The following is a 56,240-nucleotide window of genomic DNA, read 5'->3' as shown; positions in this document are numbered from 1 at the left end:
CTGGCCGAGGTGGACGTGCCCGTGACAGCGGTCGAGGACGTCACCGGGTTTCCCGAGGTGCTGGACGGCAGGGTCAAGACGCTGCATCCGCGGGTGCACGCGGGGCTGCTGGCCGACCGGTCCAACGCCGCGCACCGCGCGACGCTGGAGGAGCTGGACATCGGCACCTTCGACCTGCTGGTCTCCAACCTCTACCCGTTCCAGGAGACGGTGTCGGCGGGCGCGTCCCTCGGCGAGTGCATCGAGAAGATCGACATCGGCGGCCCGGCGATGATCCGCGCCGCCGGTAAGAACCACAGCTCCGTCGCGGTGGTAGTCGACCCCTCCCGCTACGACGAGGTCATCGAGGCCGTTCAGGCGGGCGGCTTCGACCTGGAGCAGCGCAAGCGGCTGGCCGCGCAGGCGTTCGCGCACACGGCCGCCTACGACGCCGCGGTCTCCAGCTGGTTCGCCACGGCCTACGCGCCCGACGAGGTCGCGGCCGAGACCGGCTGGCCCGACTTCTACGCCTCCGTGGGCTACCGCTGCACCACCCTGCGCTACGGCGAGAACCCGCACCAGCGGGCGGCGCTGTACCGGGGCGAGGGCGACGGCGGGCCAGGGCTGGCGGGCGCCGAGCAGCTGCACGGCAAGGAGATGTCGTACAACAACTACGTCGACGCCGACGCCGCGCTGCGCGCCGCCCACGACTTCGCCGATCCGTGCGCGGCGGTCATCAAGCACGCCAACCCCTGCGGCATCGCGGTGGGCGCCGACATCGCCGAGGCCCACCGCAAGGCGCACGCCTGCGACCCGACGTCGGCGTTCGGCGGGGTCATCGCCACCAACCGGCCGGTGAGCGTGGCGCTGGCCGAGCAGGTGGCCGAGATCTTCACCGAGGTGCTGGTGGCTCCGGAGTACGAGCCCGGCGCGGTCGAGATCCTTACACGCAAGAAGAACATCCGGCTGCTGGTCGTCACGCCGCCGGACCGGGCGGCCCGCTCCGAGGAGCGCCCGATCAGCGGCGGCAGCCTGCGGCAGTCGGTCGACCTGGTCGACGCGCCCGGCGACGACCCCGCCTCCTGGCAGCTGATGGCGGGGCCGGCGGCCGACGCGGCGGTGCTGGCCGACCTGGCGTTCGCCTGGCGTGCGGCGCGCGCGGTGAAGTCCAACGCGATCCTGCTGGCGGCCGACCGCGCGACCGTGGGCGTGGGCATGGGCCAGGTGAACCGCGTCGACGCCGCGCGCCTTGCGGTGGAGCGGGCCGGCGACCGGGTGAGCGGCTCCGTGGCGGCCAGCGACGCGTTCTTCCCCTTCCCCGACGGCCTGGAGGTGCTGACGGGGGCCGGTGTGCGGGCGGTCGTCCAGCCGGGCGGCTCGGTGCGCGACGAGGCCGTGGTGGCCGCGGCCGAGGCGGCGGGCATCACGATGTACGCGACCGGGACCCGGCACTTCTACCACTGATCATCGGGCGGGCGGCGCGAGCCGGCGCGCCCGGGGGACGCACCCAGGGAAGGGACGAGACGCAGATGAGCGCAGAGATTCTCGACGGCAAGGCCACCGCAGCGGCGATCCGGGCGGAGCTGGTGGACCGGGTGGCCGCCCTGCGCGCCAAGGGGGTCGTGCCCGGGCTGGGCACGGTCCTGGTCGGCGACGACCCCGGCAGCCGCTCCTACGTGGGCGGCAAGCACCGCGACTGCGCCGAGGTCGGCATCGAGAGCATCCGCCGCGACCTGCCCGCCGAGGCCACCCAGCAGCAGGTGGAGGGCGTGGTCGCCGACCTCAACGCCGACCCCGCCTGCACGGGCTACATCGTGCAGCTGCCGCTGCCGCGCGGGCTGGACGAGAACCGCGTGCTGGGCATGATCGACCCGGGAAAGGACGCCGACGGCCTCCAGCCGGTCAACCTGGGCAAGCTCGTGCTGATGGAGGAGGCTCCGCTGCCGTGCACCCCGCGCGGGATCGTCGAGCTGCTGACGCGCTACGACGTGCCGCTCAAGGGCGCCGAGGTCGTCGTGGTGGGCCGCGGTGTGACCGTGGGCCGGCCGCTGGGGCTGCTGCTGACGCGCCGGAGCGAGAACGCGACGGTGACCCTGTGCCACACCGGAACACGCGATTTGGCCGAGCACACGCGCCGTGCCGACATCGTCGTCGCCGGTGCGGGTGTTCCCGGGATCATCGCCGGGGACATGGTCAAGCCCGGCGCGGCGGTGCTGGACGTGGGTGTCACCCGCACGGACGACGGGCTGCGCGGCGACGTGGCGCAGGACGTGCGCGAGGTGGCGGGCTGCGTATCGCCCAACCCGGGCGGCGTGGGTCCGATGACCCGCGCGATGCTGCTGGTGAACGTGGTGGAGGCCGCCGAGCGCCTGGCGGGCTAGCCGGCCGCGGGGCGGCTTGAGGGCGTGCCGCACCGCCGGGGCCGGTGGGCTCCGGCGGCGGCCCGTTCGAGGGGCCCGGACGACGGCGGGCCGCAGCGGCGGCCCGTTCGGCGGGCCCCTCGGGATCAGCTGGCCTTGCGTTCGCGGTCGAGGACGGGCATCGGGCGCACCAGGCCCAGTGCGACGACCTCGTTGGCCAGACGGGTGCGGCGGTTGGCCCCCTCGGGGACCCGGAACTTCTGGTACAGGCGGAGGAGATGCTGCTTGACGGCAGCTTCTGTCACGACCAGGTCCTCGGCGATCTCGCGGGCGGTCGCGGGGGAGACGAAGGCTTCGTCGGAGAGAGCGGGGCGGCAGAGCGACGTAAGGACGTCGAGCTCCCTCCGGGTGAGTTCGGGTGCGGTTCCCCTGCGCACCTCGACATCGGGGTTGAGTTCCTCCCTGGGCAGGCCGCCGATCTTGCAGCGCGCGCTTCCGAAGCTCAGGACATCGCCCTCTTCGAGGACCCTGCGCGCTATGGGGCGGCCGTTGACCCGGGTGCCGTTGCGGGAAAGGCCGAGGTCGACCACGTAGACGTAGGGGCCGCGGCGCACCAGCTCGGCGTGCAGTTGCGACACGCTGGGATCGCTGAGGCGGATGTCGGCCCCCTCTCCGCGTCCGACCGTGGTGACCTCGGATTTCAACGGCTGTACGTCCCCGTTCTCCTCGACCCGCATATAGGGCCCGTCCACGGTTGTTCCTCCCAGTGTGGGGCGCGGCCGATGAGGGAGTGCACGGCGGGGCGCGGACGGGTGCCTTGCTGCTTGGCTGTGTCGGCTGGTCGTAGCTGGCTGAGTGGGGTTCATAGGGGGTGGTCCTCGCTCGCCGTGGCACTCATCTCTTCACGGGTTACCCGGGCGCTGTTGGTTCTACGCTCTTACTCGGGAGTTAGACAGCTATCGCGGTAGGTTTACGGCGTTGTCCGGATATCGGGCCGGGAAGAATTCAAAACAAGAGAGGCCGATTCCGTCGCGCCGTGCACGGGGCGGCGGCGGGCGTCACTAAACTGTGGGCGTCCTCGGCCGGCGGCGCGGCCGGGCGCGCGGACGATCGGCGCTGCGGGGCCGGATCCGCGCGAGCCCGCGGCCGTTCCGGCGCGCACGGCCGGATCGGGCCGGGGCGCCTCCCGGCGCCGAGCGGTCCGGTGAGAAGCGTGCGCTAGCGTGGGGTTGACAGTGAGCCAGAACACGGTGGAGGAAGCGGTAGCTGCCAAATCGCACCGGCCAGACGAGGAGCCCGATCCCGCTCCCGAGGGCCGGGAGTCCGGAGTCGGCGACGAAGCACCCGGCTGGTTGTCGCAGGTGCCCTATTTCCTGGTGCTGTCCACCATGTCCGCGGGGATCGTGATCGTGGCTGCCGCCCACTTCAAGCGCGGCCCCGCACTGATCGCCGGCGCCCTGATGATGGCCGCGGTGTTTCGCACCCTGCTGCCTCGGGAGAAGCTCGGGATGCTCGCGGTGCGCAGCCGGTGGGTCGACATCATCACCCTGACCGGGCTCGCGGTGCTGCTGATCGTGCTCGCCTGGGTAGCGCCGCAACTGTCCCAGTAGGCGTCTAATAAGCTTGATATCGAGATACCGCAAACGTTCGATCGACTTGGCCGCCGCCCGCTGACCACCGGTGGGGTCGTCTCCCACCCGGAACCCGGCCACGGGGCGGCCGGCGGCCTGGCGGCGAGCTCATGAGGCGTGTCGCGGACACACCGGCCTCCCCGCGGTCGAGCGCGGCCCCGCGCCGCCCCCGCCGCGGCGCGGCCGGTGTGCCCCGGTGCGGCCTCCAGCCACATGACGGCTAGCCGAAACGAAGGGACAGCCACCCCATGGCCAAGATCAAGGTCGCCAACCCGGTAGTGGAGCTCGACGGCGACGAGATGACCCGCATCATCTGGTCCTTCATCAAGGACCGGCTCATCCTGCCGTACCTGGACATCGACCTGAAGTACTACGACCTGGGCATCGAGGAGCGCGACCGCACCGACGACCAGGTCACCGTCGACGCCGCCAACGCCATCAGGGAGCACGGGGTCGGCGTCAAGTGCGCCACGATCACCCCCGACGAGGCCCGCGTCGAGGAGTTCGGCCTCAAGAAGATGTGGCGCTCGCCCAACGGCACGATCCGCAACATCCTCGGCGGCGTCGTGTTCCGCGAGCCCATCGTCTGCGAGAACGTGCCGCGGCTGGTGCCCAGCTGGACCAAGCCGATCATCATCGGCCGCCACGCCCACGGCGACCAGTACAAGGCCAGCGACTTCAAGGTGCCCGGCCCCGGCACGGTCACCATCAGCTACACCCCCGAGGACGGCGGCGAGCCCATCGAGCTGGAGGTCGCGAAGTTCCCCGAGGGCGGCGGCGTGGCCATGGGCATGTACAACTACCGCAAGTCCATCGAGGACTTCGCGCGCGCCAGCTTCAACTACGGGCTGGACCGCGGCTACCCGGTCTACATGTCCACCAAGAACACGATCCTCAAGGCCTACGACGGCATGTTCAAGGACGTGTTCGCCGAGATCTTCGAGAACGAGTTCAAGGACCGCTTCGAGGCCGCCGGCCTGACCTACGAGCACCGGCTGATCGACGACATGGTCGCCGCCGCGCTGAAGTGGGAGGGCGGCTACGTCTGGGCCTGCAAGAACTACGACGGCGACGTGCAGTCCGACACGGTCGCGCAGGGCTTCGGCTCGCTGGGCCTGATGACCTCGGTGCTGCGCACGGCCGACGGCCGCACCGTGGAGGCCGAGGCCGCCCACGGTACGGTGACCCGGCACTTCCGCCAGCACCAGGAGGGCAAGCCCACCTCCACCAACCCCATCGCCTCGATCTTCGCCTGGACCCGGGGCCTGGAGCACCGCGGCAAGCTCGACAACACCCCCGCGGTCGTGGAGTTCGCCAACACCCTGGAGCAGGTCGTGGTCTCCACCGTCGAGGGCGGGCAGATGACCAAGGACCTCGCGCTGCTCATCGGCGGCGACCAGGGCTTCCTCACCACCGAGGAGTTCCTCGCCGTGCTCGACGAGAACCTGCAGAAGCGCCTGGCCTGAGTTTCGCCCCGCATCGGTCGAAGGGCCGTCCCGACCGCCGCCCGGCGGGCGGGACGGCCCTCGTGTGTGCCCGCCCGGCGTCCGTGCCGGGGAGGCGCGCGCGGACGCGGCAGGCCGGCGCGGGCCCGGTGCGGTCGGCGAACGGCGGTGTCGGCGCAGGGGTGCCGGGCGGACACACTCGGTTATCGCTACCGGTAATGCGGTATACGCCACTCTTCCGCGATTCGCGTGTTTCGCGAATATTGCCCTATCTTAGAGTTGTCTGCTCACGGGATGAATCCGCGGGCAGCTTCCGAAACATTCGAGGCCGACGTGCCGGCCGTGCGCCCGCTGGGGGGTAGGCGCGCGCGGTGCGGAACGTCAGGGAAAGGGCCCGTCGCCAGGCGACGGGCCCTTTTCTCTGCCCTACCCGCGGCCTGGAGGCGCCTCCTGCCGGGATCGCGCAGGGCGGGGCGGGTCCCGGGCCCCGCCGGTCGCACGGGGCCCGCAGCGGCCTACTCCTGCATGGCGCTTTCCGGAATGGGCTCACCGGCCTGCATGGCCTCGAACATCTCGGCCGAGCGCGCCTCGTCCCACAGCACGACCGAGCCCGCCCCCGCGATCGTGGGCGTCGAGCCGACCGGCACCGCCGTGGTCGCGGGGTTCTCGCGCATCGCCAGCGCCATGCTCGCCAGGTCGATCAGGTGGTCGTCCTGGTCGACGACGAAGGTGTCGGTGCCCTCGGTCACCAGCGGCACCGACCGGAACGGGTTGAGCAGGGTGCCGGGCGAGGTCGCCTTGGACACCAGCGCGCTGAAGAACTCGCGCTGGCGCTGGATGCGGTCCAGGTCGGCGCGCGCGGTCGCGCGCGTGCGCACGTAGCCCAGGGCGGTCTTGCCGTCCATCGTCTGGCAGCCGGCCTCGATGTCGAGGTCGGCCTTGGGGTCCTGCATGGCCTCTTCGGGGCACATCTCGACGCCGCCCACGGCGTCGACGATCCCCACGAACCCGGAGAACCCGATCTCGACGTAGTGGTCGATGCGCACGCCGCTGGCCTGCTCGAAGGTCTGCACGAGCCGGGTCGGTCCGCCGCCGAGCGCCTCGGCGAAGGCGGCGTTGATCTTGTTCTCGCCGACACCGGGGATGTTCACGTAGGAGTCGCGCGGCACGCTGACGATGCTCGGCTTGCCCGTCTCGGGCACGTACAGGACCATGATCGTGTCGGTGCGCTTGCCGGCCGCGTCGCCGGTGCCGAACTCCTGCTGCTGCTCCTCGGAGAGGCCCTCGCGGCTGTCGGAGCCCACGATCATGTAGGTCTCGCCCGGCTGGTCCTCCAGCTGGCCCTCGAAGCCGAGCGCCTCCACGCGCTGCAGCCGGGAGTCGGCCCAGAAGTAGAACACCGTCGGCAGCACGAGCAGGACCACCAGCAGCAGCACCAGGATCGTGCGGCGGCGCCTGCGGCGCTGCTCGCGCCTGCGCCGCGCGCTGCCCGAGCCGTCGTAGCCGCGTCCGCGGCCGGAGCCGCCCGGGGGCCGGCGCGGCGGGTCGTCGTCGATCGGCGGCATCCGCCGCGTCGGTCCGCTGCGTCCGGCCGAGCGCTGCTCGGAACCGCGCGGGCGATAGAGCTTCTCGATCTCGTCGGCCCCGCCGTCGGGGCTGCGGCGGAACACGCCCGTTCGGTCGGCGTCGCCCCGCCCTCGCCCGTGTCGCCCGTCAACCATGACTCTGGTCGCCCATCTGTGAATACACCGTTGAGGTTGGTTCGTCCCCTCGCTGTCTTGGGACTCGCCACAGCCTAGCCAGGTTCGCTCCGTTACCGTTCCGGTTCTCCCGCCGCACCGCGCGCCGGTGCGCCCTCGTATGACAGCAGGGGCGGCTCCGCAGCGCGGGGGCCCTCCCCACGATCGGCGCAGCGGGTTAAGGGCGAGGTCAAAGGCGCCGGGTACGACGCTGGGCCGCCGAGCGCGGCCCCAGCCGGGGGCGGACCCTCTCGGCGGGAGGCCCGCCCCCGGCGCGGCGGAGCCGCGGCGAACCGGTGCGCTCACCCCGGCGGGCCGGGGGCCGCGCACGGCCTCCCGGCCCGCCGGGATCTCGGGGCCGGCTCAGCGGAGGCGGCGGGCTCCCGGCGACGGCAGGGCCGCGCGCAGGGCCGGGGCCTGGAAGCCGTGCCCGGCGAAGGCCTCGGTGACGGCCTTGCCGACCCGGTCCAGGCGGTCCTCGGGCACCAGGGCGATGGCGCTGCCTCCGAAGCCCCCGCCGGTCATCCGGGCACCGCGGGCGCCGACGGCCACCGCGGTCTCCACCGCGAGATCCAGTTCGGGGGTGGAGATCTCGAACTGGTCGCGCATGGAGATGTGCGAGGCGTTGAAGACCGCGCCCAGATCGCCCAGGGCGCCCGCGCGCATCAGGCCGACCGCCGCGTTGACCCGGTGGATCTCGGTGACGACGTGGCGCACCCGGTCCTTGAGGACGGGATCGTCCAGCCGCTCCAGCGCCCACTCCACGTCCTCGACGTCGCGCAGCGCCTCGACGCCCAGTTCCCGTGCCGCGCGGGTGCACTGCTCGTAACGGGCGGCGTAGCCGCCGGTGGTGTCGCTGAGGTTGTGCTCGACGCGGGTGTCGATGATCAGCAACCGCAGCCCGGCCTTCTCCAGGTCGAAGGGGACCTTGCCGGCCGCGCCGCTGCGGCAGTCCAGGTTGAGGGCGTGGCCCTCGGTGCAGCGCAGCGAGGCGCTCTGGTCCAGGATGCCGGTGGGCGCGCCGACGTAGGCGTTCTCGGCGCGGCGGGCGATGACGGCCATCGCGGGCCGGTCCGCGGCCAGGTCCGCGAGCCCGTGCGCATCGGCGAGCGCGAGCAGCACCGCGCACTCCAGCGCGGCGGAGGAGGACAGCGAGGCGCCGACCGGCAGGTCGGAGTCGATCAATATGCGCGCACCGGCCTCGGCGGGCAGGTGCCCGGCCTCGCGGGCCGCCCAGAACACGCCGGCGACGTAGGAGCCCCATCCGCTGACGGGGTCCTCGGGATCGAGGCCGGCGGTGTCGAACCGGACGTGCTCGCCGGGCCGCTGGGCGCTGCGCACCTCGGCCGTGCCGTCGTCGGTGGGCACGAGCGCCAGGGTGACCCCCCACGGCAGCGCGATCGGCAGCACCAGGCCGTCGTTGTAGTCGGTGTGCTCGCCCATCAGGTTGACGCGGCCGGGCGCGCGCCAGACGCCGACGGGCTCGCGGCCGTAGGCCTCGGTGAACGCCGCCGCGACGTCGTCGGTGTCGACGAGGCGCTCGGCGTCCTCACGGGCCGCCTCCTGCGCCGCGGCGGCCTCCTGCCGCGGGCCGTCGCCGCCGGAGGCCTGCGCCTGCCGCTGTGGGGAGGCCCCCGCGGGCGGGGCCGGGGACTCGGCCGCACCCGGTCGGGGGCTGTCTGCGCGCCGGAACGGCGCGAGAAGGCGGTCCAACACGCTTGCTTCTCCTCGCTGACTGAGCGGGCGCCGCACCCGGCCGCGTCCGCTGCGTTGGTCTGACGGGTCGGCGCCGCCCGGCGCCGTCGCGCGGCTCAGCCGGCCGCGGTTTCGGCGGCCCGGGTGCGGGTGTGGAAGTCCCAGGCGTCGGCGACGATGCGGCGCAGCTCCGGCCGCTGCGGGGTCCAGCCCAGGTCGCGCTGCGCGCTCCGGCTGGACGCGACCAGGACGGCCGGGTCGCCCGGGCGGCGATCGGCGGCGACCGCGGGGATCGGGTGCCCGGTGACCTCGCGGCAGACGTCGATGACCTGGCGCACGGTGAAGCCCGTGCCGTTGCCCAGGTTGAAGACGCGGTGCTCGCCGGACCGGCAGGAGGCCAGCGCGAGCAGGTGGGCCTCGGCGAGGTCGGCGACGTGGATGTAGTCGCGCACGCAGGTGCCGTCGGCGGTGGGGTAGTCCTCGCCGTAGACGGAGACGGACTCGCGCAGGCCCAGCGCCACCTGCAGCACGATCGGGATCAGGTGCGTCTCGGGGGCGTGCCGCTCGCCCAGGCCCTCGTAGGCGCCGGCCACGTTGAAGTAGCGCAGGCTCACGGCGCCGATACCGTGCAGGCGCGCGAACTCGGTCAGCGCGGTGTCGATGGCGGCCTTGGTCGCGCCGTAGGGGTTGCCGGGGCGCACCGCGGCGTCCTCGGGGATCGGCGAGGACTCGGGCTCGCCGTAGACGGCGGCGGTGGAGGAGAAGACGATCCGTCCGACGCCGTGGACGCGCATGGCGTCCAGCAGGGCCAGCGTGCAGCCGACGTTGCCGTCCCAGTAGCGCTCGGGGTGGGACACCGACTCGGGCACCACCGAGCGTGCGGCGAAGTGCAGGACGGCCTCGATGCGGTGGTCGGCGAGGACCTCGGAGGCGCGTTCGCGGATGCCGCCCTCGACGAAGCGGCAGTTCTCGGGCACGGCTTCGCGGTGGCCGGTGGAGAGGTCGTCGAGCACCGACACCTCGTGTCCGGCCTCGAGCAGTTGCGCGGCGACGACGCTGCCGATGTAGCCGGCGCCTCCGGTGACCAGGACTCTCAAGGCTGCTCCTTAGCTCTCGGTGGGACGCGCCGCCGCCCGTGCGGGCAGCGCTGCGCGGATACGCTCGGCGGCGTCCTCGGGGGCGACGTCGTTGATCCACGCCGCCATGCCCGACTCGGACCCCGCGAGGTACTTCAGTTTCCCAGGGGCTCGGCGCAGCGTGAACAACTGCAGATGCAGCGCGAACTCGGCGTCGGGGGTGCCCTCGGCCTCCACGGGCGCCTGGTGCCAGGCCGAGATGTAGGGCGTGGGCGGGTCGGTGCCCTCGTCGGGCTGGGGGAACAGGGCGTCGAAGGCGCGCAGCAGGTCGAGGTAGATGCGGGCGAGCTCGTCGCGCTGGGCCTCGTCCAGCCGGGCGAGCGTGGGCACGCGCCGCAGCGGGAACAGCCGGACCTCGTAGGGCCAGCGGGCCGCAGCGGGCACGAAGGCGGTCCAGTGCTCGCCTTCGGCCACGACGCGGGTGCGGGCGCTGCGCTCGTCGGCGACCACGGAGTCGAAGAGGTTGGCGCCGGTGGACTCGCGGTGCTTGCGGGCGGCCTCGGTCATGGCCCGGATGCGCGGGGGCACGAACGGATAGCCGTAGATCTGGCCGTGGGGGTGCTGCAGGGTCACCCCGATCTCGATCCCGCGGTTCTCGAACGGGTAGACGTGGGCGACATCGGGGCGGGCGCCGAGCGCCTCGGTCCGGTCGGCCCAGGCCTCGATGACGGTGCGTGCGCGCTCGGGTGAGAGGTCGCCGAAGGAGGCCGAGTGGTCGGAGGTGAAGCACACGACCTCGCAGCGGCCGGCTCCAGGGCGGGCTGCGAGCGCCGGGTCGCCGTCCGCGGCGCCCGGCTCCTCGGACGCCGGTGCCAGGGACGGGAAGCGGTTCTCGAAGACGACGACGTCGTAGTCGCCCGCCGGGATCTCGCTGAGCCGGTCGCCCCGCGTGGGGTCGAGGGGGCACTCGTCGGGCGGCGGCAGGAACGTGCGGTTCTGCCGGTGCGCCGCCAGGGCCACCCACTCGTCGAGCAGGGGGTCGTAGCGCAGCTGGGATCCGGTGGAGAACGGCGGCAGCGGCCTGCGGTCGGCGACGGCGGCCCGCCCGGTGTCGGGGGACTCGTCGTAGTAGATGATCTCGCGTCCGTCAGCGAGGCGGCCGGTCGATCGAAAAATCTGTCGAGTTCGCACAAGATCAGTCTAGATGATGCGCCTGCCGACGCCAGTGGACCGGTAATGACTTATTTTGATCGGTTTGGTTTCGGAATGTCGAAGATGCGGTCGCCGTCCGTCACACCGCCGGCCGCGAAGCGCGCGGGGCCAGGGTGTGCCGACTTCGCCGCCGGGCAGGACGTTGGCTACGGTCGGCGTGGCGCAGGCTGACGCGGCGCCGGGCCCGGCGGGCCCGGCGGGGACCCGAAGCGGCGGTGCGCAGGAGAGGGGGCGGTGCCGATGGCCGCGACGGCGGCGGTGAAGGACCGGGTCCGGCGCTACCGCAACCTCGCCATGGAGGCCTACTGGTCGGTGCGCCGGCGCCGCCCCTCCGCGGACCACGCCGTGCGCGCCTACGAGCGCTACTCCGGCAGCGAGGGCAACCGGCTGGCGGCAGGGGTCACCTACTACGCCTTCCTCTCGTTCTTCCCGCTGCTGGCGCTCGCCTTCGCCGCGGTGGGCCAGGCGGCCGCCGTCGAGCCCGACGCCCGCGACTACCTCGACCAGGCGCTGCGCGAGGCGCTGCCCGGACTGGCCGACGGGCTGCCGGTGGACCGGATCGCCGAGGCGCGCACCGGCGCGGGCGTCATCGGCCTGCTCGGCCTGCTGTACGCCGGCGTCGGCGCGGTGGACGCGGTGCGCGGGGCCCTGCGCCGGGTGTGGCTGAACGACACCGGCGACGGCCCCAACTTCGCCGTCGCCAAGCTGACCGACGTCGCGGTGATGGCGGTGCTGGGAGTGTGCCTGCTCGGCTCGGTCGCGCTGACCAGCGTCGCCCAGGCGGCCACGCACTGGCTGCTGGGGTTCGTCCAGTTGCGGGACTCGCTGCTGGCGGTGGGCGCGACCCGCGTGCTGGGGGCGGCGATCGCGGTGGCCGTCGACACGGTCATCTTCCTGGTGGTCTTCTCCCGCCTGTCGGGCACGCGGCGCCCGCTGCGCCTGCTGTGGCAGGGGGCCCTGCTGACCGCCGTCGGCTTCGAGATCCTCAAGGCCGCCGCCGCTCTGCTGATCAGCGGCACGCTGAGCAACCCGGTCTACGCGTCCTTCGCCGTGACCGTGGGACTGCTGGTGTGGATCAACCTGGTCATGCGGATGCTGCTGCTGGGCGCCTCCTGGACCGCGACCTGGCTGCCGGTGCCGCCGCCCTACGAGGGGGCGGTCCCCTCGGGGCTGCCGATCGGGCTGACTGACGACGAGCCCGCCCGCACGGCCGTTCGCCAGGACCTGGGGCCGTCGGCGGCCACGCTGCCGGCGCGCCCCACGCGCGCGCAGATGGAGCGATCGCGCAGGCTGGACCGCCGCAGGCGCATAGGCGGCGCGCTGCGCCACCTGGTGCTGCCGGCGGCGCTCGCCGCCGGGGCGGCGGCAGTGGTCGCCTGGCTGCGCCGCCGCCGCGGCTGAGGGCCGCGACCGAGCGGCGCGGTCGAGCGGCGGGCGGAAGCGGTTCCCGGCGGGTCCCACTCATCGGGAGAAACCACTGATCGGCGGGACGTTCGCGACATTTCGTTCTTCAGTGCCCGTTACTGTTTACATTTCGCAAAGCTAATCTGTTGTCGAGGTCACGTATCGGTTACTTCGGGCTACTCTTCCCCGTTGTTGTGTAGCGTGATCATGGAGCGCGGAGAACGGCGCGCCCGACGTCGCGGCCTGCGAACCCGCGCGTCGGCGCCCCGATCGCCGCACGCGCGCGCCGCGTGGGCGGCCGCCGCGCACCGGTCGGCGGGGGCGGGGCGCACGCCCCGACCGCATCCGGCCGGGCCCCGCGCGGCACCGGTCCACGTCCGGCTCCGACCCGGTGCAGCGCCGCCCGTCGCGGGCGCGCGCCGCTCATCCGAACGCAACGCCGCCCGAACCGCCGATGAACGGACCCCGTATGACACGCACTGCCGAAGCGGGCGACGCCTCGCCTAAGGTGCGGTCAGCGTCGGTGCCCGAGCCGGCCGGACGACAGTGCGGAGGTTGACCGTGGCCATCGAATTCAACGACTCCCAGCGCTCCACCCTCGGTGTGGAGTGGGAGCTCCAGCTTGTCGACGTGCACACCCGCCACCTTCGCCAAGAGGCCCAGCAGGTCCTCGGCGAGCTTCCCGACCTCAGCGAGACACCGGACAGCCCGCCCCTGCGCCACGAGCTGATGCAGTGCACAGTCGAAGTCGTCACCGGCGTCTGCGAGACCGTCGAGGAGGCCCGCTCCGACCTGGCCGGCAGCATCGAGCGGCTCGGCTCGGTGCTGGAGGCGCGCGAGGCCGCGCTGATGTGCGCCGGCACCCACCCGCTGGACGACTGGCGCGACCAGACGCTCTCACCGGTCCAGCGCTACGGCGAGCTCATCGACGAGATGCAGTGGCTGGCCCGCCGCATCCTCACCTTCGGCGTGCACGTCCACGTCGGGGTGCGCTCCCGCGAGAAGGCCATCCCGATCGTCAACGCGCTCGCCAACTACCTTCCGCACTTCCTGGCCCTGACCGCCTCCAGCCCGTTCTGGAGCGGCCACGACACCGGGCTCGCCTCCAGCCGGTCGATCATCTTCGGCGCCCTTCCCACCGCGGGGCCGCCGCCGCGCCTTGAGCACTGGAAGGCGTTCGAGGAATATATGGAAACCCTGCTCCGCGCGGGGACCATATCCAGTATCAAGGAAGTCTGGTGGGACGTCCGCCCGCATCCCGATTTCGGCACGATCGAGATCCGGATGTTCGACGGGATTCCCACGCTGCGCGAGGTCGGCATGGCCGCCGCGTTGTCCCAGAGCCTCGTCCGGCTGTTCGACCAGCAGCTCGACCGCGGCTACGGGCTTCCCAGTCCGCCCACATGGGTGGTCAACGACAACAAATGGCGGGCCACCCGCTACGGCCTGGACGCCCGGATCATCACCGACGACCGAGGGCGCACGGCGCCACTGCGCGACGACCTGTACGAGCTCCTGCGTGAGCTCGAACCGGTCGCGGCGCGGCTGGGGTGCGCCGACGACCTCGACGTGGTCTCGGAGATCCTCGACAAGGGCGCGTCCTACGAGCGTCAACGTGCCGTCATCGACCAGGGCGGCACCCTGAACGACGTCGTGGACTCACTGGTGGCGGAGTTTCGCGCCGACGTCTTCCCGACGGCGGCTCCCTCCGCGAACGCGCCGAGCTCGGCCACCGGACATCAGGCGGCGGGCGGCGGCACCGGCACCGACTATGTGACGAAGAACAGGGGGCCATCCCATGCAGGGGCGTGACCTGCGGGAGCAACTGAACGCATTCCTGGCTCGCCACGAGCGCGAGTTCATCGAATTCCGGCGCGATCTGCACATGCATCCCGAACTCGCCTTCGCCGAGCACCGCACGACACAGCGGCTCGCCGATCGGCTGCGCGGAATCGGGCTCACTCCCGAGCCCCTCCCGCACACGACCGGGCTCGTCTGCGACATCGGCGCCGGCGACGGCCCCACCGTCGCACTGCGCGCCGACATCGACGCGCTCCCCCTCACAGACGAGAAGGACGTGCCCTACCGCTCGACGGTGCCCGGCGCGGCCCACGCCTGCGGCCACGACGTGCACACCACCGTGCTGATGGCGACGGGCCTGTTCCTGGCCCAGCAGGCCCGGGCCGGCGCGCTGCCGGGCCGGGTGCGGCTGCTGTTCCAGCCCGCCGAGGAGCTGCCCGGCGGTGCGCGCGAGGTGATCGAGGCGGGCGGCATCGACGGCGTCGACCGCGTCTTCGCCCTGCACTGCGACCCGCGGCTGCTCACCGGCCAGGTAGGGCTGCGCACCGGCGCCATCACCGCCGCCTGCGACCAGGTGATGGTGCGGCTCTCGGGTGCCGGCGGGCACACCGCGCGGCCGCATCTGACCTCCGACCTGGTCTACGCGCTGGGCAAGGTCGTCACCGAGCTGCCGGCCGCCCTCTCGCGCCGCGTCGACCCGCGCGCCGGGTTCAGCCTCGTCTGGGGCCGCGTCAGCGCGGGGTCGGCGCCCAACGCCATCCCCGACGACGGCGTCGTCGAGGGGACCGTGCGCTGCCTGGACGACGACGCCTGGCACGGCGCGCCCGACCTCATCCGCGAACTGGTCGACTCGGTGGTCGCCGGCTACGGCGCCCGCGCCGAGGTGGACTACCGCCGCGGCGTGCCGCCCACCGTCAACGAGTCCAGCAGCGTGCGGATGCTGCAGGACGCCTGCACCCAGGCGCTGGGCCCCGGGGCCGTGGCCGACACGCCGCAGAGCCTGGGCGGTGAGGACTTCGCCTGGTATCTGGAGCACGTGCCGGGCGCCCTCGCCCGACTGGGTACGCACTCGCCGCAGTCGGGCTCGCCGATGGCCGACCTGCACCGCGGCACCTTCGACGTCGACGAGCGCGCCATCGGTGTGGGCGTGCAGCTGATGTCGGCCACCGCCCTGACGGCGCTGTGGGAGTGCGCCCGCGCCGCCGGCGGCGACCCGGTGCAGGACGCTGCGCTGGCTTGAGGCGCGTCCGGCGCCCGGGCCCTCCCGCGGGGCCCTGCCCGCCGCGCTGACCGGCCGCGCGGCGGCGCAGCGTCCGGGCAGGCCGCGACGGGTGGCATCCTGAATCCATGAGCCACCCGTTGACCCTGGACGACATCCGGCGCGCCCCCAAGGTGCTGCTGCACGACCACCTCGACGGCGGGCTGCGCCCGGAGACCGTCGTCGAGCTGGCAAAGGCCGCCGGCTACACCGGACTGCCCGCATCCGACGCGGCCGAGCTCGGGGCGTGGTTCCGCGACGCCTCGGACTCCGGCGCACTGGAGCGGTATCTGGAGACGTTCTCGCACACCGTCGCGGTGATGCAGACCCGCGAGGCCCTGGAGCGGGTCGCGGCCGAGTGCGCCGAGGACCTGGCCGCCGACGGCGTCGTCTACGCCGAGGTGCGCTACGCGCCCGAGCTGCACCTGGAGCAGGGCCTGTCGCTGGACGAGGTCGTCGAGGCCGTTCTGGAGGGGTTCCGGACCGGCCAGGAGCGCGCCGCCGCCGCGGGACGGCCCATCATCGTGGGCACCCTGCTGACGGCGATGCGCCACGCCGCACGGTCCCTGGAGATCGCCGAGCTCGCGGTGCGCTATCGCGACGTGGGGGTTGTCGGCTTCGACATCGCCGGCGCCGAGGCCGGGCACCCGCCGACCCGCCACCTGGACGCCTTCGAGTACATGCGCCGGGAGAACGCCCACTTCACCATCCACGCCGGCGAGGCGTTCGGGCTGCCGTCGATCTGGGAGGCGCTGCAGTGGTGCGGCGCCGACCGGCTGGGCCACGGGGTCCGCATCGTCGACGACGTGCAGCGCCCGGACGCCGACGGCAAAGTCGAGATGGGCCGCCTGGCCCAGTACGTGCGCGACCAGCGCGTCCCGCTGGAGATGTGCCCCAGCTCCAACGTGCAGACGGGCGCGGCCCCCTCCATTGCCGAGCACCCGATCGGCATGCTGCGCGACCTGCGGTTCCGGGTGACGGTCAACACCGACAACCGGCTGCAGAGCGGCACGACCCTGTCGGAGGAGTTCGCCAAGCTCTCCGCCGCGTTCGGCTACGGCTGGGACGACCTGCAGTGGTTCACCGTCAACGCGATGAAGTCCGCGTTCCTGCCGTTCGACGAGCGCCTGTCGCTGATCAACGGGCGGATCAAGCCCGGCTTCGCCCAACTGAAGTGGGCCACCGGATGAAGCCGCTGATCTCGCCCGCGGGGCGCGTGCTGGGCTGGGGCTGGGTCGCCGTGGTCGCGCTGCTGCTGTTCGACCTCGCGCTGCGCGGCAGCGGCGCCTCCAGCCTGGTGGCCGGGGCGGTGCTGCTGATCACCGCAGGCGTGGCCTACGTGCTGTGGCTGCGGCCGCGGGTGGTGCCCACCGCCGAGGGCGTGCGGCTGGTGAACCCGCTGCGCGACACCTTCGTGCCGTGGTCGGCGTTCACCTGGGCCGACGTGACCGACGTGCTGCGGGTCCACGCAGGCGAGCGGGTCTTCCGCTCCTGGCCGCTGCGGGAGAGCCGGCGCACCAAGGTGCGCGAGAACCTGCGCCGGGCCGGCGACGGCCCGGCGCCGCTCCTGGATACCGGAACCGGCGCCGACCCCCGCTCGATGCGCCCCGTCGACCTGGCGGCGCGGCGGCTGCGCGAGGAGGCCGAGCGCCGCAGGGCCGACCCGGCGAACCGGGCCGCGGCCGCAGCCGGCGCCGCTGACGGCCCCGGGCAGGCGGAGCCCGCCGATCCCGAGGACGAGGGAGCCGCCCCGCACGAGCCGACCACTGTCTGGGCGCCCGACGCCCTGGCGGCGCTCGGCGCGCCGGTCTTCCTGCTGGCCGTGGTCCTGTTGCTGGTCTGAGTGGCGCGCGGGCCCGCGCGCCGCGTCCGGCCGGACGCGGCGCCGGGGCTTGACCACCACCCCGATTCCTGGTTAGGTAAGGCATGCCTAATCGTTGGGCGGTGCGGTGGACCACGCGGATTCGCGCCGTCCCGCTGACTAGGCGGCATGGGTCAACTGAATAGGGAAGCGCCGCCGGCACGGATCGCCACCCGTGTCGCTGCGCGGACGGCCGGCCGGGTGGCCGGGCGGCCGCGTACCCGGCGGCGCGACGCATCACCGAAGAATGCGGCGGGGGCTCGCCACGGGGTCTGCGGGGACCTCGCTCCGCGCCGCAGGACACATGTGCGCGGCGTTCGTGTGAGCGTTCGGTGCGGCGCGGCGCACGGCGCCGCCGCCCGGCGCGCGGGCGATGCCCGCCGCGCGCACGCGGCAGGCGGGCTCGTGGGGCCCCGTGCCAAGGCGGCCCGTGCGGCCTGCGGCGGCGTCAGGCCTGCGAGATCGTCTCGTGGAGGAGCTCGCCCAGGCGCTTCGTACGCCGCTGGATGACCTCCAGCGCCTTGAGCGAGTCGAACGGCTCGAAGACCGCGCCGATGGCGTCGTTGCTGACCACCGACAGCCCGAGGACCTCGGCGCCCATCTCCACGGCGGCGATGGTCTCCAGTGCGAACGAGCGCCCCACCAGGTCGGCACCCGCCACCCGCAGCATCGCCAGCTCCGCCGGGGTCTGGAACTGCGGACCCAGCAGCGAGGCGTAGACGCCCTCGGCCAGCGACGGGGCCACCTCGCGGGCCAGGGAGCGCAGCCGCGGGCTGTAGGCCTCGGTCAGGTCCACGAAGTCCGGACCCGCCAGCGGCGAGGCCGAGGTCAGGTTGATGTGGTCGCGCACGACGATCGGCTGGCCCACCGAGAAGTCGGCGCGCAGCGACCCGGCCGCTCCCGTGATAACCACGATCGACGCACCGGCCGCGATGCCCGTGCGCACCGCGTGGACGATCCGCATCGGATCGTGCTCCTCGTAGAGGTGGGTGCGGCCGCTGAACACGGCGACACGCTTGTCACCCGCCCAGGCGCTGCGCACGGTGGAGCCGTGGCCCGCCGCGGTGGGCGCGACGAACCCCGGCAGATCGGTCACGTCCAGCTCGATGTCGGCGGTGCCGAGCGTGTCGGCCGCGCCCGCCCATCCCGAGCCGAGGATGACCATCGCGTCGAAGGAGTCGGTACCGGTGCGGGACTTGAGTTCGTTCGCCGCCTGCACGGCCCGTTCCTTGGCCTGGGCGGTCCCGGTCGTTAGGCGCACTTGCGTGGATTCGCTCACATCTCCGGAGAGTACCCCTGTGTAGTCGAACAGTTCCGGAACGCAACGCAGCGTGTTCCATATCGCCCGGAACCGGCGCGACCTGCTATTCCTGCTCGCCGATCCACGCGCGCACCGCGCGGCGGGCGCGGAGTCCGGCGCCGCGACGAGTAAGGGCGGTGCCCGGAGGGGGCGGGCGCCCGGACGATCCATCCGGGCGCGTCTTTCGGCGGCGGACCGCCCGGCGGCGGCCGGCCGGTCACGAGCGGGAGGGCGTACAGGGCCGCGAGCGCAGCTCCTCCGGATAGAACGGGGGAGCCCCCGCCTTCTCGGCGGCGTCGGCGAGCATCGCGAGGTACAGCGCGGACGGCAGCCCGCCCTCGTAGTCGTCGAGCACGTGGGTCCAGGCGGCGGCCTCGCCTTCGAGCAGGGTGCTCGCGCGGACCCGCACGCGCGTGTAGATGCCGAAACCGGCGCCCGCGCAGGCGTCGACGTGGGCTTCGTCGCATTCGGGGACGTCGTAGAGGGCGACGAAGACGCTTGCGCCGCCCTGCTCGACGATGGTGGCCAGTGCGCCGCCCCACGGGCCGGACTCGCCCCCGAACGTCAGCCGCCAGCCGTCCAGCCAGCCGGTGGTCCACAGGGGCGAACTGGGAGCCCGCACCGCCATCTGGTCGGGATCGAGGTTGCAGCCGTAAGCGGCGTAGAGAGCCACGGCGCCATCGTAAGCACGCCCGCTCGCCCCCGTTGCGAATTCCGCCGCCCGGCATGGCGGACAATGGGTAGACGGCAGAGCAGAGACGTTCCAGGCGGCGGCCCCCGAGGCAGCGGCGCTTCGACGCGCGCCGGCCGGAAGGAGTGAAGCAGACGTGACCAAGGTCGTGATCATCGGTGGCGGCCCGGGGGGCTATGAGGCGGCGCTCGTCGCCGTCCAACTCGGTGCGGACGTGACGATCGTGGACCGCGACGGGATCGGCGGCGCCTGCGTCCTGACCGACTGCGTCCCCTCCAAGACCCTGATCGCGACGTCGGTGCGCTCCACCTATGTCCGGGAGGCCGCGAGGCTGGGGATCGACGTCGCCGAGAGCGACGGCCGGCCCGGTGTGTCGGTCGACCTCACCACCGTCAACGCCCGCGTGAAGCGGCTGGCCCAGGCGCAGTCCGACGACACGGCCGCGCGCGTGGTCAAGGAGGGCGTCGAGGTGATCCCGGGCGAGGCCCGCCTGGTCGACCCCCGGATCGTCGCCGTGGGCGACCGCCGCATCCACGCCGACGTGGTCCTGGTGGCAACCGGGGCCCACCCGCGCGAGCTGCCCTCGGCCAGGCCCGACGGCGAGCGCATCCTGACCTGGCGCCACCTCTACGACCTGGACCGCCTGCCGGAGAAGCTGATCGTGGTGGGCTCGGGCGTCACCGGCGCCGAGTTCGCCAACGCCTACCAGGGGCTGGGCTCCGAGGTCACGCTGGTGTCCTCCCGCGAGCGCGTGATGCCCACCCAGGACGCCGACGCCGCCGAGGTGCTGGAGGGCGTCTTCCGCCGCCTGGGCATGACGGTTCTGAGCAAGACCCGCGCCGAGTCGGTCACCAACACCGGCGACGGCGTGCTGGTGACCCTCTCCGACGGCCGCACCGTCGAGGGCAGCCACTGCCTGATGACGGTGGGCATGATCCCCAACACGGCCGACCTCGGGCTGGAGGAGATCGGCGTCCGGCTGGACGACGGCGGGTTCGTCCAGGTCGACCGGGTCTCGCGCACCTCCACGTCGGGCGTCTACGCCGCCGGCGACTGCACCGGCGTGAACATGCTGGCCTCGGTTGCGGCGATGCAGGGCCGCATCGCGATGTGGCACGCGCTGGGCGAGGCGGTGTCGCCGCTGAAGCTCTCCACCGTGGCCTCGACCGTGTTCACCCACCCCGAACTGGCCTCGGTGGGCGCCACCGAGGGCGACGTGCGCAGCGGGCGGATCGACGCGCGGGTGGTCAACCTGCCGCTGGACACCAACCCGCGCGCGAAGATGACCAACAGCAAGGACGGGTTCGTCAAGCTGATCTGCCGCCAGCACACGGGCATCGTGATGGGCGGAGTCATCGTCGGTCCGCGCGCCAGCGAGCTGATCCTGGCGGTGTCGGTGGCGGTCCAGCAGCGGCTCACGGTCGACGACCTCGCGCACACCTTCGCGGTCTACCCGTCGCTGTCGGGCAGCGTCACCGAGGCGGCGCGCTCGCTGATGCAGGCCTCGCCCGAGTAGCCCGCCGCCGCGCCCGCGGCGCGGCACGCTCCCGCTACCTGCGCGCCCGCGTCGGCGCGGGCCGCCGGGCGCGCCCGCCCGGCCGCGCGGAACGCGGACCGGGGCGGTGCCCACGACAGGAAACGGCCCCGGCATGCAGCCGGGGCCGTCGTCGTCGGAAGGACGCGAGTGCGGTGCCGGAGGGCTAGAAGTCGAAGCCCCCGAAGTCGCCTCCGCCGAAGCCGCCGAAGTCGCCGCCTCCGCCGAAGTCGCCTCCACCCATGTCGCCGCCGCCCATGTCACCCATGCCGGCGCCCATCATGCCTCCGCCCATCATCGACCCCATCATGGAGCCCATCATCATGCCGGTGAACATGCCCATCATCATGTCCATGCCGAAGTAGCCGCCCGCGTAGGGGGCGTAGGCGGGGCCGGCGTCGTAGTAGGGCCGGCGGCGGCCGTCGACCTCGACCAGGCGGACGTCGGGGTCGTGCCCGGAGAGCACGGCCTGCGCGCATGCGGGGCAGGCCGGGACGGACCGGTTGGTGCCGCCCGGGGGAGCCCACAGGACGTCCTGCTGCGACGGCCCGTGCTGCGGGTTGAAGAAGCAGGGCTGGCGCCGCTCGGGCACCGGGTCGCCGCTCATCCGGGCGCGGGTCGCGACCATGTAGTAGCGGCCGTCCTCGAGCGCGTTGGTGACCTGCTGCACCTGGTCGGGCTCGCGGATGGTGTCGAGCGTGGCCTTGGCCCGGTCGTAGGAGTCCATCGCGCGGCTGTAGTCGGTGCGCGTGTCCTCGTCGACCTGGGAGACGTCGATCTCCAGGCGGGCGATGTCCTCGCCCAGCCGGACGACGTCCTCGTTGGCCATCTGCTTGATCTCGGCCAGCTCCTTGGCCTTCTGCTCATCGCGGCGCTTCTTGCCGCGGTAGAGGAAGAACCCGCCGCCGGCCACGGCCAGCACGAGCAGCCCGAGCAGCATGGCGCCGAAGACGCTGGAGGCGGCGTCGGCGGACTGCTGGTCCTCGACGGCGTCGGGCACGGCGACCAGGGTGTCGATCTGGCCCTGGTTCTGCGAGAGCAGCTCCTCCTCAAGCGCCTGGTTCTCCGAGGCGCTCAGCTCGGTGGAGTCGATCACCAGCTCCTGGGAGCCGGCCAGCACCGCGTAGGTGCCGTCGCCGACCTCCGACTGGATGCCGTCGATGTAGTTCTCGACGCTCGCCTCGGAGTTCAACGTGCCCGAGGAGAGGACCACGTAGTACGTCGGGTTCGCCGCGGAGTCGGCGGCGTCGGCCAGCGTGTCCCGTTCGGCCTGAGGCAGCTGGTCTGTCGTGATGTCGGGGTCGATAAAGACGTTGTCGTTCCGCAGTGCGTCGACGACCTCGCCGGACGCCGGAACGGTGTCGGCGCTGGCCGGGGCCATCGCCATAGCGGACAACCCTGCTGCGAGCAGGGCGGGTACTACCAAGCGGCGCAACATGATCGTTCCTCTCGCCTCCCTCACTCACACAAGACGAACAGGGCGGCTGGAAGGTTCCCGCGCAAGCGGCGTGTCGGTTCCAAGACTACGGGCGGCCCGCCGCTGCGGCGGGCCGCCCGTACGGTGGGTTCCGGAGGTCGGGTCAGGTGCCTGTGCCAATGCCGGTGCTGGACCCGCCGACCGGCGCGGCCGGGCGCTCGGCGCCGGAGCCCTCCTGCTCGCCGCCGGTGCCGTCCGCGGCGCTGCGGGCCCCGTCTTCGTCGGCGCGCTCGCCGCCGGCGGCCGTCTCCCGCCCGCTGTCGGGCCCGCTGTCGGGGGCGACGAAGCCGTCGAGGCCCCGCGGGGCGCGGAAGCGGGCCACGTCCATGATCCGCTCGCGCTTGGCGACCAGCGCGGGCACGAACGCCTGGCCGGCCACGTTCACCGCGGTGCGGCCCATGTCCAGGATCGGGTCGACCGCCAGCAGCAGGCCGACGCCCTCCAGGGGCAGGCCCACCGTCGACAGCGTCAGGGTGAGCATCACCGTCGCGCCGGTGGTGCCGGCCGTTGCGGCCGAGCCGATCACCGAGACGAACACGATGAGCAGGTAGTCGGTCAGGTTCAGCGGCACGCCGTAGAACTGCGAGACGAAGATCGCGGCGATCGCCGGGTAGATCGCGGCGCAGCCGTCCATCTTGGTGGTCGCGCCGAAGGGGACGGCGAAGGCCGCGTAGTGGCGCGGCACGCCGAAGTTGGTCTCGGCCACGCGCTCGGTCACCGGCATGGTGCCCATCGAGGAGCGCGAGACGAACCCGAGCTGCACCGCCGGCCACACGCCGGTGAGGAACTTCAGCGGCGAGAGGCCGTGCACGCGGGCGAGCACCGGGTAGACGACCAGCAGTACCAGCGCGAGACCGACGTAGATCGCCAGCGCGAACCGGCCGAGGGCGCCCACGGTCGTCCAGCCGTAGCTGTAGACGGCGTTGCCCAGCAGGCCGACGGTGCCCAGCGGGGCGAGTCGGATCACCCACCACAGTACCTTCAGCACGACGCTCAGGGCCGAGCGGGTGAAGGCCAGGAACGGCTCGGCGGCCGATCCCACGCGTACCGCCGCGATGCCGAGCGCGATCGCGATGACGATGAGCTGAAGGGCGTTGAAGTCCAGGCCGGTGGTCAGCGCGCCGGCCTCCTCGGAGGTGTCGGCCGTGAGCCCGAGGAAGTTGGCGGGGACCAGGCTCTCCAGGAACGCCAGCCAGGATCCCTGGGAGTCGGCGTCGGGCGCCTGCGCGGCCCCGGCGTCGACGCCGCTGTTCACGCCCGGCCGGAAGAGCAGCCCCAGGCCGATGCCGATGGCCACCGCGATAAGCGCGGTGATGGCGAACCACAGCAGGGTCTGCCCGGCGAGCCGGGCGGCGTTGGTGGTGTTGCGCAGGTTGGCGATGGAGGAGACGACCGCCAGCAGGATCAGCGGGGGCACGATCGTGCGCAGCAGCGTGACGAACGTCGAGCCGATGGTGTCGAGGGTCAGCGCGAGCCAGTTGGGGTCCTCGGCGGTGCCGCCCATCTGGCGGGCGACCACGCCCAGGGCGACGCCGACGACGAGCGCGGCGAGGACTTGGACGGCGAAGGGTATGCGCCTGAGTGCGGATAGCACGGTGTGACTCCTGAGTCAGGACGTGACGGGCGCCCGGCTGATGGCGCAGGCGCCGCGGGGAGATGAGCGCGGCCGGTCGGCCCGCGCTCCGGGAACAGGGCTCGGAGCGTCAGGCCAGGCGACATGCCTGGGAGGCGACGCGGCACAGGTCGATGTGCCGTCGCGCGGTCAGGCACCAAAGGTTCGTCACGAACGAGCACAATGGCGGCCATCGCTGGGTTATTCCCGACCTGGCACGGATTGTCACGCGGATCACACCACGCGTGCCGATGCGTACGGGAGGCCCGCGCATAGCCGATGTGTCCTAACGCACACGCGAGTCTGCGGCCACAGCGGCACTCGCCGCGTCGTAGGTCCCGAATGCGCCGCGACGGGCGGCGCACCGAGCGGACACCGGCCGCCCGTCGGCGGCCGGACCTGGGAACCGGAGACCGAATGAGGACAAGCAGGATCCTGACCCGCGCGGCGGCCGCCGGGCTGGCGCTCGCCGGAGCGATGACGGCCGCGGTGGCCACGGCCGTCCCCGCATCGGCCGCGGCCTACAACGGTGCGTGCGGGGCGGGCCACGTCGTGGTCAACTCCGACAACGTCGGCAGCAAGGGCACGGTGTTCCTCACCTACAACAACAACACCGGTAAGAACTGTGTCATCACGATCCGCAACTACCCCGGCGCGCGGTTGTCGATGAACGCCTACATCGGGCCCTCCGACAGCCCGTACGGCGAGATGATCGTCGACAGCGGCGACTACACCACGTACGCGGGCCCGGTGAAGTGGAGCCTCCCGGGGCGGTGCGTGGACTGGGGCGGCTTCATCGACGGCGCCAGCGGCGGCAAGCGGAACACCAACTGCGGATAAGTCGCCCGCCTGCCTCTTTCGGCTGAGCGGTGCGGGGCCGGTGTCGCAGCGGGGCCCCGCACCGCTTGCGGCGGCGCGCTTGCGGCCGGCAGCGCGGGCGGGGCGCCGCGGAATGCGTCAGGCGTCCTTGATCTCGCAGACCACGCCGCCGTTGCCGAGCCCGTCGCCCGCGGCGACCGACAGGCCGGTGACCACGCCGGATTTGTGCGCGGTGAGCGGCTGCTCCATCTTCATCGCCTCGATGACCACGACCGGGTCGCCCTCGGCCACGGTCTGGCCGTCCTCGGCGACCACCTTGACCACGGTGCCCTGCATGGGCGACACCAGGGCGTCGCCGCCCGCCGCGGCCGCCGTGCCGCCGGTGCGGCCGCCGCGCCGCGCCGCGCGGCCGCCGCGCCTGCGGCCCCCGGAACCGCCGGGCTCGGCCGCGGCGCCCAGGCCGGCGGGCAGCACGACCTCCAGGCGCCTGCCGCCGACCTCGACGGTGATCGGCTCGCGCTCGGCGGGCTCGGCCGACTCGGCGGGGCCCGCATAGGGCTCGACGGTGTTGTCGAACTCGGTCTCGATCCAGCGGGTGTGCACGGAGAACGGGGTCCGGGGATCGGACGGCGCGAAGGCGGGGTCGTCGACGACGGCCAGGTGGAACGGGATGACCGTGGGCATCCCCCCGACCCGGAACTCCGCCAGCGCCCGGCGGGAGCGTTCGAGCGCCTCGGCGCGGGTGGCTCCGGTGACGATCAGCTTGGCGACCATCGAGTCGAAGGCCTGGGGGACGGTGAACCCGGTCTCGCAGCCGGTGTCGACCCGCACTCCGGGCCCGCCCGGCAGGTTCAGCGCGGTGATGGTGCCCGGTGCGGGCATGAAGCCGCGGCCGGCGTCCTCGGCGTTGATGCGGAACTCGAAGGAGTGCCCGCGCAGCGCGGGGTCGGCGTAGCCGAGCTCGCCGCCGTCGGCGATGCGCAGCATCTCGCGGACCAGGTCGAGGCCGGCGACCTCCTCGCTCACCGGGTGCTCGACCTGCAGGCGGGTGTTGACCTCCAGGAACGAGACGGTGCCGTCGGCGCCGACCAGGAACTCGCAGGTTCCCGCGCCGACGTAGCCGGCCTCGGCCAGGATCGCCTTGGACGACGAGTAGAGCAGCCGCTCCTGCTCGGCGCTGAGGAAGGGCGCCGGGGCCTCCTCCACGAGCTTCTGGTGGCGGCGCTGTAGCGAGCAGTCGCGGGTGGAGACCACCACCACGTTGCCGTGGGTGTCGGCCAGGCACTGGGTCTCGACGTGGCGGGGGCGGTCCAGGTAGCGCTCGACGAAGCACTCGCCGCGGCCGAAGGCCGAGGTGGCCTCGCGCACCGCCGAGTCGAACGCCTCGGGAACCTCCTCCAGCGTGCGGGCGACCTTGAGGCCGCGCCCGCCGCCGCCGAATGCCGCCTTGACCGCGATGGGCAGGCCGTGCTCCTCGGCGAAGGCCACCGCCTCGTCGGCGCCGGCGAGGGGGTCGGAGGTGCCGGGGGCCAGGGGAGCGCCGACCTTCTGCGCGATGTGGCGGGCGGCGACCTTGTCGCCCAGCGCATCGATGGCCGCGGGCGGCGGTCCGATCCAGGTGAGTCCGGCGTCGATGACGGCCTGGGCGAAGCCGGCGTTCTCGGCGAGGAAGCCGTAGCCCGGGTGGACGGCGTCGGCGCCGGTGCGCCGGGCGACGCCGAGGATCCGGTCGATGTCGAGGTAGCTGTCGGCCGGGGTCCGGCCGCCCAGGGAGTGGGCTTCGTCGGCGACCTTGGTGTGCAGGGCGTCGAGATCGGGTTCGGCGTAGACGGCGACACTCGCGATGCCGGCGTCGCGGCAGGCGCGCGCGACGCGGACGGCGATCTCGCCCCGGTTGGCGATCAGAACTTTGCGCACGGTGGAGCCTCCTGGTCCGGCGTCTGCGAGCGCCGCGCCGGATTGTCACAAGTCTAGGAAGGTGCGGGCTTGTGCGGGGCCGCCGCGGCCCGCCTGTGGACGAGCGGTGTTAGCGCGGGCGGTAGGCGGCCCGCCAGGCGCCCGGTCCGGGCGCGGGCGGGCGCCCCAGCAGCCGCGAGCCCTCACGCCAGCCGGAGCGCGGCGGAGCGGCCGGGCCGCCGTCCGCCGCCCGGGCGGCGCGTGCGCGCGCGGTCAGCACCGCGACCAGCGCCGCCGCCTCCTCGGGGGTGGGGTCGCCGCGCACCACGCGCAGCAACGGTGCGGACCGTCCGGCCGGTACCGGCGCGTCGGTGGTCATGGCCTTCCGTCTCCCTTCTCCGCTCTGCGGCGGAGGCGCTCCGCGCCGCGGCCGCCGCCGTCCGGTCCGCGGGGCCCGGCGGGGCCGCCCGGTGCCGTCCGGCGCCTCACAGCGGGATGTTCCCGTGCTTCTTGGGGGGCATCTGCTCGCGCTTGTTCTCCAGCGACCGCAGCGCCTTGGCCACCGACGTGCGGGTCTCGGAGGGCAGGACGACCCCGTCGACGTAGCCCCGCTCCGCTGCGGAGTAGGGGTTGAGCAGGGTGTCCTCGTAGTCCTGGATCAGCCGCGCGCGCTCGGTCTCGACGTCCTCGGCCGCGGCCAGCGTCCGCCGGTGCAGGATGTTGACCGCGCCCTGGGCGCCCATGACCGCGATCTGGGCGGTGGGCCAGGCCAGGTTGACGTCGGCGCCGAGGTGCTTGGAGCCCATGACGTCGTAGGCGCCCCCGAAGGCCTTGCGCGTGATGACCGTGACCAGCGGGACCGTCGCCTCGGCATAGGCGTAGATGAGCTTGGCGCCGTGCCGGATGATGCCGTTCCACTCCTGGTCGGTGCCGGGGAGGAAGCCCGGAACGTCCACGAAGGTCAGCACCGGGACGTTGAACGCGTCGCAGGTGCGCACGAACCGCGCCGCCTTCTCCGAGGCGTCGATGTCCAGGCAGCCGGCCAGGCTCATCGGCTGGTTGGCGACCACGCCCACCGGCCGGCCCTCGACGCGCCCGTAGCCCACCACGATGTTGGTGGCGAACTGCGCGTGCACCTCCAGGAAGGCGCCGTCGTCGAGGACGTGCTCGATCACCCGGTGCATGTCGTAGGGCTGGTTGGCGGAGTCGGGCACGAAGGTGTCGAGCTCCCGGTCGGCCTCGGTGACCTCGTCCTCGCCCGGGGCCTCGGCCAGGGGCGGGTCCTCCAGGTTGTTGGAGGGCAGGTGGGACAGCAGGTCGCGGACGTAGTCCAGCGCGTCCTGCTCGTCGGCGGCCATGTGGTGGGCCACGCCGGACCTGGCGTTGTGCGAGCGCGCGCCGCCCAGTTCCTCCATGGTGACGTCCTCGCCGGTGACCGTCTTGATGACGTCGGGGCCGGTGATGAACATCTGCGAGGTCTGGTCGACCATCACGACGAAGTCGGTCAGCGCCGGGGAGTACACGTGCCCGCCCGCGGCCGCGCCCATGATCAGCGAGATCTGCGGGATGACGCCGGACGCCCGGGTGTTGCGCTTGAAGATCTCGGCGTAGAGCCCGAGCGCGACCACGCCCTCCTGGATGCGCGCGCCGCCGCCTTCGTTGATGCCGACGACGGGGCAGCCGGTCTTCAGCGCGTGGTCGAGGACCTTGACGATCTTCTCGCCGTAGACCTCGCCGAGCGAGCCGCCGAAGACGGTGACGTCCTGGCTGAAGACCGCGACGGGGCGGCCGTCGACGGTGCCGTGGCCGGTGACGACGCCGTCGCCGTAAGGGCGGTGGGAGTCGAGTCCGAAGCTGGTGGAGCGGTGCCGCGCCAGTGCGTCGAACTCGACGAACGACCCGGGGTCGAGCAGCGCGTCGATGCGCTCGCGCGCCGTCATCTTCCCCTTGGCGTGCTGCTTCTCGACGGCTCGTTCGGAACCGGCGTGCACCGCCTCGTAGCGGCGGCGCTGGAGGTCGGCGAGCTTGCCCGCGGTGGTGCGGATGTCGATCTCGGCCGCGGGCAGCGGTTCAGGGGCTTCGGTGGCCATAACGCCTCACGATAACTGTGCCGAACGAGCGTACGGCGACGTCCCCCGCGGTTACCGCCGGGTAGGTGGCGTTGCGCACGGCATGATCGGGGACCAACCGGGGAAGGGAGCCGTGCCACGGCGGCGACCGGCCGAAACGCGGCGCGGCCCGCTCCGGCGGCGCGCGCACCGCGGCCCCGGTCCGTCGGCGCGTGTCCTGCGTCGACGTGCGCCGACCCCGCGGCGACGGTCCCCGTTCGGCAATGGTTCAGACCAATCTGGGTAAGGTCGTCCACATGACAGCGGTAAGCGCGGAACGCGACAGTGCTCGCCAGGAGATGCCCGACCAGTTGCGGGGGGACGTCCGCCTGCTGGGCGAGATGCTCGGCACGGTCATGGCCGAAAGCGGCGGGGAGGATCTGCTCGCCGACGTCGAGCGGCTGCGCCGCGCCGTCATCGGCGCGCGGGACGGCTCGGTCGGCGGCGCGGAGATCACCGAGCTGGTGGACTCCTGGCCGCTGGAGCGCGCCAAGCAGGTGGCCCGCGCCTTCACCGTGTACTTCCACCTCGCCAACCTCGCCGAGGAGCACCAGCGCATCCGCGCGCTGCGCGAGCGGGACGACGCCGACAACCCGCCGCGGGAGTCGCTGGCCGCGGCCGTGCGCGCCGTCCGGGAGAGCGCCGGCGAGGACGGCCTGCGCGAGCTGCTCGACAACATGGAGTTCCACCCCGTGCTGACGGCCCACCCCACCGAGGCGCGGCGGCGGGCGGTCTCCACCACGATCCTGCGCGTCAGCGGCCAGCTGCAGCGGCTGCACGACGCGCACCCGGGCAGCACCGCCGAGGCCGAGGCCAGGCGGCGCCTGCTGGAGGAGGTCGACCTGCTGTGGCGGACCTCCCAGCTGCGCTACACCAAGCTCGACCCGCTGGACGAGGTGCGCACCGCCCTGGCCGCGTTCGACGAGACCATCTTCCAGGTGGTGCCCGAGATCTACCGGTCGCTGGACGCCGCGGTCGACCCCGCGGGCACCGGCCGCGAGCCCGCTCGCGCCCGGCCGTTCGTGCGCTACGGCAGCTGGATCGGCGGCGACCGCGACGGCAACCCCTTCGTCACCCACGACGTCACGCGCGAGGCCATCTCCATCCAGGCCGACCACGTGCTGCGCGCTCTGGAGAACGCGTGCGGACGCATCGCCCGCACCATGACCGCCTACGGCAACCTCACCCCCGCCAGCACCGAACTGCTCGACGCGCTCGCGGCCGCCGAGGCCGGCTATCCGCGGATCATGGCCGAGATCACCAAGCGCTCGCCCAACGAGCCGCACCGCCAGGCGCTGCTGTTCGCCACCGAGCGGCTGCGCGCCACCCGCGAACGCGACGCCGACCTGTCCTACCGCGGACCGGAGGAGTTCCTGGCCGAACTGCGCCGCGTGCAGGCCTCGCTGAGCGCCGCCGGCGCGGCCCGCCAGGCGAACGGCGAGCTGCAGCACCTGATCTGGCAGGCCGAGACGTTCGGCTTCCACCTCGCCGAGCTGGAGATCCGCCAACACAGCGAGGTGCACGCCCAGGCCCTGCGGGAGCTGCGGGAGGGCGGGCAGCTTTCCGAGCGCACCCAGGAGGTGCTGGCCACCCTGCGCGTGGTGGGCTGGATCCAGGAGCGCTTCGGCGTGGACGCCTGCCGGCGCTACATCGTCAGCTTCACCCGCTCCGCCCGGGACATCGCCGCCGTCTACGAGCTGGCCGAGTACGCGCTGCCCAGCGGGCAGACGCCCGTGCTCGACGTCATCCCCCTGTTCGAGACCGGTGCCGACCTGGAGGCCTCGCCGCGCGTGCTCGACGGCATGCTGGCGCTGCCGCAGATGCGCGCCCGCCTGGAGCAGACCGGCCGCCGCATGGAGGTGATGCTGGGCTACAGCGACTCCGCCAAGGACGTCGGCCCGGTGAGCGCGACCCTGCGGCTGTACGACGCCCAGGCGCAGCTGACCTCGTGGGCCGAGCGCAACGACGTGCGGCTGACCATGTTCCACGGCCGCGGCGGGTCGCTGGGCCGCGGCGGCGGCCCGGCGAGCCGGGCGCTGCTGGCGCAGGCGCCGGGGTCGGTGGCGGGCCGCTTCAAGGTCACCGAGCAGGGCGAGGTCATCTTCGCCCGCTACGGGCAGCGCGCGATCGCCCACCGCCACATCGAGCAGGTCGGCCACGCCGTGCTCATGGCCAGCACCGACGAGGTGCAGGAGCGCGCCCGCACCGCCTCGGCGAAGTACCGCAAGCTCGCCGACGAGATCGCCCGGGCCGCCCACGACGCCTACCGCTCCCTCATCGACACCGAGGGCTTCGCCGAGTGGTTCTCCCGCGTCAGCCCGCTGGAGGAGCTGGGCGAGCTGCGGCTGGGCTCGCGCCCCGCGCGGCGCAGCGCCGCCCGCGGCCTGGACGACCTGCGCGCGATCCCGTGGGTGTTCGCCTGGACCCAGACCCGGGTCAACCTCCCGGGCTGGTTCGGTCTGGGCACCGGCCTGGCGGCCGCCCCCGACCTCGCCGAGCTGCAGGCGGCCTACAAGGAGTGGCCGCTGTTCTCGTCCCTTCTGGACAACGCCGAGATGAGCCTGGCCAAGACCGACCGCACCATCGCCTCGCGCTACCTGGAGCTGGGCGGTCGCCCGGAGCTGACCGGACTGGTGCTGGGCGAGTACGACCGCACCCGCGACCTGGTGCTCAAGGTGACCGGCCACACGCGGCTGCTGGAGAACCGCAGCGTGCTCTCGCGCGCGGTGGACCTGCGCAACCCGTACGTGGACGCGCTGTCCCACCTGCAGCTGCGGGCGCTGTCGGCGCTGCGCGGCGACGAGGCCGAGTCGCTGTCGGAGGAGGACCACCGCCACCTGGAGCGGCTGCTGCTGCTCACGGTCAACGGCGTGGCGGCCGGCCTGCAGAACACCGGCTGAGCCGCACCGGGGAATTCGCCCGAACGGGCGCGCCGCGCCCGGCCCCGCCCGTGGGCCCGCCGTGTGCGGGCAGGCGGGCGGGGCGGTTGAATGGAGCCCATGAGCACACCGGCCGAACCGGCACCCGGCGGGCCGCGCGGCGACGAGGCGCACCGCCCCCCGCTGCGCGCCTCCGAGCTCGGCCGCGCCCTGGTCCGCCCCGGCGGGCTGTGGCGCTCGGTCGACGTCCTGGCCGAGACCCCCTCCACCAACAGCGAGCTCCTGGAGCGTGCCCGGCGCGGCGAGCCCGGAGGCGCGGTGCTGATCGCCGACCACCAGACGGCCGGGCGCGGGAGGCTCGGCCGCGGGTTCGCGACACCGCCGCGCGCCGCGCTGACCCTGTCGGTGCTGGTGCGCCCCGCCGTACCGGCGCCCGGACTGGGCTGGCTGCCGCTGCTGATGGGCGTGGCCGCGGTCCGGGCGCTGCGCGCCGGCCCCGGTGTGCCCGCGGTGCTCAAGTGGCCCAACGACGTCCTCGCCGAAGACAGCGGGCTCAAGCTCGCGGGCATCCTGTCCGAGGCGGTGTTCCCGGCCGCAGGCACCGGCACCGGCGGCGGCGCGGCGGAGCCGGACGCCGGAGCGGGCGTCGTCCTCGGCATCGGGATCAACGTCTCCCAGCGTCGCGACGAGCTGCCGGTGGAGACCGCCGCCTCGATAGCCCTGTGCGGCGCGCCCGGCGCCGACCGCCGGGAGCTTGCGGTATCGCTGCTGGAGGAGTTCGCCGCGCTCTACGCCGCATGGGCGGCGGCCGGCGGCGGCGCGGCGGCCGCGGGACCGGTTCGGGAGTACCGCGCCTACTGCAGCACCCTGGGTCGGCGCGTGCGCGCCCACCTGCCGGGCGGGGGCGAGCTGCTGGGCGAGGCCGTGGGCGTGGACGCCGGAGGCCGGCTGGAGGTGCGCGACGCCGCGGGCCGGATGCAGGCGCTGAGCGCAGCCGACATCGTGCACCTGCGCCCCGACGACGGGTGAGGGCCGTGCCGCGGACCTGCGGCGGAGCGGGCCCCCGGCCCGGCTTCGGGGCGCGCGGGGGCGGCCGGGCTGTGCAAGGATCGGTGTATGGCAACAGGGCGGCGCCACCTGGCGGGCGACGAGGAGCTGATTCTCGTCACCCGGCGGCATTGGACCACGGTCGCGGACGCCTTCCTCGCGCTCGCCGTCATCGCCGCCGCGACCGCCGCCGCGCTGTGGCTGCTGCCCACCGCGCCGGAGTGGGTGCGCTGGATCCGCTACGCGGTGGTCGCGGTCGCCGCGCTCGCCGCCGTCGCCCTCTGGCTGGTCCCGCTGCTGCGCTGGTGGACGACCGTCTACATCCTCAGCGACCGGCGCCTGATGCACCGCCGGGGGCTGCTGACCCGGCAGGGCCGGGACATCCCCCTCAGCCGCGTCGACGACGTCTCCTTCAGCATGTCGCTGGGCGGGCGGATGCTGGGCCGGGGGGATCTGACCGTGCGCTCCGCCGCCGAGCAGGAGGGCATGGAGCTGCACGGCGTCCCGCGGGTCGAGCGGCTGCAGCGCGAGATCTACCGCGCCGTCGAGGACGCCGAGCGGCACGCCGCCCCACCGGACGAGAGCGGGGATGCCCCGCCACCGGGGCCGGGAGGCGGCACGTGAGCACGGTCGCGCAGGACCTGGAGTTTTCTTGACGCGCACCCGCCGCACGTACTAAACCGACAGTGACACCCGGGTGACCGCGCCCTCCGCCCGGCCGCCGCCCTCCTCCGCAGCACGCCACCACCGGCCTCTAACACGAGAGTTTTCCATGTCGCCGCGTCCCGACCCCACGGAGATCGAAGCCGTCCTGCTCGGTGGGGAGGCGCGCTACACGCGCGCGCAGGCCGTCGAGCTCGCCGGCGCCTCCGGGGACTTCTCCAGGCGGGTGTGGCGGGCGCTGGGATTCGCCACGCGCGGCGAGGACGCCGTCGCCTTCACCGACGGCGACGTCGAGGCGCTGCGCATCACCTCCGAGCTGATGAAGGGCGGCATCCTCGACGAGGACGCCGCCATACGCCTGGCACGCGCGATGGGCCAGACCATGGCCCGGCTCGCCGAGTGGCAGACCAGCATCCTCTCCACGCTCTCCCACGCGCCCGCGAAGGGCACCGACGAGGAGCCGAACGGTCCGCTGGCGGGCTTCGCGCAGGAGCTGATGCCCGACGTCGAGAGCCTGCTGCTCTACATCTGGCGCCGGCAGCTCGCCGCGTCGGTGGCGCGGCGGGTCGCGTTCCTGCGCAGCAGCGAGGACGCCGCCCCCACCTACTTCCCGCTCGCCGTGGGCTTCGCCGACCTGGTGTCGTTCACGACGCTGAGCCGCGAGCTGGACGAGGTCGAGCTGGCCGAGGTGGTCGAGGGCTTCGAGTCCACCGCGACCGACATCGTCGCCTCGGGCGGCGGGCGCGTGGTCAAGACGCTGGGCGACGAGATCCTCTACGTTGCCAACACCGCCGGTCAGGCCGCGGAGATCGCGCTCCAGCTGGCCGACGGCGTCAAGACGCACATCGAGGTGCCCGACGTGCGGGTGGGGCTGGCCTACGGTCCGGTGCTGGCCCTGCTGGGCGACGTCTTCGGCACGACGGTCAACCGCTCGTCGCGGCTGACCTCCTTCGCCCGGCCCGGCACCGTCCTGATCGACGACGCGCTGGCCGACCTGCTGCGCGACGACTCCTCCCTGCAGGTGGTGGCCGTGCGCGCACGCCACGCCCACGGCCTGGGCCAGCTGCAGCCCTACGCCCTGCGCCGCAGCTTCGAGCCCGCCGGCCCGGCGGCCGGCTGAGCCCGCCGCCACCCGCGCGCTCGCCCGCCTCCTCCGCACCGCCGTGCGAACCGGTGGCGCGGCCTCCGCGTCCTACTCGGTGACGCCGCTCACAAAGAGGAGGCCGCATGGCCGCGAAAGCACGGATCACCGCCACCGCCGTCGCCACCGGCCTTGCGCTCGCCCTCGGCGGTACGACCGCCCCGGCGGCCCTCGCCGACGGCGCGCGGACGCCGCCGGAGGCCGCCGAGTCCATCCGAGCGCAGCCGTGGGTGACGCTGGAGGAGGGCGACCGCCAGTACCGCGTCCTCGCCGTGGCCGCCGTCCTCGCCGAGCTGCACTACTACCCCAAGGAGCCGATCATCGCCTTCGACGCCGACCTCGCGGCCGCCGTCGCGGAGTATCGGGGTGACCGCGGTCTCCCGGTCACCGGCGTGGTCGACGGTGCGGTGTGGGAGCGGCTCTGCGGCGACGTCGGCCTGGTGCGCGCCGGAGACCCGCGCCTCGCCCTGGTCAACGGCCTGGAGCACACGCTGACCCACCTCGGGTTCGGACCCGCCGAGTACGGCGGGTTCACCCCCGCGGTGAAGGCGTTCCAGCGCGACCGCGGGATCGGCGACGACGGGATCATCGGCCCCGTCACCTTCCGCGCGATGTACGCCGAAGGCGCCGAGGACGCCTCCTGATCCGCCGGGCCCGCGGCCGGCGCCGGCGCCTCAGTCCTGGTCGCCGCGCAGGTAGGACGCCGCGTCGCGGGCCCGTTCCAGCAGGTCCACCCAGTCGTCGCCGGCCACGTTGACGTGCCCGATCTTGCGGCCGGGGCGCACCTCCTTGCCGTAGAAGTGCACCTTGGCCTCGGGGTCCTTGGCCATGACGTGGATGTAGCGGCCGTAGACGCGGGGGTCGTCGCCGCCCAGCACGTTCGCCATGACCGTGTACGGCGCCGTCGTGCGCGGGGACCCCAGCGGGAGGTCCAGCACCGCGCGCAGGTGCTGCTCGAACTGGGAGGTTCGGGCCCCGTCCATGGACCAGTGGCCGGAGTTGTGCGGGCGCATGGCCAGCTCGTTGACGACCACGCCGTCCTCGGTCTCGAACAGCTCCACCGCCAGCACGCCGACCACGTCCAGCGCGTGGGCGAGGTCGATCGCCAGCTCCTGGGCGGCGGTGGCCTTGTCGTCGTCCAGGCCGGGGGCCGGAGCGATCACCTCGCGGCAGATGCCGTCGCGCTGGACGGTCTCGACCACCGGGTAGACGGCGAGCTGGCCGTAGGGCGACCGGGCCACCTGCACCGCGAGCTCGCGGCGGAAGGCGACCTTCTCCTCGGCGAGCAGCCGCACGCCGTTCTGCTCCGCGCGCTCCAGCACCTCCAGCGCCTGCGCGCGGTCGTCGGCCACCCACACGCCCTTGCCGTCGTAGCCGCCGCGCGCGGCTTTGAGGACGACCGGCCACCCGGTCTCGGCGGCGAACGCCTCGACCTGGTCGATCGCCGTCACCGCGCGCCAGCGGGGGCAGGGCACGCCCAGCTCGGCGGCGCGGGTGCGCATGCGCAGCTTGTCCTGGGCGTGCTGGAGGGCCGAGCGGCCCGGCCGTACGACGGTGCCGCCGTCCTCCAGTTCGCGCAGGACGGGCTCGGGCACGTGCTCGTGGTCGAAGGTGACGACGTCGCAGGACTTGGCGAAGTCCAGCAGGTCGGCGAGCCCGCGGTCGTCGCCGAGGCGCACGTCGCCGCACACCAGCGCGGCGCTGTCAGTGGGCGAGCCGGCCAGGACGCGGAAATCCGTGCCCAGGGCGATCCCCGCCTGATGGGTCATGCGGGCCAACTGCCCGCCGCCGACCATCCCCACGCTGGGGACGGGTCGATGTCGCTCGCTCACTGTTCCTCAACTCGTCGACGACTTCTAGGCTGGTGGTGCGGTGCAGGGCGGGGAGTAGGCTGGCAACGCCTCCAGCGGCGCCCTACGGAATTGTAGTGACCACCTGGGCAAAGGAACGGATCCCCCTGTGCGATCAGTGATCAGGCCCCCGGCCTGGCCGCCGCGGATCGTCCGCGAGCTGGCCAAGTTCGGCACGGTCGGCGGCGTCGCCTACGTCGTCCAGCTGGCCTCGACCAACGTGTTCTGGCTGGTGTTGGACGCCCCGCCGCTGGCCGGCCAGGCGCTGGGCGTGCTGATCGCCACAGTGGTGGCCTTTTCGGGCAACCGGTTCTGGACCTTCGGCCACCGGGCGCGCACCGGCCTGGCCCGCGAGTACGCACTGTTCTTCGTGTTCAACGCCGTGGGACTGGGCATCCAGCTGGCGTGCCTGGCGATCTCGGTCTACGCGCTGGGCCTCGACGGCCCGCTCGCGCAGAACATCGCCGGCAACGTCGTCGGCGTGGGGCTGGGCTCGCTGTTCCGGTTCTGGACCTACCGGCGGTGGGTCTTCCCGGCGCAGCCGGACCCCGAGCCGCAGCCGGCCGCGGACGCCGCGGCCGAGGGCCCCGGGCCCGCTGTTCCGGCGCGCGAGGTCGAGCCCTCCTGAGAGACCGCCCCGCGGCCGCCGAATACGTAAATTCCCGGAATGCGGGCGACAAAGAATCGTTGGCCCTCGGGAAGAATGGTGCGCGATGTCCGCTATGAGGCTGGTGTGTTTCGGCCGACCCGGGACCTTCCGGCGCGCATGATAGGGAAATACGTGCCATCGTTTTACGATCATCCCTATGACCTGCGTTTTGCTGGCCGAGGACGATACGTCGATCTCCGAGCCCCTCGCGCGCGCACTCCGCCGCGAAGGTTACTCCGTCGACGTGACCGTCAACGGCAATGAGACCCTCGACCGCGCCCGCGTCGGCGACATCGATCTGATGGTCCTCGATCTCGGCTTGCCCGAAATGGACGGGTTGGAGGTGGCCCGCCGCCTGCGCTCAGAGGGCCACGGCACACCGATTCTCATCCTCACCGCACGCGCCGACGAGGTCGACACCGTGGTGGGGCTCGACGCGGGCGCCGACGACTACGTCACCAAGCCGTTCCGCCTGGCCGAGCTGCTCGCCCGCGTGCGCGCCCTGCTGCGCAGGGGCGGTGCGGAGGTGCCGGTGGTCCACGGCGTCCGTATCGACAACGACTCCCGCCGGGCCTGGATCGGCGACCGCGAGCTGCAGTTGACCACCAAGGAGTTCGACCTTCTGCGGGTCCTGGTGCGCGACGCCGGCAAGGTCGTCACCCGCGAGCAGATCATGCGCGAGGTCTGGGACACCAACTGGTGGGGCTCCACGAAGACCCTGGACATGCATATATCGTGGCTGCGTCGGAAGCTGGGGGACGACGCGAACCAGCCGTCCTACATCACCACCGTGCGGGGTGTCGGCTTCCGCTTTGAACGCGACTAGGCCCGCCCCGATCCGCCCTGCTTTCGGGGCCCGAATACGGACCCGGGGCCGCGCGTATCGGGCAGCGGGGGTGTGAATGCGCAGGCGGATGCTGTTCTCCACGCTTGTGGTGACCGTGATCGCGGTCCTGCTGCTGGGGCTGCCGCTGGGAGCGCTGACCTACAGCACCATCTACAATCAGGCGCAGCGCCAAGTCGAGCAGGAGGCCCAGGTCATCGCGGCCGAGGTCGAAGGCGGGCTCGACGAGCAGGGCACGGTCGACGTCGACCGCCTGACCGAGGTGCACCCCAGGCGCCACATCGAGGTCCGGTTGAAGACCGGCGAGGTCTACACCGCCGGCGGCTGGGAGATCGACCCGCGTGCGACCGGAGCCCCGCCGAGTGTGCGTGCCACCGCCTCCTCCGACGCGGGAGCCTCCGTCACCGTCTGGCGTGACACCGAACGCGTGCGCGAGAACATCGTCAACGCCTGGCTGGGAATCGCCTCGCTGTCCCTGCTCGCCATCGGGGTGGCCGTGGGGCTGGCGATGCTCCAGGCGCGCCGGCTCACGCTGCCGCTGGTGGACCTGGCCGCCACCGCCGAGCGGCTGGGGTCGGGCATCGTGACCCCCTGGGGGCACCGCTACGGGATCTCCGAGGCCGACCGCGTCGCCGAGGTCCTCGACCGCAGCGCCGAGCGCATCGCCGGGCTCATCGCCACTGAGCGGCACTTCGCCACCGACGCCTCCCACCAGCTGCGCACCCCGCTGACCGCGCTGTCGATGCGGCTGGAGGAGATCATCGCCGAGGCCGACAACCCCGACACCGTCCGCGAGGAGGGCGAAGCGGCGCTGGCCCAGACCGAGCGGCTGGTCGACACAGTGGAGAGCCTGCTGGGCCGGGCGCGCAAGAGCCAGCAGCCCGAGACGGAGACGATCGACCTCGACGCCGCCCTGGCGCAGTTCGTCTCGGAGTGGGGCCCCATCCTGCGCAAGGAGGGCCGCGACGTCGTCCGCACCGGCGAGCGCGGGCTCTCGGCGCGCATCCCCGCCACCGACCTCACCCAGATCATGGCCAGCCTCGTGGACAACGCCCGCCGGCACGGCGGCGGCGAGGTGACCGTGCGCACCGTCGACGGCGGCGGATCGGTGCGGGTGGAGGTCAGCGACGAGGGCCCGGGAGTCCCCGAGGAGATCGCCGGCCGGATCTTCGAGCGGGAGGTCACCGGCGGAAACGGCACGGGTCTGGGCCTCGCGCTGGCCCGCCACATCGCCGAGTCGGAGGGCGCCCGGATCGAGCTGATCCAGTCGCGGCCCACCACCTTCGCGCTGTTCCTGCCCCCGGCACCGGGCGGCCCCTCCTCCGCGAACCAGAGCCCCGTGTGAGGCCTTCGCCCGCAAGCGGACCTTAGAAGCCGCGGTCGATCCACTCCTGCAGGTGCGGGGACTCGGCCCCGATCGTGGTGGAGTCGCCGTGGCCCGGGAGCACCAGGGTCTGGGGCTCGAGCGCCAGCAGGTGGGTGCGGATCGAACCGACGATCGTGGGGAAGTCGGAGAAGGACCGGCCGGTCGCGCCCGGGCCGCCCTGGAACAGGGTGTCGCCGGTGAAGACGGTTCCGATCTCCGGGGCGTGCAGGCACACCGCGCCGGGACTGTGGCCGGGCGTGTGCAGTACCTCCAGGTCGACGTCGCCGGCGCGCAGCCACTCGCCGTGCAGCAGCGGTGCGTCCGGCTCGCGGTCCGGGTAGACCATGGCCCACAGCTCGGCGTCGTCGGGGTGCACCAGGATCGGCGCGTCGGCCAGGTCGGCGAGCTCGGCGGCCGCGTTGACGTGGTCGTTGTGGGCGTGGGTGCACACCACGGCCATCAGCTCGCGGTCGCCCAGCGCGCGGGCGATCGCCTCGGCGTCGTGTGCCGCGTCGACGACGATCGCCGTGCTCTCGTTGCCGACGATCCACACGTTGTTGTCGACCTCCCACTCGCCTCCGTCGAGGCGGAAGGTACCCGAGGTGACGAGGCGCTCAACGGAGTTCGGCGGTGTCTGCGACATGTCGGTGGCCTCCGGCCGGCGTCGTGGGATGGGTCTGGTGCGGCTCGCCGCTCGGCGGAGCGGGGGCGTGCCGCCTGCGAAGATCCACCGTACCGGCGCCCGAGTCCCGCGGTACAGGGCCCGCTCCGCGCGGTGCCGGACGAGGCCGGTGCTCCGCCGGCGCCGCCGCTGCCGGCGGCACCCGCGCTCAGCCGCGCGGAGAGCCGACCGGGGAGCCGCCGGCCGCCCGGCCGTTCGGCGCCGCACCGCCTCCGCCGCGCCTGCGCAGCACGTTCCTGCGCAGGCGGGCGACGACGAACCAGACGCACAGTGCGGCGACGGCCACCAGCACCGCGTTGCTGAGCAGCCCGCTCCAGCGCGAGAGGACCGGGGCGATGGCCGGACCGAAGGCGAAGCCCAACCCGATCCAGATGCCGTTCCACACGCCGCTGCCGATGCAGGTGTAGGCGCTGAAGCGCAGGAAGCCCATCCGCTCGATCCCGGCGGGAATGGAGACCAGGCTGCGCACCAGCGGCACGCAGCGGCCGACCAGGACGGCGATGCCGCCCCAGCGTGCGAAGAAGCGCTCGGCCTTTTCGAAGTCCTCGATGTCGAACAGCGGCAGCTTGTCGACCAGCCAGCGGGTGCGGTCGCGTCCCAGCAGCGCACCGGCGAAGTAGAGGATCCAGGCGCCTACCAGGGCGCCCGCGGTCGCCGACAGGACGGCCAGCCAGAAGTTCATCCGCCCGTCGTAGGCGAGGAATCCCGCGCCGGGCAGCACCGCCTCGCTGGGCACCGGTGGGAAGACCGTCTCGATGAGCAGCGCGAGGCCGACCCCGAGCTCGCCGATGTCGGTCATCAGGCTCAGCACCCAGCCGATGAAGCCCTCGTACTCGGCGCCGGGGGTGGGCGAGACCGCCGCGAACGGCAGCGCGGCGGGAGGCGGCGTCGGCATCGGCTGCATGCGGGATCAGCTCCGTCACAGGAAGGCGGGGACGTCCGGCGGGACTCGGACGGCCGGGCGGAAGAGGCGGGCCGGGGCCGCCGTCGGCTGTGGTCCGAAGTATGCCGTATCCGCGGGCCCTGCGCGGACCGGTCGCGGCCGCCGCGCCGCGGCCGGCCCCGGACCGTGCGCGCCGAGTGCCGGCCCGGCCGCCGACCGCCGGACGCCCGCGGGCGAACCCCGGGTCGTCGGCAGTGCGGGCGGGGCCGGCGGCCGTAGGATCACACACGTCGAGCGGCACTGTGCGAGCCGCCGACCGGCCCGTGAGCTGCGCGGCCGTGCCGCCGATCCGTGAAGGAGTGCACAAGTGACCGAGGACGCCCCCGCCGTCGGCATCGTGATGGGCAGCGACTCCGACTGGCCGGTCATGGAGGAGGCGGCCAAGGCGCTCGACGTGTTCGGCATCTCCTACGAGGCCGACGTCGTCTCCGCCCACCGCATGCCCCACGAGATGATCTCCTACGGGAGCGAGGCGGCCGAGCGCGGCCTCAAGGCTCTCATCGCCGGTGCGGGCGGCTCCGCCCACCTGCCCGGCATGCTGGCGGCGGTCACCCCGCTGCCCGTGATCGGCGTGCCCGTGCCGCTGCGCCACCTCGACGGGATGGACTCGCTGCTGTCGATCGTGCAGATGCCGGCGGGTGTACCGGTGGCCACCGTGGCCGTGGGCGCCGCCCGCAACGCGGGGCTGCTGGCGGTGCGCATGCTCGCCGCGCACGACGCGGACCTGCGCGAACGCATGGTCGGGTTCCAGGAGGAGCTGCGCACCCAGGCCAAGGAGAAGGGCGAGCGGCTGCGCCGCCAGACCTCGGGCGGAGCCTCCACCGGGTTCGGCTCCGCGGACTGACGCGCCCGCCCGGCCGGAGCGGCAGGCGGCGGCCGGCCGCGCAACGGGGTGCGACCGCGGCCCGGTGCCGCGCCGGGCACCGGGGCCGGTCCGCCGCACGAGCGGGTCGGCCCCCGCCCGGCCCGTTGCGCGCGGGGCGGCCGTTCGCCGGCGCCGACCGGTAGCACCGGCGCGCCGGCGGGCCGCGCTCGCCGTCACACCCGCGGCGGTCCCGCGGCGGGCGTGTCCCGCCTCAGGTGTCGCCCCAGCGCGCCCACACATCGGCCGGAACGCGCTCGACGACGTCGGTGAGCGCCTCAAGCTTGGACTCGGAATCGCTCGGTCCGCCGCCGTCGCTGGTGCAGATGAGCACGTCGCGGTCCAGCACCAGGTCGGTCAGCCCGTATCTGCGCAGGTCCGCGCGCAGCGACTCCGACAGGAGCTCGACCGCGAACCTGGAGTCGCGGCTCTCGGCGTAGACGTCGTCCTCGCCTTCGGCGCCGCGGACCTCCCGGATGTAGACGTAGGGCACCGGGACCGGCAGTGCGACGGCGCACACCTCGATCCGCTGCCACGGGGCTCCGGCTGCGCCGTGGTGGACGTAGTCGAAGATCCGGAAGGGCCGCCCGCGGTGGCGGCCGGTGATCTCGTGGCGCACCCGCCCCAGCGGGCCCGGCGGCAGGGCCGTGCGCGGCCAGCCCTGGATGGCGGCCTGATGCACCTCGGCGTAGGACCAGCCGTGGGTGTCGGCGAGCTCGCGCCGCTGCTCGGCGCGCGCGGCGTCGATCGGCGGCGGAGCCTCCGAGCGCGCAGCGGAGCGGTCGGCGCCTGCTCGGCCGCCGACCAGCGAGCGCAGGAAGCGCGGGCGTCCCATGTCGAGCTCCCTACCCTGGGGCCGCCGGACGAACCCGGCGGCGGTCCGTGCGGTCGGCGGTGGACGGACGGCGCACGCGAGCCCGGCGGAGGCCCCCGGGGTGCGCCCGGTGCGCAGCGCCCCGGCGTCGCGGGCTCATCCCAGCAGCCTCGGCCACTCGATGGCCGGGCAGCGGTCCATGACCATGGTGCGGCCGGCCCCCCGTACCCGCTCGGCGGCGCCGCTGTCGACGACGCCCAGTTGGAACCACACGGTGGAGATGTCGGGCCGCGCCAGGGCCTCGTCGGCGATGCCCCCGGCGTCCTCCGAGCGGCGGAACACGTCGGCGACGTCGACCTCGAAGGGGATGTCGGCGAGGGAGGTGTAGCCCTGCTCTCCGTGGACGGTGGCCGCACTGGGATGCACGGGCACGACCCGCTTGCCGCGCTCCTGGAGGAAGCGGGCGACGCTGTAGGCGGGGCGCTGCGGGTTGTCGCCCAGCCCGACGACGGCCCAGACCCGGGCCTCTTCGAGAACCCGGCGGATCGCGTCCTCGTCGGTGACTGCACTCATGCTCATGCCCCCATGATGCCTTGCCCGCCCGGCACCCTCCGAACGGGTGGGCGCGGCCGCCGCGACCGGGCGGACGCGCAGGCCGCGGCACTCTCGCGGTGGTTCCGCGCGGCTTCCCGCGGACGGCGCGAGCGGATCCGGGCGGGGGTGGCCAAGCCGGGTCTCAGGGCCGTCCCAGCGCCCGGTAGGTCCAGCCGCGGGCACGCCAGCGCTGCGGGTCGAGCGCGTTGCGGCCGTCCACGATCCGCGGCTCCGCCACCACCTTGGCCAGCTCGTCGGGGTCGGCGTCGCGGAACTCCGCCCACTCGGTCAGCAGGAGCACCACCTCGGCGTCGCGAACGGCCTCCAGCATGCTGTGCGCGTAGCGCAGGTGGGGGAACTCCTGCTTGGCGCGGTCCAGCGCCTCGGGGTCGTAGACCGTGACGATCCCGCCGAGATCGGCGATCGCGGAGGCCACGTGCAGCGCGGGCGAGTCGCGGATGTCGTCGGAGTTGGGTTTGAACGCCGCCCCCAGCACGCCCACCGTGCGCCCGTCGAAGCTGCCGCCGATGAGCCCGCGGGCGATGTCGACGGTACGCGCCCGGCGCCGCTGGTTGATGGCGTCCACTTCGCGCAGGAAGGACAGCGCCGGCTCCACGCCCAGTTCGTCGGCGCGGGCCATGAAGGCGCGGATGTCCTTGGGCAGGCAGCCGCCGCCGAATCCCAGCCCCGGCCCGAGGAACTTGCCGCCGATGCGGTCGTCGTGCGACAGCGCCTCGGCGAGCTTGATGACGTCGGCGCCGGCGGCCTCCGACACCTCGGCCATGGCGTTGATGAAGGAGATCTTGGTCGCCAGGAACGCGTTGGCCGAGACCTTCACCAGCTCGGCCGTCGGCAGGTCGGTGACCATGAACGGGATGCCCTGCTCGATCTGCGGCGCGCACAGGTCGCGCATCGCGGCCTCGACCACGGGGGAGTCGGTGCCGATGACGATGCGGTTGGGCCGCAGCGTGTCCTCGACGCCGAACCCCTCGCGCAGGAACTCCGGGCTCCAGCCCAGGTGCACCTCGGCTCCCGCGGGCACGCGGGCGGCGATGCGCGCGGCCAGCCGGGCGGAGGTGCCCACCGGGACCGTCGACTTGCCGATGATGACCGCCGACGCGGTCAACCGGGAGGCGAGGGAGTCGACGGCGGCCTCGACGGCGGAGAGGTCGGCCGCGTTGGAGTCGGCCCGCTGCGGGGTGCCCACGCAGAGGAAGTGGATGTCGGCGAAGGCCGTGGCCTCGTCGTAGTCCGTGGTGAACCGCAGCCGCCCGTTCTCGATGTTGCGCAGGAGGACCTCTTCCAGACCCGGCTCGTAGAACGGAACCCGGCCCGCGGAGAGGCTGTCGATCTTGGCCTGGTCGACGTCGACGCCCAGCACCTCGTACCCGAGTTCGGCCATGCAGGCGGCATGTGTGGCACCCAGGTACCCGGTGCCGATGACGGAGATCCTGCTGCGCGATTCTGCGACCAATGGTCCGTCCTTCCAAGCTGAGCTGGCGTCGCGGCCTTCGACGCCGACGCGGCTGCCGCCCGCGGCCTAGGCATGCTACCGCCGGGTCGGAAGAGGGTCGGCGCCGGAGCCGACGCGCGTCCGGGCCGCCCGGCGCAGTGGCCGGGCGGTCGCCCGGAGAACGCTCGGGCGTCTGCGGATGTGTTGTGGGTGCGGGCGCCGCGGCGATGCGCGCGCACCTGTCAAGAGGTGTTTCCGGATTGGTGCCCGGAGCAACGTCGACCGGCCCGCAGGGTCGGGGACCGCTTGCGCCGGCGGCCGGCCGTCGGGCCGATACCGCTCCGGGTCCGATGGTGCGGCGGCAGTGTGGCGCAGCTCGGGCGGCTGCTCGACCACAAGATTACCCGTGGGTAAAGACGGTGTCGCCCGCGGCGAGCGGCGCGTGCGCGGCGGTCCGGGGCGCGGCGGCTCACGGGCCGGTGTCGCGGTCCTCCCAGCGCCGCGGGCGCGGCTCGTTCCAGCCCGTCGCCCCCGGTTGGGGCGCCTGCTGGTCGCGCGGGTCGGACACGTGGTACCGCGGGGGCATGCCGTCGGCATCCCAGGACATCGTCCGCGTGCTCTCGGTGCCCGTCGCCGGCGTGTCAGCCGATCCGGCGGGCGGGGCGGGCTCGGCGGCGGAGGAGTAGCCGGAGTAGCGGTCCTCGTAACCGCCGTAGCCGTCGTAGTCCTCGTCCCCGCGGTCCTCGCGCACGCGGCGCCGCCACCGGGAGGGCGGCAGGGCCGAGACGACCAGCATGGCGCCGGCCAGGACGAACGCCGGACCCCACGCGAACCACGGCCGCGAGCCCGCGCCCTCCACGTCCAGGAGGCCCTCCAGCCCCGGGACCGGCTGCGGCAGCCCCGCCGTCTCGACCACGCCGGCGGCGAGGAGCGCCAGCCCCGGCAGCAGCGCCGCCAGCGGCGACAGCCGAGTTCCGGTGACCAGCCCCAGCAGCAGCCCCACCACGGCCAGCACGCCTACGGGCGCCGCCCAGGCGGGCGCCCCCGGCACAGCGGTCAGGTCGTAGTCGACGCCCGCCCCAGCGGTCCAGTGCGGTGCCCAGGCGAGTCCGGCCGCGAGGACGGGGGCGGCCACGACACCGGCGAACAGCCCGAGGGTGTGACGCAGGCCGTTGGACATGGACGGACTCCCTCATGCGGACGCGCGCGGACACCACACGCTAACCGCGGGAGCCGCCGCATGCCAGAGGTGTGCCGGGCTCCGGCCGCGCCCGGACCGGCGCGCGCCGCGGACCCGCGGGCCGACCGGCTCAGCGGCGCTCTTCGCGCTGGAACTCCAGCGTGTCGCTCTGCGGCTCCGGCGCCTTCGCGCGCCAGCGCGGCCGGCCGATGTTCCGGCGCCGCATGGGCGTGGTGGTCTTGTCCGGGTCGCCGTGCTCGGGCACGGCGCCGCCCGGGCCCGCGGGCGCGGGCGGGTCGCGGGGCGGGGCCCCGCCCCCGCCCGGGCCGGCGGCCGCGGGCGGTTCGGGCGGCGCGGCGGGGGCCGCGGGCCCGGTCGGCCGCCCGGGTCCGTGCTCGGTGCGGGGACCGGGCACGCTGTCGGCGGGGTCGGCCTGCTGCGGCGCTGCGGGCCCGGCCGCCTCGGCGCGGCGGGAGCGCCACCGCGACGGCGCGAGCGAGGAGATGAACAGCAGGGTGCCCAGCGGCAGCGCCAGCAGCAGCACGGGGCCCAGCGGGTGCAGGACCGAGTCGTCGGCGATCCAGTCCGGCAGTGCCGAGTCCACCGTGCCCGGCGCCAGCACGGGCCACAGCGCGTAGCTCAGCACCAGCCCGCCGCAGCAGAAGGCGGCCAGCGGCGAGATGCGGGCGCCCGCCAGGAAGCCGCAGGCGACCCCGACCGCCATCAGCACGCCGACGGCGGTCATGGTCAGCGGTGCGTCGAAACCGCCGCCCTCGCCCACGGTCGTGGAGACCCGCTGTGCGGACCAGGCGAGCCCGCTCCACAGGGCCGGAGCGAGGGCCGCACCGGCCAGCAGGCCGATCAGATGGCGCAGCATCGTGCCTCCAGTACAGATCGCCGTACACCCCGGCGGTGCCGGGACCCCCACGGTAGCCCGCCCGCCTCCCGCCGCCGCCCGAGCGGAGGCGCCGCGGCGGCGGGCGACAGGTCAGCCCTCGCAGACCTTGTCGCGGGCGGTCGACGGGGCGGAACCGGCGGCGCCGCCGCCGGCGCCCTGCGGGGACGCGGACGAGGAGGCGGGCGCCGCCGTCTCGGGCGCGTCGACCTCCCGGTAGTTGAAGCCCACCACGACCTCGATCCGGTCGCCGAGCCCGGGATCCTCCACCAGCGACGACCCCGGCACCGTCTCGGCGACCATCCGGGCCTGGGCTTTGTTGTCCGGCGCGTGCCGCAGCACGGTCTCGGCCACCTCGGAGCTGGACCAGTTGCGCGCGGGCGAGGGCACCCGGAACCCGGCGTCGCTGAACGCCCGGCTGACCTCGGCGCCCAGCCCCGGGATACCGGTGCCGTTGAAGACCTGGAGGCTGACGTCGGCGGGGCGGGGCCCGGCGTCCTCTTCGCCCCCGCCGGAGGCCGAACCGCCGGACCCCCCGCCGCCGAGCGGCTTGTCGGCGTTGATGCGCGCGAACATCTTCGCGGCGGCCTGCTGGTCCCAGGTCACCGCAACGTCGCCGTGCGGCGTCCAGAAGTCCGTCCGCCCCACGGGCACCGTGGTGAGCGTGACGTCGCCCAGGCCGACGCCGCGCAGCTGCCCGGCGAGCTCGTTGATGGCGGCGGTGTCCAGGCCCTCGTCGACGGTGACCGAGTTCAGCGCGGTGTCGACGAAGTCGCCGAAGCGCTGCGGGTCGGAGAGGGTGTCGGTGCTCAGCGCCGTCTCCAGCATGGCCGAGATGACCTGCTGCTGGCGCTCGATCCGGTCGAGGTCGCCGCCCGCCGTCTGCCGGGTGCGGGCGAACGCCAGCGCTTCGGTGCCGCCGACCTCGTGCGTGCCGGCCGCCATCTCAAGGTGGGCCTTGGGGTCCTCGATCGGCTGGGGCAGGCACACCTCGATGCCGCCGAGGGCGTCGACCATGTCGACGAAACCGGTGAAGTCCACTTCGACGTAGTGGTCGATGCGCACGTGGGTCGCCGATTCGACCGTCCGCACGGCCAGAGCCGGCCCGCCCAGGGAGTAGGCCGCGTTGATCTTGTTCTCGCCGTGGCCGGGGACGTCCACCCAGGAGTCGCGCGGAATCCCCACGACGGTGATGTGCTCGCGCTCCGCGTCCAGGTGGACCAGCATCATCGTGTCCGAGCGGCGCCCCTCGGCGCGGCCCACGCCCAGTTCGTTCTGCTCGGAGCGGTCCATGCCGTCGCGCGTGTCGGAGCCGATGACCAGGAAGTTGAGTGCGCCGGTGGTGCCGGCCTGCGGGCGGTCGCCGTCGGCCAGCCCACTGAAGACGTCGAAGCGGTTGAGCCGGCCCGAAACCCACCCCGTCAGCGACCACGCCGTCCCCGACGCGAGCAGGACCACCACCGACAAGGTCCCGGCCAGAAGGAGCGCGACGCGCTTGCGGCGCACACGGCCGCTGGGCGGGGTGAACCCGCGCCGCGGCTCGGGGGGAGTCGGCGCGGAGCGCATGCGGCGGAACTCGCCGCCGCGGTCGGCTCGGTTCCCGCTGCTCCGGTCGTCGCCCGGGCGGTTGCTCACAGCACCCTCCGTCCGCTCGCCGCTCCGCGGTCCTGCGCGGGCGGAACGGGGCCGGCGGTGCGGCAGGCGGCAGGCCCGGAGCGCGCCCTTCGGCCGACGCCGTCCCCACCTCCTGCGAAGAGGACGCTGCGCATCGCGTGCCCATCGGTTCCGCGCGTGTCCACCGGCCCTCACTTCGCCTCTCTAGGTTGTCACCGAATCCACCGATCGGTCGCCCGATGTCAGCTCTCGGCGTGTTGCCCCCTTCCTGCCGAGCGCGCGGCGTTGGCGTGTCGGCCCCTGTCCTGGTTCGACGCATCCGGCGCCCGTCCGGTTCAGGCGCTGCGCGCCGCCGCCCGCCGCCCCGGGTGGAGGCGGGAGACACCGGTCACCGTGGGCGGGCGCGGCCGGAGAGTGCAGTACCGTATCGACTGCGAAGCCGCGAACCGGCCTCGCTCCCAGTGCAGCCCGACCGTTGGAATCGCCCGTGACCTGGCCGGCCGTATCCGTCGTCATGCCCGTGCTCAACGAGGAGCGCCATCTGGCGTCCGCAGTCCGCCACGTCCTCGCGCAGGACTATCCGGGCGAGCTGGAGGTCGTGCTCGCCGTGGGCCCCTCCGCCGACCGCACCCGCGAGGTCGCCCGCGGCATCGCGGCCGAGGACGAGCGGGTGAAGGTCGTGGACAACCCGACTGGCCGGACCCCCACGGGGCTCAACGCCGCGATCAAGGCGTCCTCGCACGGCATCGTCGCCCGCATCGACGGGCACTCGATGATGCCCGCCGACTACCTCGCCGTCGCGGTACGCACCATCGAGGAGACCGGGGCCGACAACGTCGGCGGCATCATGGCCGCCGAAGGCGAGACCCCGTGGGAGAAGGCGGTCGCCGCCGCCATGACCTCCAAGGTGGGCGTGGGCAACGCCCGCTTCCACACGGGCGGCGAAGGCGGCCCGGCCGACACCGTCTACCTCGGCGTCTTCCGCCGTTCGGCGCTGGAGCGCGTGGGCGGCTACGACGAGGCGTTCCTGCGCGCGCAGGACTGGGAGATGAACCACCGCATCCGCACCAGCGGCGGCACGGTCTGGTTCGAGCCGCGGATGCGGGTCTCCTACCGCCCGCGCCCGAGCGTGCGCGCCCTCGCCAAGCAGTACTTCAACTACGGCCGCTGGCGGCGCGTGGTGGCCCGCCAGCACAAGGGCACGATCAACCTCAGGTACCTCGCACCGCCGGTCGCGCTCTGCGGAATCGCGGCCGGCCTGGTGGGCGGCGTCGTGTTCTGGCCCGCCTGGCTCATCCCCGGCGCCTACGCGGCCGCGATCCTCGCGGCGTCGGTTCCGCTCGGCCGCGGGCTGCCCGGGCGGTCCCGCCTGAGCATCCCGCTCGCGCTGGCCACCATGCACATGGCCTGGGGCGCGGGCTTCATCACCAGCCCGCCCAGCCTCGGCGCCGACTCCCGCGTGGCCCGCGCCGGCCGCGAGCAGCACGCGTAGCCCGCCGCCCGGGCCGCCGGGCGGCGGCCGCGTCAGTGCGACTTCAACGCCGCGACCACGCCCGGGACGTCGTCGACCACCACCGCGTCCACGCCGGCCGCGGTGAAGCGGGCCGCGTCGACCGGATCGGGGCACCAGGCGAGGACCTCCAGCCCGGCGCGGTGGGCGATGTCGGCGGTGTAGGCGACGCCCCGGCGCCCCGGACGTTCGGGATCGCCGGTGAGGCCGAAGGACCGGGCGTCGATCGCCACCAGCTCGCAGCCCAGCCCCGCGGCTCCGGCGACCGCCTGGTCCAGGGGGTTGCGCACGAACGGCATCCACGCCAGTGGAATCTCCGGCGCCCCCGACCGGACCTCCATCAGCACGGCGGGGTCGAACGAGCAGACGATCACGCGCTCGCGGCCGGCCGCGGCGCGCCGGCGCTCGGCCTCGCGGCGCACCGCGGGCAGCAGCAGCGCCGTGGTGCGCCGCTCGGGCGGGTCGACCGCGTCCTCCATCACCGTCTTGACGTCGACATCCACCCCCACCGCGTCGGGGACGGCCGCGAACGCCTCCTTCAGGGTCAGCAGCCCGTGCTCGCGGCACACGTCCGCGGGCAGGTCAACGATCGGCCGGCCGTCGGGGAGGGCGGCGTCGTGGTGGACGACCAGCACGTCGTCGGCAGTGCGCCGCACGTCGATCTCGATCCAGTGCGCCCCGGCGCCGACCGCAGCCAGATAGGACTCCGCGGAGTTCTCCCGGTAGCCCGAGTCGGCGCCGCGTCCGAAGCCCCGGTGGCCGACGACCGCGGGCGCGTTGAACACGCTCACCTGCGGGACTCCCGCCGCCGGTCGCGGGTTCCGGTAGCGGCCGGGCCCGATCCGCCGTCCCCGGCCGCCCTCTGCTCGCGCAGGCGCAGCAGGGTCTCGGCGATCTCGACGTCGCCGGGGTTGGTGACCTTGATGTTGGCCTCGTCGCCGGCGATGATGCGGACCTCCTCCTCGGGCAGGTAGCGCAGCACGACGCCGCAGTCGTCGGTGGCGACCAGCGCGGGGTCGGCCAGCGCCTTCCGGTAGGCGCGGCGCACCACTCCGAGGCGGAACCCCTGCGGGGTCTGCATCCGCCGCAGCGAGGAGCGCGGCGGGACGTCGCGCAGCACCTCGGCGCCCCCTGAGCCCGCGGAGACCTCCACGACGGTGTCGCCGGAGGGGACGGCGACCCCCACGGCGCCCGCGCTCGCCAGGGCGCCCACGCACGCGCCGACGACCCCCGGTGTCACCAGCGGCCGGGCGGCGTCGTGCAGCAGCACCAGGTCGCCGTCGCCGCGGTGCTCCAGCGCGCGCAAGGCCGCCACCGACGTCTCGGTGCGGCTCGCGCCGCCCGGCAGGACGGCGGAGACGCCGCCGAGGCGCGCGGCGATCTCCTCGGCCTCGGCCCGGTGCTCGGGCACCATCAGCACGATGACGTCGTCGACCTCGGGAGCGGCGCAGAACGCGGCCGCAGCGTGCTCCAGCACCGGGCGGCCCGCCAGCGGCAGCAGCTGCTTGGGCCGCCCACCGCCCATGCGCGCGCCGACGCCGCCGGCCAGCACGGCCGCCGTCACGTGGGGGCGCGCACCCGCTGGCGCGTGCGCGGGCGAGGCGGGGTCCACCTGCATCGTCGTCCTCTCTGCCGCGGCCGTCGGCGCCGGCCATCGGCGGGGCTGCGCTGCCCTCCCGGCGCCGCAGCCGAGATTAGCCCACCCGCATCGGGGCGGCCGGTGCGCGCCGGAGCGGAGGGGGCCGCGTACGGCCGCCGGTAGGCTGGAACCCCCGCCGCGCCGCCGGATCGGGCGGTGCTGCCGGGAGCGCGAGGCGCCCCTGCCGCGGGCCGCGGCGGGAGGCGGTGAGGGATGCGCAGCGGCTCCGCCCGCGGCGGCGGGAACGGGCAGGAGGTGCGGTGGCGTCACGCGCGCTCGCCGTCTGGCGGAACCGGCGGGTCGTCGGCCTCCTGGTGCGGCGCGACCTGAAGGTCAGGTACCAGAACTCGGTCCTCGGCTACGCGTGGTCGATGCTGGAGCCCCTGGCGATGGCGGGGGTGTACTTCTTCGTCTTCGGCCTCGTCTTCGACACCGACCGCGGGGTTCCCGGCGGCGGCGACGCCCCGGGCGGCTACCCGCTCTTTCTGATCTCGGGCCTGCTCCCCTGGCTGTGGTTCGCCCAGTCGCTCAGCCAGGCGCCCACCGCACTCATCAGCCACAGCAGGCTCATCACCACGATGCGCATGCCGCGCGAGATCTTCCCCGTGCAGGCGGTCGCGGCCAAGTTCGTCGACTACCTGTTCACCTGGCCGGTGCTGCTGGTGTTCGTGTTCGCCCTGGGCGGGCGCACCAGCGCCGAGGGCCTACTGGTGTGGCTGCCGCTGGCGATCGCGGTCCAGTTGGTCCTCTCCCTGGGCATGACCCTGCTGCTGGCGACGCTGAACGTGCTCGTGCGCGACGTCGAGCGCGTCGTGCGGATCCTGAACCGGGTGCTGTTCTACGGCTCCGCGATCATCATCCCCTCGTCCCTGGTCCTGGAGTCCGACCGCCTCCCCGCCTGGTTCGTCACGCTGTTCCAGTTCAACCCGCTGCTGGGCATCTTCAAGATGCACCACGCGGTCTGGTATCCGGCCGACGCCCCCGGGGCGCTGGTCCTCTCCACGAGCATCGGCGGAGCGGTCCTCGTCCTGGCCGTCGGTTACGCGACGTTCCGGCGTCTGGAGACGTCGGTGCTGAAGGAGCTGTGATGGGGGAGACGGGACGGCCCGTCATCGAGGCCGAGGGGCTGGGCATCCGGTTCTCCGCGGACCGCAGGCGCCGACGCGGCCTGCGCGAGATGCTGCTCGGCACCCGGCGCGGCCCGGGGCCCCGCGGCGCGTTCTGGCCGGTGCGTGACGCCTCCTTCCGCATCCACCGGGGCGAGTGCGTGGGCATCGTCGGCAGGAACGGGACCGGCAAGTCCACGCTGCTCAAGCTGATCGCGGGGGTCCTCATCCCCGATGAGGGGAGGGTGGAGGTCCGCGGCCGGGTGGCGCCGCTGCTGGAGCTGAGGGCCGGGTTCAACGGCCGCCTCACCGGACGGGAGAACATCCACCTCGTCGGATCCCTGCACGGGATGGGCCCGGGTGACATCGAGGAGCGCTTCGACGAGATCGTGGAGTTCGCCGACCTGCGCGACGGATCCGTCGACACACCCGTGCGGCACTACTCCAGCGGCATGAAGGTCCGGCTGGGGTTCGCGCTCATCACCCGCCTGGACCACCCGATCCTGCTGGTCGACGAGGTGCTGGCCGTCGGCGACGAGGGGTTCCGGGCGAAGTGCTATGCGGCGATCGACCGGATGCTGGCCCAGGGCCGGACGATGGTGCTGGTCTCGCACAACGAGGCCGACCTGCGCCGCTTCTGCTCCCGCGGCTTCTACCTGAAGGACGGTGCGCTGGCCCTGGACGCCGGCATCGACGCGGTGCTTCGGGCTTACCAGGCGGACCGGCGCGCCGAGCGCGCCGAGCCGGCTGACCAGACCGAACCGGCTGAGCGCGGCGGCGCGGTCGGCGACGCGGACTAGGGGGCGCGAGGCGCGGCGACCGGGCGGCCCGACCCGCCGGTTCTGCGCCCGACCCCGGCGGCGGTTCACCTCTTCCGGCGCCTGCGGTGTGCCGATGGTTGCCACGCGTACCCCTTCGGGTACACGGTGAACGCGAGGCCGCGTGGGAGGGGCACTGCCGTGTCAGATGTCGATGCGCGCGCCGGACGCGGAGGCGGCAGGCGCAGCGGTCCGACCGGTCGGCGGTGGCGCCCGGTACGGGTGAGCCCGTCCGCCATGACGCGGATCGGGGTGGTGCTGGCCGTCGCCGCCGGTGTGTGGTTCACCGAGGGCGGACCGCGCGGCGCCGTCATCGGCTCGCTGCTGCTGGGCGCGGTGGTGCTCACCGACGCCCTGGCGCAACGGGTGCGCGCCGCGCGCCGCGACCGGCTCGACGTGTGGCTTGCGCTGGTCCTGGGGCGGCTGCGCGAGTACGCGGTCTACGCCGGGCTGGCGATCGGCGGCACGGCCGCCGGCGTGGCCGACGCGTGGGGCTGGGCCGCGGGCGCGCTCATCGCCGTCGCGCTGCGCGACTCCCTGGCCGCCGCGCGTCGGGCCGGCGCGGGCGAGCCCGAGTGGAGTCCCGAGTCGGGTCTGCCCCGGCCCATTGATGCGGTCGATCCCAGCCGGCACCGTGAGGACGGCTCGCCCGGCGACGCCTCGCTGACCGCCGAGCTTCTGGGCCGCGAGACGGCCGAGGACGACACCGCCGCGTCCGGCCCCGACACAGCGCCCGACGCCGCGCCCGACACAGCACCCGACGCCGGCGAGGGCGGCGGGAGCGCTTCCGGGGCCCCCGCGTCGGCCGAGGGCGCCGACGGCGCAGCGCTCTTCGGCATCCGCACGGTGCCCAAGGGCGCCCCCTGGCCCGGCTGGGCCGAGGTCCGCGCCGAAGCCCTCGGCGAAGGCGCGCCGGGCTCGACCGCACCTGACGCGGCAGAGAGCACGGCAGACACCGGCGGCGACGCGCCCCGCCGCGGCGGCGGACCGCGCCGCGCTCTTCTCGCCCGGCTCGCCGCGTTCCCGCAAGCCGCACGATTCGCAGCGGTGGCCCTTACGATAACGATTTGGGACGCACGGGTGACGTTCATCGCACTGATCGCGGGCTGCGCCCTCGCGGCCGCCGCCGACCTCGCCAGCCCCCCGGACGACGACATCGCGAGGTGAGCCGTGGGCGTTGCCGCTTCCCCGCCCGGAACCAGCGTGGACCTGCGGTTCCTCCGCGATGACGGCCACCTGAGCACCGCCATGGGCCGGATCGTCGCAGGCGGTTTGCCCCCGCTGCCACCGACCCTCGCCGGGGCGCTGGTGGCCGGAGTCCTGATGGCGACGGGACTCAACCACCTGGCAGGCATTACCCTGTTCGCACCGGTCGCCGCGCTGCTGCTCTCCGGAGTCGCCTCGGGGCACCCGCACGACGGACGGTTCGACCGGCTCGTCCCGCCCCTCCTGCGCGCGACGGAGTACCTTTATCTCCTCGCGCTCGGCTACGGGTCCGGCGTAGGCGGCCCACTGGTTTTCGTACTGTTGGCTGCGGTCGCGCTGCACCACGCAGACGCCGTGCACCGCACCCGCACCGGTCTGCGTCCGCCGGCCTGGGTCATGCGGGCGATGCTCGGTTGGGACGGGCGGATGCTGGTCCTGGCCGCTGGCGGGGCACTGGGGTGGCTGCCGTTCGCCTACGGTGTGCTGACGGGTTACCTCGCGGTACTGCTCGTGTGGGAGGCCACGACGAGCTGGCTGGCGGCCCCGATCGCGGAAGCGGAGGCTCCGCGCAACGAATCGGGAGGCGTGGACGCCTCCACGACGTAAGGAGGAACACGCCTACATGCTCGGTATGGTTCTTGCCGCAGGAGCCGGGCGCCGACTGCGCCCCTACACCGACACGCTGCCCAAGGCGCTGGTGCCGGTCGATGGTGAGACCACCATCATGGACATCTCGCTGCGCAACCTCGCCGCCGCGGGCCTGACCGACGTCGTCGTCGTCGTGGGGTACCGCGCCGAGGCGGTCGAGCAGCGCAAGCAGGAGATGGAGCGTCGCCACGGGGTGCGGCTCACTCTGGCCTACAACGACAAGGCCGAGGAGTGGAACAACGCCTACTCCCTTTGGACCGCGCGCGAGTTCTTCTCCGAAGGCGTCCTCCTCGTCAACGGCGACACCGTTCACCCGGTGAGCGTGGAAGAGACGCTACTGGCCGCGCGCGGACCGGAGCTGCTCCTCGCGGTGGACAGCGCCAAAACACTGGCTGACGAGGAGATGAAGGTGACTCTGGACGAGTCCGGCCATCTCCGCCGCATCACCAAGCTCATGGACCCCGCCGAGGCCGCCGGCGAGTACATCGGCGCGACCCTCATCGAGGGATCGCTTTCGGACCGGCTGGCCGACGCGCTGCAGGCCACCTGGGAGCGCGACCCGCAGCTCTACTACGAGGACGGCTTCCAGGAGCTGGTCGACCGCGGCGGCAAGGTCGCCGTCGCGCCGATCGGCGAGGTCGACTGGGTCGAGGTCGACGACCACGACGACCTGAACCGCGCTCGGGAGATCGCATGCCGCTACTAGCCCGGATGGTCAACGCGCCGCTGGCGATCGACGTGCGCCAGGGCGCCATCGCGTCGCTGGGCACGGTGCTGGCCGACCGCCGCATCGCCAACGAGGGCCGCATCGCCGTCGCGGTCGGGCCCGGCCAGGGCTCCCAGATCGCCGGCGAGCTGGACCTGCCGCACTGCGAGGTCTTCAAGGTCGAGGGCGGCAGCGTCGACGTGGCCACCGAGCTGGGCAAGAAGCTGCGTTCGG

Annotated in this window: 51 protein-coding genes (2 of these 51 cut by a window edge); 27 read left to right on the top strand and 24 right to left on the bottom strand. The window is 73.6% G+C overall.

Annotated features, from left to right (window positions below):
- Nucleotides 1-1,443, top strand: the 3' portion of a protein-coding gene (gene purH, locus ABD284_RS17275) for a bifunctional phosphoribosylaminoimidazolecarboxamide formyltransferase/IMP cyclohydrolase (RefSeq protein WP_344144608.1). The gene continues 126 nt to the left of window position 1, outside the view; 1,443 of the gene's 1,569 nt are visible here — the last part of the coding sequence; its start codon lies off the left edge, out of view; the stop codon is at nt 1,441-1,443.
- A gap of 65 nt (nt 1,444-1,508) precedes the next feature.
- Nucleotides 1,509-2,360 carry a bifunctional methylenetetrahydrofolate dehydrogenase/methenyltetrahydrofolate cyclohydrolase gene (locus tag ABD284_RS17270; protein ID WP_344144607.1) on the top strand — a complete coding sequence of 284 codons (852 nt, stop codon included), beginning with the start codon at nt 1,509-1,511 and terminating at the stop codon, nt 2,358-2,360.
- Between the two features lie 125 nt (nt 2,361-2,485).
- Here ABD284_RS17270 and ABD284_RS17265 read toward each other — a convergent pair whose 3' ends face one another.
- On the bottom strand, nt 2,486-3,091 hold the full coding sequence (locus ABD284_RS17265) for an FHA domain-containing protein (RefSeq protein ID WP_311547105.1): 606 nt from the start codon (nt 3,089-3,091) through the stop codon (nt 2,486-2,488).
- Nucleotides 3,092-3,562: 471 nt separating this feature from the next.
- On the opposite strand from ABD284_RS17265, the gene ABD284_RS17260 reads away from it, so the two are divergent.
- Both ABD284_RS17260 and ABD284_RS17255 read left to right on the top strand, forming a co-directional pair.
- Nucleotides 3,563-3,949, top strand: coding sequence for a DUF3017 domain-containing protein (locus tag ABD284_RS17260; RefSeq protein WP_344144606.1), 387 nt, complete (start codon nt 3,563-3,565; stop codon nt 3,947-3,949).
- Nucleotides 3,950-4,218: 269 nt separating this feature from the next.
- Nucleotides 4,219-5,436 (top strand): NADP-dependent isocitrate dehydrogenase, encoded by a 1,218-nt coding sequence (locus ABD284_RS17255; RefSeq protein ID WP_344144604.1) that lies wholly within the window; start codon nt 4,219-4,221, stop codon nt 5,434-5,436.
- A gap of 494 nt (nt 5,437-5,930) precedes the next feature.
- On the opposite strand, the gene ABD284_RS17250 is transcribed toward ABD284_RS17255, so the two are convergent.
- The 4 genes from ABD284_RS17250 to galT form a co-directional block, all read right to left on the bottom strand.
- Nucleotides 5,931-7,136, bottom strand: coding sequence for an LCP family protein (locus ABD284_RS17250; protein WP_344144602.1), 1,206 nt, complete (start codon nt 7,134-7,136; stop codon nt 5,931-5,933).
- 381 nt (nt 7,137-7,517) lie between these two features.
- The gene (gene galK / locus ABD284_RS17245) at nt 7,518-8,870 is read right to left on the bottom strand and encodes a galactokinase (protein ID WP_344144600.1); all 1,353 of its coding nucleotides are present in this window, start codon (nt 8,868-8,870) and stop codon (nt 7,518-7,520) included.
- A gap of 95 nt (nt 8,871-8,965) precedes the next feature.
- Nucleotides 8,966-9,946, bottom strand: a complete 981-nt coding sequence (galE, locus tag ABD284_RS17240) for a UDP-glucose 4-epimerase GalE (protein WP_344144598.1) — start codon at nt 9,944-9,946, stop codon at nt 8,966-8,968.
- 9 nt (nt 9,947-9,955) lie between these two features.
- The gene (gene galT, locus ABD284_RS17235; protein ID WP_344144644.1) at nt 9,956-11,101 is read right to left on the bottom strand and encodes a galactose-1-phosphate uridylyltransferase; all 1,146 of its coding nucleotides are present in this window, start codon (nt 11,099-11,101) and stop codon (nt 9,956-9,958) included.
- A 276-nt stretch (nt 11,102-11,377) separates the two neighbouring features.
- On the opposite strand from galT, the gene ABD284_RS17230 reads away from it, so the two are divergent.
- The 5 genes from ABD284_RS17230 to ABD284_RS17210 all read left to right on the top strand — a co-directional run bounded on the left by ABD284_RS17230 (nt 11,378) and on the right by ABD284_RS17210 (nt 17,442).
- Nucleotides 11,378-12,538, top strand: coding sequence for a YihY/virulence factor BrkB family protein (locus ABD284_RS17230; RefSeq protein WP_344144642.1), 1,161 nt, complete (start codon nt 11,378-11,380; stop codon nt 12,536-12,538).
- A gap of 564 nt (nt 12,539-13,102) precedes the next feature.
- A complete protein-coding gene (locus ABD284_RS17225) occupies nt 13,103-14,353 on the top strand; it encodes a glutamate--cysteine ligase (RefSeq protein WP_344144597.1) in 1,251 nt (416 codons plus the stop codon).
- Nucleotides 14,340-15,581 carry a M20 family metallopeptidase gene (locus ABD284_RS17220; protein ID WP_344144596.1) on the top strand — a complete coding sequence of 414 codons (1,242 nt, stop codon included), beginning with the start codon at nt 14,340-14,342 and terminating at the stop codon, nt 15,579-15,581. Before ABD284_RS17225 ends, ABD284_RS17220 begins: the two co-directional genes overlap by 14 nt.
- 107 nt (nt 15,582-15,688) lie before the next feature.
- Complete coding sequence (locus ABD284_RS17215; RefSeq protein ID WP_344144595.1) at nt 15,689-16,789, top strand: adenosine deaminase; 1,101 nt, start codon at nt 15,689-15,691, stop codon at nt 16,787-16,789.
- Nucleotides 16,786-17,442 carry a PH domain-containing protein gene (locus ABD284_RS17210; RefSeq protein ID WP_344144593.1) on the top strand — a complete coding sequence of 219 codons (657 nt, stop codon included), beginning with the start codon at nt 16,786-16,788 and terminating at the stop codon, nt 17,440-17,442. Before ABD284_RS17215 ends, ABD284_RS17210 begins: the two co-directional genes overlap by 4 nt.
- Before the next feature lie 466 nt (nt 17,443-17,908).
- On the opposite strand, the gene ABD284_RS17205 is transcribed toward ABD284_RS17210, so the two are convergent.
- Together ABD284_RS17205 and ABD284_RS17200 are read right to left on the bottom strand one after the other, a co-directional pair.
- Nucleotides 17,909-18,739, bottom strand: a complete 831-nt coding sequence (locus ABD284_RS17205) for a purine-nucleoside phosphorylase (RefSeq protein WP_344144592.1) — start codon at nt 18,737-18,739, stop codon at nt 17,909-17,911.
- Between the two features lie 238 nt (nt 18,740-18,977).
- Nucleotides 18,978-19,433 carry a gamma-glutamylcyclotransferase gene (locus ABD284_RS17200; RefSeq protein ID WP_344144590.1) on the bottom strand — a complete coding sequence of 152 codons (456 nt, stop codon included), beginning with the start codon at nt 19,431-19,433 and terminating at the stop codon, nt 18,978-18,980.
- Nucleotides 19,434-19,587: 154 nt separating this feature from the next.
- Between ABD284_RS17200 and ABD284_RS17195 the strand changes: the two genes are divergently transcribed.
- A complete protein-coding gene (locus tag ABD284_RS17195; protein WP_344144588.1) occupies nt 19,588-20,967 on the top strand; it encodes an NAD(P)H-quinone dehydrogenase in 1,380 nt (459 codons plus the stop codon).
- Between the two features lie 184 nt (nt 20,968-21,151).
- On the opposite strand, the gene ABD284_RS17190 is transcribed toward ABD284_RS17195, so the two are convergent.
- The 3 genes from ABD284_RS17190 to ABD284_RS25815 all read right to left on the bottom strand — a co-directional run bounded on the left by ABD284_RS17190 (nt 21,152) and on the right by ABD284_RS25815 (nt 24,348).
- Entirely contained in the window at nt 21,152-22,372 is a 1,221-nt protein-coding gene (locus ABD284_RS17190) for a chemotaxis protein CheA (RefSeq protein WP_344144586.1), read from the bottom strand.
- A 193-nt stretch (nt 22,373-22,565) separates the two neighbouring features.
- On the bottom strand, nt 22,566-24,056 hold the full coding sequence (locus ABD284_RS17185) for a dicarboxylate/amino acid:cation symporter (RefSeq protein ID WP_344144584.1): 1,491 nt from the start codon (nt 24,054-24,056) through the stop codon (nt 22,566-22,568).
- 109 nt (nt 24,057-24,165) lie between these two features.
- Nucleotides 24,166-24,348 carry a putative leader peptide gene (locus ABD284_RS25815; protein ID WP_386698966.1) on the bottom strand — a complete coding sequence of 61 codons (183 nt, stop codon included), beginning with the start codon at nt 24,346-24,348 and terminating at the stop codon, nt 24,166-24,168.
- Nucleotides 24,349-24,491: 143 nt separating this feature from the next.
- On the opposite strand from ABD284_RS25815, the gene ABD284_RS17180 reads away from it, so the two are divergent.
- Nucleotides 24,492-24,914 carry a spore-associated protein A gene (locus tag ABD284_RS17180; RefSeq protein ID WP_344144582.1) on the top strand — a complete coding sequence of 141 codons (423 nt, stop codon included), beginning with the start codon at nt 24,492-24,494 and terminating at the stop codon, nt 24,912-24,914.
- A gap of 117 nt (nt 24,915-25,031) precedes the next feature.
- On the opposite strand, the gene ABD284_RS17175 is transcribed toward ABD284_RS17180, so the two are convergent.
- The 3 genes from ABD284_RS17175 to ABD284_RS17165 form a co-directional block, all read right to left on the bottom strand.
- Nucleotides 25,032-26,810, bottom strand: a complete 1,779-nt coding sequence (locus ABD284_RS17175; RefSeq protein ID WP_344144580.1) for an acetyl/propionyl/methylcrotonyl-CoA carboxylase subunit alpha — start codon at nt 26,808-26,810, stop codon at nt 25,032-25,034.
- Nucleotides 26,811-26,919: 109 nt separating this feature from the next.
- On the bottom strand, nt 26,920-27,168 hold the full coding sequence (locus ABD284_RS17170) for an acyl-CoA carboxylase epsilon subunit (RefSeq protein WP_344144578.1): 249 nt from the start codon (nt 27,166-27,168) through the stop codon (nt 26,920-26,922).
- Between the two features lie 106 nt (nt 27,169-27,274).
- Nucleotides 27,275-28,879, bottom strand: coding sequence for an acyl-CoA carboxylase subunit beta (locus tag ABD284_RS17165; RefSeq protein ID WP_344144576.1), 1,605 nt, complete (start codon nt 28,877-28,879; stop codon nt 27,275-27,277).
- Nucleotides 28,880-29,196: 317 nt separating this feature from the next.
- Here ABD284_RS17165 and ABD284_RS17160 point away from each other — a divergent pair, with 317 nt between their 5' ends.
- The 5 genes from ABD284_RS17160 to ABD284_RS17140 all read left to right on the top strand — a co-directional run bounded on the left by ABD284_RS17160 (nt 29,197) and on the right by ABD284_RS17140 (nt 35,271).
- Complete coding sequence (locus tag ABD284_RS17160) at nt 29,197-31,797, top strand: phosphoenolpyruvate carboxylase (RefSeq protein ID WP_344144640.1); 2,601 nt, start codon at nt 29,197-29,199, stop codon at nt 31,795-31,797.
- A gap of 99 nt (nt 31,798-31,896) precedes the next feature.
- Nucleotides 31,897-32,805, top strand: a complete 909-nt coding sequence (locus ABD284_RS17155) for a biotin--[acetyl-CoA-carboxylase] ligase (protein WP_344144574.1) — start codon at nt 31,897-31,899, stop codon at nt 32,803-32,805.
- Between the two features lie 87 nt (nt 32,806-32,892).
- On the top strand, nt 32,893-33,447 hold the full coding sequence (locus tag ABD284_RS17150; RefSeq protein ID WP_344144572.1) for a PH domain-containing protein: 555 nt from the start codon (nt 32,893-32,895) through the stop codon (nt 33,445-33,447).
- A gap of 148 nt (nt 33,448-33,595) precedes the next feature.
- Nucleotides 33,596-34,606, top strand: a complete 1,011-nt coding sequence (locus ABD284_RS17145) for an adenylate/guanylate cyclase domain-containing protein (protein ID WP_344144570.1) — start codon at nt 33,596-33,598, stop codon at nt 34,604-34,606.
- Between the two features lie 107 nt (nt 34,607-34,713).
- Nucleotides 34,714-35,271, top strand: coding sequence for a peptidoglycan-binding domain-containing protein (locus tag ABD284_RS17140; RefSeq protein WP_344144568.1), 558 nt, complete (start codon nt 34,714-34,716; stop codon nt 35,269-35,271).
- Between the two features lie 30 nt (nt 35,272-35,301).
- Here the strand turns inward: ABD284_RS17140 and ABD284_RS17135 are convergent, their stop codons facing one another.
- The gene (locus ABD284_RS17135) at nt 35,302-36,459 is read right to left on the bottom strand and encodes a 5-(carboxyamino)imidazole ribonucleotide synthase (protein WP_344144566.1); all 1,158 of its coding nucleotides are present in this window, start codon (nt 36,457-36,459) and stop codon (nt 35,302-35,304) included.
- A gap of 127 nt (nt 36,460-36,586) precedes the next feature.
- Here ABD284_RS17135 and ABD284_RS17130 point away from each other — a divergent pair, with 127 nt between their 5' ends.
- The 3 genes from ABD284_RS17130 (at nt 36,587) to ABD284_RS17120 (ending at nt 39,315) form a co-directional block, all read left to right on the top strand.
- Nucleotides 36,587-37,105 carry a GtrA family protein gene (locus ABD284_RS17130; protein WP_344144564.1) on the top strand — a complete coding sequence of 173 codons (519 nt, stop codon included), beginning with the start codon at nt 36,587-36,589 and terminating at the stop codon, nt 37,103-37,105.
- 178 nt (nt 37,106-37,283) lie between these two features.
- Nucleotides 37,284-37,952 carry a response regulator transcription factor gene (locus ABD284_RS17125; protein ID WP_344144561.1) on the top strand — a complete coding sequence of 223 codons (669 nt, stop codon included), beginning with the start codon at nt 37,284-37,286 and terminating at the stop codon, nt 37,950-37,952.
- Nucleotides 37,953-38,028: 76 nt separating this feature from the next.
- Nucleotides 38,029-39,315, top strand: coding sequence for a sensor histidine kinase (locus ABD284_RS17120; RefSeq protein ID WP_344144559.1), 1,287 nt, complete (start codon nt 38,029-38,031; stop codon nt 39,313-39,315).
- 22 nt (nt 39,316-39,337) lie between these two features.
- On the opposite strand, the gene ABD284_RS17115 is transcribed toward ABD284_RS17120, so the two are convergent.
- On the bottom strand, nt 39,338-39,979 hold the full coding sequence (locus ABD284_RS17115; RefSeq protein ID WP_344144557.1) for an MBL fold metallo-hydrolase: 642 nt from the start codon (nt 39,977-39,979) through the stop codon (nt 39,338-39,340).
- A gap of 187 nt (nt 39,980-40,166) precedes the next feature.
- On the bottom strand, nt 40,167-40,922 hold the full coding sequence (locus ABD284_RS17110; RefSeq protein ID WP_344144555.1) for a DedA family protein: 756 nt from the start codon (nt 40,920-40,922) through the stop codon (nt 40,167-40,169).
- Between the two features lie 346 nt (nt 40,923-41,268).
- On the opposite strand from ABD284_RS17110, the gene purE reads away from it, so the two are divergent.
- On the top strand, nt 41,269-41,805 hold the full coding sequence (gene purE, locus ABD284_RS17105; RefSeq protein WP_344144553.1) for a 5-(carboxyamino)imidazole ribonucleotide mutase: 537 nt from the start codon (nt 41,269-41,271) through the stop codon (nt 41,803-41,805).
- 232 nt (nt 41,806-42,037) lie between these two features.
- Here the strand turns inward: purE and ABD284_RS17100 are convergent, their stop codons facing one another.
- The 6 genes from ABD284_RS17100 to ABD284_RS17075 form a co-directional block, all read right to left on the bottom strand.
- Nucleotides 42,038-42,658, bottom strand: a complete 621-nt coding sequence (locus ABD284_RS17100) for a type III secretion system chaperone family protein (protein ID WP_344144551.1) — start codon at nt 42,656-42,658, stop codon at nt 42,038-42,040.
- Between the two features lie 135 nt (nt 42,659-42,793).
- The gene (locus ABD284_RS17095) at nt 42,794-43,210 is read right to left on the bottom strand and encodes a CoA-binding protein (protein ID WP_344144638.1); all 417 of its coding nucleotides are present in this window, start codon (nt 43,208-43,210) and stop codon (nt 42,794-42,796) included.
- A gap of 163 nt (nt 43,211-43,373) precedes the next feature.
- On the bottom strand, nt 43,374-44,705 hold the full coding sequence (locus ABD284_RS17090) for a UDP-glucose dehydrogenase family protein (protein ID WP_344144548.1): 1,332 nt from the start codon (nt 44,703-44,705) through the stop codon (nt 43,374-43,376).
- Between the two features lie 448 nt (nt 44,706-45,153).
- Nucleotides 45,154-45,864, bottom strand: coding sequence for a hypothetical protein (locus ABD284_RS17085; protein ID WP_344144546.1), 711 nt, complete (start codon nt 45,862-45,864; stop codon nt 45,154-45,156).
- A gap of 130 nt (nt 45,865-45,994) precedes the next feature.
- Nucleotides 45,995-46,741: a hypothetical protein gene (locus tag ABD284_RS17080; protein ID WP_344144544.1), complete on the bottom strand. Its 747-nt coding sequence runs from the start codon at nt 46,739-46,741 to the stop codon at nt 45,995-45,997.
- A 111-nt stretch (nt 46,742-46,852) separates the two neighbouring features.
- On the bottom strand, nt 46,853-48,325 hold the full coding sequence (locus tag ABD284_RS17075; RefSeq protein WP_344144637.1) for an LCP family protein: 1,473 nt from the start codon (nt 48,323-48,325) through the stop codon (nt 46,853-46,855).
- Nucleotides 48,326-48,860: 535 nt separating this feature from the next.
- On the opposite strand from ABD284_RS17075, the gene ABD284_RS17070 reads away from it, so the two are divergent.
- On the top strand, nt 48,861-49,865 hold the full coding sequence (locus tag ABD284_RS17070; RefSeq protein WP_344144542.1) for a glycosyltransferase family 2 protein: 1,005 nt from the start codon (nt 48,861-48,863) through the stop codon (nt 49,863-49,865).
- A gap of 32 nt (nt 49,866-49,897) precedes the next feature.
- On the opposite strand, the gene ABD284_RS17065 is transcribed toward ABD284_RS17070, so the two are convergent.
- The gene (locus ABD284_RS17065) at nt 49,898-50,674 is read right to left on the bottom strand and encodes a glycerophosphodiester phosphodiesterase (RefSeq protein ID WP_344144540.1); all 777 of its coding nucleotides are present in this window, start codon (nt 50,672-50,674) and stop codon (nt 49,898-49,900) included.
- Nucleotides 50,671-51,501, bottom strand: a complete 831-nt coding sequence (locus ABD284_RS17060) for an IspD/TarI family cytidylyltransferase (RefSeq protein WP_344144538.1) — start codon at nt 51,499-51,501, stop codon at nt 50,671-50,673. The genes ABD284_RS17065 and ABD284_RS17060 overlap by 4 nt, the downstream gene beginning before the upstream one ends.
- Nucleotides 51,502-51,782: 281 nt before the next feature.
- Here ABD284_RS17060 and ABD284_RS17055 point away from each other — a divergent pair, with 281 nt between their 5' ends.
- The 6 genes from ABD284_RS17055 to ABD284_RS17030 all read left to right on the top strand — a co-directional run.
- On the top strand, nt 51,783-52,610 hold the full coding sequence (locus ABD284_RS17055) for an ABC transporter permease (RefSeq protein ID WP_344144536.1): 828 nt from the start codon (nt 51,783-51,785) through the stop codon (nt 52,608-52,610).
- Complete coding sequence (locus ABD284_RS17050) at nt 52,610-53,428, top strand: ABC transporter ATP-binding protein (protein WP_344144534.1); 819 nt, start codon at nt 52,610-52,612, stop codon at nt 53,426-53,428. The genes ABD284_RS17055 and ABD284_RS17050 overlap by 1 nt, the downstream gene beginning before the upstream one ends.
- Nucleotides 53,429-53,683: 255 nt before the next feature.
- Nucleotides 53,684-54,613, top strand: coding sequence for a hypothetical protein (locus ABD284_RS17045; protein ID WP_344144531.1), 930 nt, complete (start codon nt 53,684-53,686; stop codon nt 54,611-54,613).
- 3 nt (nt 54,614-54,616) lie between these two features.
- Nucleotides 54,617-55,258 carry a DUF5941 domain-containing protein gene (locus ABD284_RS17040; protein WP_344144529.1) on the top strand — a complete coding sequence of 214 codons (642 nt, stop codon included), beginning with the start codon at nt 54,617-54,619 and terminating at the stop codon, nt 55,256-55,258.
- Nucleotides 55,259-55,274: 16 nt separating this feature from the next.
- Entirely contained in the window at nt 55,275-56,006 is a 732-nt protein-coding gene (locus tag ABD284_RS17035) for a phosphocholine cytidylyltransferase family protein (RefSeq protein ID WP_344144527.1), read from the top strand.
- A 5-nt stretch (nt 56,007-56,011) separates the two neighbouring features.
- Nucleotides 56,012-56,240 carry the beginning of an iron-containing alcohol dehydrogenase family protein gene (locus ABD284_RS17030; protein ID WP_344144635.1) on the top strand. Its footprint extends 821 nt past the window's final position, so only the first 229 of its 1,050 coding nucleotides appear in the window; its start codon is at nt 56,012-56,014; its stop codon lies off the right edge, out of view.

Origin of the sequence: Streptomonospora arabica, assembly GCF_039531585.1 — a bacterium.
Taxonomy (GTDB): Bacteria; Actinomycetota; Actinomycetes; order Streptosporangiales; family Streptosporangiaceae; genus Streptomonospora; species Streptomonospora halophila.
This window is presented reverse-complemented; position numbering and strand designations above follow the sequence as displayed.

What these genes read in the sequence shown, in the direction of transcription:
- ABD284_RS17270 (WP_344144607.1), top strand. Translation starts at nt 1,509, where the DNA reads ATGAGCGCAGAGATTCTCGACGGCAAGGCCACCGCAGCGGCGATCCGG.
- ABD284_RS17255 (WP_344144604.1), top strand. Translation starts at nt 4,219, where the DNA reads ATGGCCAAGATCAAGGTCGCCAACCCGGTAGTGGAGCTCGACGGCGAC.
- ABD284_RS17250 (WP_344144602.1), bottom strand. Translation starts at nt 7,136, where the DNA reads ATGGTTGACGGGCGACACGGGCGAGGGCGGGGCGACGCCGACCGAACG.
- ABD284_RS17230 (WP_344144642.1), top strand. Translation starts at nt 11,378, where the DNA reads ATGGCCGCGACGGCGGCGGTGAAGGACCGGGTCCGGCGCTACCGCAAC.
- ABD284_RS17220 (WP_344144596.1), top strand. Translation starts at nt 14,340, where the DNA reads ATGCAGGGGCGTGACCTGCGGGAGCAACTGAACGCATTCCTGGCTCGC.
- ABD284_RS17215 (WP_344144595.1), top strand. Translation starts at nt 15,689, where the DNA reads ATGAGCCACCCGTTGACCCTGGACGACATCCGGCGCGCCCCCAAGGTG.
- ABD284_RS17210 (WP_344144593.1), top strand. Translation starts at nt 16,786, where the DNA reads ATGAAGCCGCTGATCTCGCCCGCGGGGCGCGTGCTGGGCTGGGGCTGG.
- ABD284_RS17190 (WP_344144586.1), bottom strand. Translation starts at nt 22,372, where the DNA reads ATGGCGATGGCCCCGGCCAGCGCCGACACCGTTCCGGCGTCCGGCGAG.
- ABD284_RS25815 (WP_386698966.1), bottom strand. Translation starts at nt 24,348, where the DNA reads ATGCGCGGGCCTCCCGTACGCATCGGCACGCGTGGTGTGATCCGCGTG.
- ABD284_RS17180 (WP_344144582.1), top strand. Translation starts at nt 24,492, where the DNA reads ATGAGGACAAGCAGGATCCTGACCCGCGCGGCGGCCGCCGGGCTGGCG.
- ABD284_RS17170 (WP_344144578.1), bottom strand. Translation starts at nt 27,168, where the DNA reads ATGACCACCGACGCGCCGGTACCGGCCGGACGGTCCGCACCGTTGCTG.
- ABD284_RS17165 (WP_344144576.1), bottom strand. Translation starts at nt 28,879, where the DNA reads ATGGCCACCGAAGCCCCTGAACCGCTGCCCGCGGCCGAGATCGACATC.
- ABD284_RS17160 (WP_344144640.1), top strand. Translation starts at nt 29,197, where the DNA reads ATGCCCGACCAGTTGCGGGGGGACGTCCGCCTGCTGGGCGAGATGCTC.
- ABD284_RS17155 (WP_344144574.1), top strand. Translation starts at nt 31,897, where the DNA reads ATGAGCACACCGGCCGAACCGGCACCCGGCGGGCCGCGCGGCGACGAG.
- ABD284_RS17150 (WP_344144572.1), top strand. Translation starts at nt 32,893, where the DNA reads ATGGCAACAGGGCGGCGCCACCTGGCGGGCGACGAGGAGCTGATTCTC.
- ABD284_RS17145 (WP_344144570.1), top strand. Translation starts at nt 33,596, where the DNA reads ATGTCGCCGCGTCCCGACCCCACGGAGATCGAAGCCGTCCTGCTCGGT.
- ABD284_RS17140 (WP_344144568.1), top strand. Translation starts at nt 34,714, where the DNA reads ATGGCCGCGAAAGCACGGATCACCGCCACCGCCGTCGCCACCGGCCTT.
- ABD284_RS17125 (WP_344144561.1), top strand. Translation starts at nt 37,284, where the DNA reads ATGACCTGCGTTTTGCTGGCCGAGGACGATACGTCGATCTCCGAGCCC.
- ABD284_RS17120 (WP_344144559.1), top strand. Translation starts at nt 38,029, where the DNA reads ATGCGCAGGCGGATGCTGTTCTCCACGCTTGTGGTGACCGTGATCGCG.
- ABD284_RS17115 (WP_344144557.1), bottom strand. Translation starts at nt 39,979, where the DNA reads ATGTCGCAGACACCGCCGAACTCCGTTGAGCGCCTCGTCACCTCGGGT.
- ABD284_RS17110 (WP_344144555.1), bottom strand. Translation starts at nt 40,922, where the DNA reads ATGCAGCCGATGCCGACGCCGCCTCCCGCCGCGCTGCCGTTCGCGGCG.
- ABD284_RS17100 (WP_344144551.1), bottom strand. Translation starts at nt 42,658, where the DNA reads ATGGGACGCCCGCGCTTCCTGCGCTCGCTGGTCGGCGGCCGAGCAGGC.
- ABD284_RS17095 (WP_344144638.1), bottom strand. Translation starts at nt 43,210, where the DNA reads ATGAGTGCAGTCACCGACGAGGACGCGATCCGCCGGGTTCTCGAAGAG.
- ABD284_RS17085 (WP_344144546.1), bottom strand. Translation starts at nt 45,864, where the DNA reads ATGTCCAACGGCCTGCGTCACACCCTCGGGCTGTTCGCCGGTGTCGTG.
- ABD284_RS17080 (WP_344144544.1), bottom strand. Translation starts at nt 46,741, where the DNA reads ATGCTGCGCCATCTGATCGGCCTGCTGGCCGGTGCGGCCCTCGCTCCG.
- ABD284_RS17075 (WP_344144637.1), bottom strand. Translation starts at nt 48,325, where the DNA reads ATGCGCTCCGCGCCGACTCCCCCCGAGCCGCGGCGCGGGTTCACCCCG.
- ABD284_RS17060 (WP_344144538.1), bottom strand. Translation starts at nt 51,501, where the DNA reads ATGCAGGTGGACCCCGCCTCGCCCGCGCACGCGCCAGCGGGTGCGCGC.
- ABD284_RS17050 (WP_344144534.1), top strand. Translation starts at nt 52,610, where the DNA reads ATGGGGGAGACGGGACGGCCCGTCATCGAGGCCGAGGGGCTGGGCATC.
- ABD284_RS17045 (WP_344144531.1), top strand. Translation starts at nt 53,684, where the DNA reads ATGACGCGGATCGGGGTGGTGCTGGCCGTCGCCGCCGGTGTGTGGTTC.
- ABD284_RS17035 (WP_344144527.1), top strand. Translation starts at nt 55,275, where the DNA reads ATGCTCGGTATGGTTCTTGCCGCAGGAGCCGGGCGCCGACTGCGCCCC.